The organism is Conexibacter stalactiti, from assembly GCF_033542075.1.
Classification (GTDB): Bacteria; Actinomycetota; Thermoleophilia; order Solirubrobacterales; family Solirubrobacteraceae; genus Conexibacter; species Conexibacter stalactiti.
The window spans coordinates 1-55,628 of record NZ_JAWSTH010000020.1 but is presented as its reverse complement, the minus strand read 5'-3'; the positions used below and the strand labels follow the sequence as shown (position 1 = coordinate 55,628).

General features: G+C 72.5%; 55 protein-coding genes and 1 tRNA gene (1 of these 56 running past the window's edge). 42 read left to right on the top strand and 14 right to left on the bottom strand.

Translation table 11 applies throughout. The annotated features are described in order from the left end of the window. The 6 genes in view from R7226_RS10085 to R7226_RS10060 are tightly spaced (at most 55 nt apart) and all read left to right on the top strand, a layout consistent with a single transcriptional unit that may run on beyond the window. On the top strand, positions 1-618 hold the 3' portion of the coding sequence (locus tag R7226_RS10085; RefSeq protein ID WP_318596980.1) for a FadR/GntR family transcriptional regulator. It extends 144 nt beyond the left edge of the window; only the last 618 of its 762 coding nucleotides appear in the window; its start codon lies off the left edge, out of view; its stop codon occupies positions 616-618. Then, the gene (locus R7226_RS10080; protein WP_318596979.1) at positions 615-2,012 is read left to right on the top strand and encodes an FAD-binding oxidoreductase; all 1,398 of its coding nucleotides are present in this window, start codon (positions 615-617) and stop codon (positions 2,010-2,012) included. The genes R7226_RS10085 and R7226_RS10080 overlap by 4 nt, the downstream gene beginning before the upstream one ends. 55 nt (positions 2,013-2,067) lie before the next feature. Further along, positions 2,068-3,234, top strand: coding sequence for a chorismate synthase (aroC, locus tag R7226_RS10075; RefSeq protein WP_318596978.1), 1,167 nt, complete (start codon positions 2,068-2,070; stop codon positions 3,232-3,234). Further along, positions 3,222-4,802 (top strand): bifunctional shikimate kinase/3-dehydroquinate synthase, encoded by a 1,581-nt coding sequence (locus R7226_RS10070; RefSeq protein WP_318596977.1) that lies wholly within the window; start codon positions 3,222-3,224, stop codon positions 4,800-4,802. Before aroC ends, R7226_RS10070 begins: the two co-directional genes overlap by 13 nt. Beyond that, positions 4,799-5,245 carry a type II 3-dehydroquinate dehydratase gene (locus R7226_RS10065; RefSeq protein WP_318596975.1) on the top strand — a complete coding sequence of 149 codons (447 nt, stop codon included), beginning with the start codon at positions 4,799-4,801 and terminating at the stop codon, positions 5,243-5,245. Before R7226_RS10070 ends, R7226_RS10065 begins: the two co-directional genes overlap by 4 nt. Then, the gene (locus tag R7226_RS10060; protein WP_318596973.1) at positions 5,242-6,336 is read left to right on the top strand and encodes a M24 family metallopeptidase; all 1,095 of its coding nucleotides are present in this window, start codon (positions 5,242-5,244) and stop codon (positions 6,334-6,336) included. The genes R7226_RS10065 and R7226_RS10060 overlap by 4 nt, the downstream gene beginning before the upstream one ends. On the opposite strand, the gene R7226_RS10055 is transcribed toward R7226_RS10060, so the two are convergent. The 4 genes from R7226_RS10055 to R7226_RS10040 all read right to left on the bottom strand — a co-directional run bounded on the left by R7226_RS10055 (position 6,320) and on the right by R7226_RS10040 (position 11,185). Then, a complete protein-coding gene (locus R7226_RS10055) occupies positions 6,320-7,540 on the bottom strand; it encodes an MFS transporter (RefSeq protein WP_318596972.1) in 1,221 nt (406 codons plus the stop codon). The two genes, R7226_RS10060 and R7226_RS10055, sit on opposite strands and share 17 nt — an antisense overlap. A gap of 18 nt (positions 7,541-7,558) precedes the next feature. Then, on the bottom strand, positions 7,559-9,610 hold the full coding sequence (locus R7226_RS10050; protein WP_318596971.1) for a glycoside hydrolase family 44 protein: 2,052 nt from the start codon (positions 9,608-9,610) through the stop codon (positions 7,559-7,561). A gap of 318 nt (positions 9,611-9,928) precedes the next feature. Continuing rightward, complete coding sequence (locus R7226_RS10045) at positions 9,929-10,834, bottom strand: phosphatase PAP2 family protein (RefSeq protein ID WP_318596970.1); 906 nt, start codon at positions 10,832-10,834, stop codon at positions 9,929-9,931. Between the two features lie 81 nt (positions 10,835-10,915). Next, positions 10,916-11,185: a helix-turn-helix domain-containing protein gene (locus R7226_RS10040; protein WP_318596969.1), complete on the bottom strand. Its 270-nt coding sequence runs from the start codon at positions 11,183-11,185 to the stop codon at positions 10,916-10,918. 88 nt (positions 11,186-11,273) lie between these two features. Here R7226_RS10040 and efp point away from each other — a divergent pair, with 88 nt between their 5' ends. The 5 genes from efp to dxs are packed head-to-tail and all read left to right on the top strand — an operon-like array spanning position 11,274 to position 15,308. Next, entirely contained in the window at positions 11,274-11,834 is a 561-nt protein-coding gene (gene efp / locus R7226_RS10035; protein ID WP_318596968.1) for an elongation factor P, read from the top strand. Positions 11,835-11,843: 9 nt separating this feature from the next. Beyond that, complete coding sequence (gene nusB, locus R7226_RS10030; protein WP_318596967.1) at positions 11,844-12,263, top strand: transcription antitermination factor NusB; 420 nt, start codon at positions 11,844-11,846, stop codon at positions 12,261-12,263. Beyond that, positions 12,260-12,481 carry a hypothetical protein gene (locus R7226_RS10025; RefSeq protein WP_318596966.1) on the top strand — a complete coding sequence of 74 codons (222 nt, stop codon included), beginning with the start codon at positions 12,260-12,262 and terminating at the stop codon, positions 12,479-12,481. The genes nusB and R7226_RS10025 overlap by 4 nt, the downstream gene beginning before the upstream one ends. Then, complete coding sequence (locus tag R7226_RS10020; protein WP_318596965.1) at positions 12,478-13,365, top strand: polyprenyl synthetase family protein; 888 nt, start codon at positions 12,478-12,480, stop codon at positions 13,363-13,365. The genes R7226_RS10025 and R7226_RS10020 overlap by 4 nt, the downstream gene beginning before the upstream one ends. Continuing rightward, entirely contained in the window at positions 13,362-15,308 is a 1,947-nt protein-coding gene (dxs, locus tag R7226_RS10015) for a 1-deoxy-D-xylulose-5-phosphate synthase (RefSeq protein WP_318596964.1), read from the top strand. Before R7226_RS10020 ends, dxs begins: the two co-directional genes overlap by 4 nt. A gap of 121 nt (positions 15,309-15,429) precedes the next feature. On the opposite strand, the gene R7226_RS10010 is transcribed toward dxs, so the two are convergent. The 3 genes from R7226_RS10010 to R7226_RS10000 all read right to left on the bottom strand — a co-directional run bounded on the left by R7226_RS10010 (position 15,430) and on the right by R7226_RS10000 (position 18,913). Then, positions 15,430-16,851, bottom strand: a complete 1,422-nt coding sequence (locus R7226_RS10010) for a glycoside hydrolase family 6 protein (protein ID WP_318596963.1) — start codon at positions 16,849-16,851, stop codon at positions 15,430-15,432. 145 nt (positions 16,852-16,996) lie between these two features. Further along, positions 16,997-18,406, bottom strand: a complete 1,410-nt coding sequence (locus tag R7226_RS10005) for a glycoside hydrolase family 6 protein (RefSeq protein ID WP_318596962.1) — start codon at positions 18,404-18,406, stop codon at positions 16,997-16,999. A gap of 165 nt (positions 18,407-18,571) precedes the next feature. Continuing rightward, positions 18,572-18,913 carry a hypothetical protein gene (locus tag R7226_RS10000; protein ID WP_318596961.1) on the bottom strand — a complete coding sequence of 114 codons (342 nt, stop codon included), beginning with the start codon at positions 18,911-18,913 and terminating at the stop codon, positions 18,572-18,574. A gap of 131 nt (positions 18,914-19,044) precedes the next feature. Here R7226_RS10000 and R7226_RS09995 point away from each other — a divergent pair, with 131 nt between their 5' ends. From R7226_RS09995 to R7226_RS09940, 12 genes are all read left to right on the top strand, one after another. Beyond that, entirely contained in the window at positions 19,045-19,839 is a 795-nt protein-coding gene (locus tag R7226_RS09995) for a TlyA family RNA methyltransferase (protein WP_318596960.1), read from the top strand. Beyond that, positions 19,836-20,702, top strand: a complete 867-nt coding sequence (locus tag R7226_RS09990) for an NAD(+)/NADH kinase (RefSeq protein WP_318596959.1) — start codon at positions 19,836-19,838, stop codon at positions 20,700-20,702. The genes R7226_RS09995 and R7226_RS09990 overlap by 4 nt, the downstream gene beginning before the upstream one ends. 68 nt (positions 20,703-20,770) lie before the next feature. Continuing rightward, entirely contained in the window at positions 20,771-22,441 is a 1,671-nt protein-coding gene (gene recN, locus R7226_RS09985) for a DNA repair protein RecN (protein ID WP_318596958.1), read from the top strand. Positions 22,442-22,494: 53 nt separating this feature from the next. Next, a complete protein-coding gene (gene steA / locus R7226_RS09980; protein WP_318596957.1) occupies positions 22,495-23,667 on the top strand; it encodes a putative cytokinetic ring protein SteA in 1,173 nt (390 codons plus the stop codon). A 57-nt stretch (positions 23,668-23,724) separates the two neighbouring features. Continuing rightward, the gene (locus R7226_RS09975) at positions 23,725-24,582 is read left to right on the top strand and encodes a copper transporter (protein ID WP_318596956.1); all 858 of its coding nucleotides are present in this window, start codon (positions 23,725-23,727) and stop codon (positions 24,580-24,582) included. A 38-nt stretch (positions 24,583-24,620) separates the two neighbouring features. Beyond that, entirely contained in the window at positions 24,621-25,454 is an 834-nt protein-coding gene (locus R7226_RS09970; protein WP_318596955.1) for a hypothetical protein, read from the top strand. Continuing rightward, complete coding sequence (locus tag R7226_RS09965; RefSeq protein ID WP_318596954.1) at positions 25,447-27,150, top strand: CTP synthase; 1,704 nt, start codon at positions 25,447-25,449, stop codon at positions 27,148-27,150. The genes R7226_RS09970 and R7226_RS09965 overlap by 8 nt, the downstream gene beginning before the upstream one ends. Beyond that, entirely contained in the window at positions 27,147-28,301 is a 1,155-nt protein-coding gene (locus R7226_RS09960) for a M20/M25/M40 family metallo-hydrolase (RefSeq protein WP_318596953.1), read from the top strand. Before R7226_RS09965 ends, R7226_RS09960 begins: the two co-directional genes overlap by 4 nt. Then, complete coding sequence (locus R7226_RS09955; RefSeq protein WP_318596952.1) at positions 28,295-29,350, top strand: DUF3866 family protein; 1,056 nt, start codon at positions 28,295-28,297, stop codon at positions 29,348-29,350. The genes R7226_RS09960 and R7226_RS09955 overlap by 7 nt, the downstream gene beginning before the upstream one ends. After that, positions 29,347-29,886 carry an NUDIX hydrolase gene (locus R7226_RS09950; protein WP_318596951.1) on the top strand — a complete coding sequence of 180 codons (540 nt, stop codon included), beginning with the start codon at positions 29,347-29,349 and terminating at the stop codon, positions 29,884-29,886. The genes R7226_RS09955 and R7226_RS09950 overlap by 4 nt, the downstream gene beginning before the upstream one ends. A gap of 74 nt (positions 29,887-29,960) precedes the next feature. Beyond that, positions 29,961-30,911 (top strand): site-specific tyrosine recombinase XerD, encoded by a 951-nt coding sequence (gene xerD, locus R7226_RS09945; RefSeq protein WP_318596950.1) that lies wholly within the window; start codon positions 29,961-29,963, stop codon positions 30,909-30,911. An 11-nt stretch (positions 30,912-30,922) separates the two neighbouring features. Beyond that, the gene (locus R7226_RS09940; protein ID WP_318596949.1) at positions 30,923-32,098 is read left to right on the top strand and encodes a phosphopentomutase; all 1,176 of its coding nucleotides are present in this window, start codon (positions 30,923-30,925) and stop codon (positions 32,096-32,098) included. A 48-nt stretch (positions 32,099-32,146) separates the two neighbouring features. Here R7226_RS09940 and R7226_RS09935 read toward each other — a convergent pair whose 3' ends face one another. Next, on the bottom strand, positions 32,147-32,530 hold the full coding sequence (locus R7226_RS09935; RefSeq protein WP_318596948.1) for an MmcQ/YjbR family DNA-binding protein: 384 nt from the start codon (positions 32,528-32,530) through the stop codon (positions 32,147-32,149). Positions 32,531-32,573: 43 nt separating this feature from the next. Here R7226_RS09935 and R7226_RS09930 point away from each other — a divergent pair, with 43 nt between their 5' ends. Further along, positions 32,574-33,071 (top strand): hypothetical protein, encoded by a 498-nt coding sequence (locus R7226_RS09930; protein WP_318596947.1) that lies wholly within the window; start codon positions 32,574-32,576, stop codon positions 33,069-33,071. Here R7226_RS09930 and R7226_RS09925 read toward each other — a convergent pair. Further along, complete coding sequence (locus tag R7226_RS09925) at positions 33,049-34,041, bottom strand: glycosyltransferase family protein (protein WP_318596946.1); 993 nt, start codon at positions 34,039-34,041, stop codon at positions 33,049-33,051. The two genes, R7226_RS09930 and R7226_RS09925, sit on opposite strands and share 23 nt — an antisense overlap. 101 nt (positions 34,042-34,142) lie before the next feature. Between R7226_RS09925 and mutM the strand changes: the two genes are divergently transcribed. The 4 genes from mutM to R7226_RS09905 all read left to right on the top strand — a co-directional run bounded on the left by mutM (position 34,143) and on the right by R7226_RS09905 (position 37,642). Continuing rightward, positions 34,143-34,997: a bifunctional DNA-formamidopyrimidine glycosylase/DNA-(apurinic or apyrimidinic site) lyase gene (mutM, locus tag R7226_RS09920; protein ID WP_318596945.1), complete on the top strand. Its 855-nt coding sequence runs from the start codon at positions 34,143-34,145 to the stop codon at positions 34,995-34,997. A 122-nt stretch (positions 34,998-35,119) separates the two neighbouring features. Then, positions 35,120-36,010, top strand: coding sequence for an ABC transporter substrate-binding protein (locus tag R7226_RS09915; RefSeq protein WP_318596944.1), 891 nt, complete (start codon positions 35,120-35,122; stop codon positions 36,008-36,010). A gap of 25 nt (positions 36,011-36,035) precedes the next feature. Beyond that, positions 36,036-36,890, top strand: a complete 855-nt coding sequence (locus R7226_RS09910) for an amino acid ABC transporter permease (RefSeq protein WP_318596943.1) — start codon at positions 36,036-36,038, stop codon at positions 36,888-36,890. Continuing rightward, the gene (locus tag R7226_RS09905; RefSeq protein ID WP_318596942.1) at positions 36,887-37,642 is read left to right on the top strand and encodes an amino acid ABC transporter ATP-binding protein; all 756 of its coding nucleotides are present in this window, start codon (positions 36,887-36,889) and stop codon (positions 37,640-37,642) included. The genes R7226_RS09910 and R7226_RS09905 overlap by 4 nt, the downstream gene beginning before the upstream one ends. On the opposite strand, the gene R7226_RS09900 is transcribed toward R7226_RS09905, so the two are convergent. Further along, on the bottom strand, positions 37,639-37,905 hold the full coding sequence (locus tag R7226_RS09900) for a glutaredoxin domain-containing protein (RefSeq protein WP_318596941.1): 267 nt from the start codon (positions 37,903-37,905) through the stop codon (positions 37,639-37,641). The two genes, R7226_RS09905 and R7226_RS09900, sit on opposite strands and share 4 nt — an antisense overlap. 68 nt (positions 37,906-37,973) lie before the next feature. On the opposite strand from R7226_RS09900, the gene recO reads away from it, so the two are divergent. The 7 genes from recO to R7226_RS09865 all read left to right on the top strand — a co-directional run bounded on the left by recO (position 37,974) and on the right by R7226_RS09865 (position 45,899). Further along, complete coding sequence (gene recO / locus R7226_RS09895; RefSeq protein ID WP_318596940.1) at positions 37,974-38,699, top strand: DNA repair protein RecO; 726 nt, start codon at positions 37,974-37,976, stop codon at positions 38,697-38,699. Between the two features lie 25 nt (positions 38,700-38,724). Continuing rightward, positions 38,725-41,418: a pyruvate, phosphate dikinase gene (ppdK, locus tag R7226_RS09890; protein WP_318596938.1), complete on the top strand. Its 2,694-nt coding sequence runs from the start codon at positions 38,725-38,727 to the stop codon at positions 41,416-41,418. A gap of 58 nt (positions 41,419-41,476) precedes the next feature. After that, the gene (locus R7226_RS09885; RefSeq protein WP_318596937.1) at positions 41,477-42,529 is read left to right on the top strand and encodes a deoxyguanosinetriphosphate triphosphohydrolase; all 1,053 of its coding nucleotides are present in this window, start codon (positions 41,477-41,479) and stop codon (positions 42,527-42,529) included. Then, positions 42,526-44,499 carry a DNA primase gene (gene dnaG / locus R7226_RS09880; RefSeq protein ID WP_318596936.1) on the top strand — a complete coding sequence of 658 codons (1,974 nt, stop codon included), beginning with the start codon at positions 42,526-42,528 and terminating at the stop codon, positions 44,497-44,499. Before R7226_RS09885 ends, dnaG begins: the two co-directional genes overlap by 4 nt. Positions 44,500-44,543: 44 nt before the next feature. Continuing rightward, a tRNA-Asn gene (locus tag R7226_RS09875) sits at positions 44,544-44,616 on the top strand. Positions 44,617-44,658: 42 nt separating this feature from the next. After that, positions 44,659-45,258: a hypothetical protein gene (locus R7226_RS09870; RefSeq protein WP_318596935.1), complete on the top strand. Its 600-nt coding sequence runs from the start codon at positions 44,659-44,661 to the stop codon at positions 45,256-45,258. 2 nt (positions 45,259-45,260) lie between these two features. Next, a complete protein-coding gene (locus R7226_RS09865) occupies positions 45,261-45,899 on the top strand; it encodes a hypothetical protein (protein WP_318596934.1) in 639 nt (212 codons plus the stop codon). Here R7226_RS09865 and R7226_RS09860 read toward each other — a convergent pair. Beyond that, the gene (locus tag R7226_RS09860) at positions 45,860-46,522 is read right to left on the bottom strand and encodes a GntR family transcriptional regulator (RefSeq protein ID WP_318596933.1); all 663 of its coding nucleotides are present in this window, start codon (positions 46,520-46,522) and stop codon (positions 45,860-45,862) included. The genes R7226_RS09865 and R7226_RS09860 overlap by 40 nt on opposite strands. A 27-nt stretch (positions 46,523-46,549) precedes the next feature. Between R7226_RS09860 and R7226_RS09855 the strand changes: the two genes are divergently transcribed. The 5 genes from R7226_RS09855 to R7226_RS09835 all read left to right on the top strand — a co-directional run bounded on the left by R7226_RS09855 (position 46,550) and on the right by R7226_RS09835 (position 49,270). Continuing rightward, the gene (locus tag R7226_RS09855) at positions 46,550-47,860 is read left to right on the top strand and encodes an MFS transporter (protein WP_318596932.1); all 1,311 of its coding nucleotides are present in this window, start codon (positions 46,550-46,552) and stop codon (positions 47,858-47,860) included. 155 nt (positions 47,861-48,015) lie between these two features. Then, positions 48,016-48,216 carry a type II toxin-antitoxin system HicA family toxin gene (locus tag R7226_RS09850; RefSeq protein ID WP_318596931.1) on the top strand — a complete coding sequence of 67 codons (201 nt, stop codon included), beginning with the start codon at positions 48,016-48,018 and terminating at the stop codon, positions 48,214-48,216. After that, on the top strand, positions 48,216-48,509 hold the full coding sequence (locus R7226_RS09845) for a type II toxin-antitoxin system HicB family antitoxin (protein ID WP_318596929.1): 294 nt from the start codon (positions 48,216-48,218) through the stop codon (positions 48,507-48,509). The genes R7226_RS09850 and R7226_RS09845 overlap by 1 nt, the downstream gene beginning before the upstream one ends. 5 nt (positions 48,510-48,514) lie before the next feature. Beyond that, on the top strand, positions 48,515-48,931 hold the full coding sequence (locus R7226_RS09840; protein ID WP_318596928.1) for a DUF6941 family protein: 417 nt from the start codon (positions 48,515-48,517) through the stop codon (positions 48,929-48,931). A gap of 33 nt (positions 48,932-48,964) precedes the next feature. Next, complete coding sequence (locus tag R7226_RS09835) at positions 48,965-49,270, top strand: glutathione S-transferase N-terminal domain-containing protein (RefSeq protein ID WP_318596927.1); 306 nt, start codon at positions 48,965-48,967, stop codon at positions 49,268-49,270. A 38-nt stretch (positions 49,271-49,308) separates the two neighbouring features. Here R7226_RS09835 and R7226_RS09830 read toward each other — a convergent pair whose 3' ends face one another. Continuing rightward, on the bottom strand, positions 49,309-50,493 hold the full coding sequence (locus R7226_RS09830; protein WP_318596926.1) for a glycosyltransferase: 1,185 nt from the start codon (positions 50,491-50,493) through the stop codon (positions 49,309-49,311). A 151-nt stretch (positions 50,494-50,644) separates the two neighbouring features. Here R7226_RS09830 and R7226_RS09825 point away from each other — a divergent pair, with 151 nt between their 5' ends. Continuing rightward, positions 50,645-52,600 (top strand): diguanylate cyclase, encoded by a 1,956-nt coding sequence (locus tag R7226_RS09825; protein ID WP_318596925.1) that lies wholly within the window; start codon positions 50,645-50,647, stop codon positions 52,598-52,600. Between the two features lie 23 nt (positions 52,601-52,623). On the opposite strand, the gene R7226_RS09820 is transcribed toward R7226_RS09825, so the two are convergent. Next, on the bottom strand, positions 52,624-53,661 hold the full coding sequence (locus R7226_RS09820) for an LLM class F420-dependent oxidoreductase (protein WP_318596924.1): 1,038 nt from the start codon (positions 53,659-53,661) through the stop codon (positions 52,624-52,626). Beyond that, the gene (locus R7226_RS09815; RefSeq protein WP_318596923.1) at positions 53,661-54,383 is read right to left on the bottom strand and encodes an SDR family NAD(P)-dependent oxidoreductase; all 723 of its coding nucleotides are present in this window, start codon (positions 54,381-54,383) and stop codon (positions 53,661-53,663) included. The genes R7226_RS09820 and R7226_RS09815 overlap by 1 nt, the downstream gene beginning before the upstream one ends. Positions 54,384-54,507: 124 nt before the next feature. Here R7226_RS09815 and R7226_RS09810 point away from each other — a divergent pair. Continuing rightward, on the top strand, positions 54,508-55,628 hold a 1,121-nt coding region (locus R7226_RS09810; RefSeq protein WP_318596921.1), incomplete at its 3' end, for a hypothetical protein.

Below are 55,628 nucleotides of genomic sequence, written 5' to 3'. Positions count from 1 at the left end.
ACGACCGTGCGCGAGGCGCTGCGCGCGCTGCAGGCGCAGGGGCTCGCCGTCGCCGCCGGGCCGACCGCGCCGCTGCGCGTCCCGCCGGCGCGCGACCTGTCGACCGGCCCGCTGCGCGACAGCCTCGTCCACCTGCTGCGGCTCGGCCGCGTCCCGCTCGCCGACCTCGTCGAGCTGCGCTGCGCGCTCGAAGCGGCCGCCGTCGCGGCGGCCGCGACGCGCGCGGTCGCCCGCCCGCGCTCCGCCGCGTCACCGGCCGTCCCGCCGACCACCGACGACGCCGCCGACCACCTCGCCGACGCCCGCGCCGCCCTCGCGGAGATGCGCATCGTCGGCGACGACGTCGCCGCCTTCGAAGCGGCCGACGTGCGCTTTCACGTCGCGCTCGTCGCCGCCTCCGGCAACGAGGCGTTGCAGCTCGTGATGCTGGCCGTGCGCGACTCCGTCTCCGCGCACCTGCGCGATGCGCTTGCCGCGCTGCCCGCGCCGAGACGGGCGATCGCCAGGCTCACGCGCCAGCACGAGGCGATCCTCGCGGCCGTCGAGGCCGGCGACGCGCGCGACGCCGAGCTGCTGCTGCGCGACCACGTGATGGGCTTCTACCGAGGGAATGCATGACCGCCGCCGCCACCGCCCGCCTGCTCGACGACCTCGCGACCGGCGGTTCCGCCGGCTCCGGCGCCGGGGATCTCGTCACCGACCCGGAGGTGCTCGCCTCCTATCAGCGCGACCAGGCGGCGCCGGCGCTCGTCCCGGCCGGCATGCCGGCCGCGGTCGTCCGCCCGCGCACGACCGCGCAGGTCCAGCACGCCGTCCGCACCGCGGCCGCGCACAACATCCCCGTCGTCCCGCGCGGCGCCGGCTCCGGCCTCTCGGGCGGGGCGAATGCCATCGACCGCTGCCTGATCGTCTCGACCGAGCTGATGACGGACGTCACAGAGGTCGACGGCGCCTCGCTGCTCGCGACCGTCCAGCCGGGGCTCGTCAATGCGCAGCTGCGCGAGGCGGCCGAGCGCGAAGGGCTGTTCTACGCGCCCGACCCCGCCAGCTGGGAGTTCTCGACGATCGGCGGCAACATCGCCACCAACGCCGGCGGCCTCTGCTGCGTCAAGTACGGCGTCACGCGCGACGCGCTGCTCGGCCTCGAGCTGGTGCTCGCCGACGGCAGCGCGGTGCGGATCGGCCGCCGCGCCCGCAAGGGCGTTGCCGGCTACGACCTGACGTCGCTGATCTGCGGCTCGGAGGGGACGCTCGGGATCGTCACCGAGGCGACGATGCGGCTGATCCCGCCGCCGCGCTCCTCCGCGACGCTCGCGGCCTCCTTCCCGACGCTCGGCAGCGCCGGCGCCGCGATCCAGAAGATCGTCCGCAACAGCACGCCGTCGGTGCTGGAGCTGATGGATCGCACGACGATCCAAGCGGTCGAGGCGATGGCGCCGCAGGAGCTGGACGAGACCGTCGCCGCGCTGCTGTTCGCGCGCAGCGACCTCGGCGGCAGCGCCGCGCTGAGAGAGGTCGACCGGATGGCGGCGTGGTGCGAGGAGGCCGGCGCGACGCTCGCGATCACGACCGACGAGGAGGCCGAGGGGCGGATGCTGATGGCCGCCCGGCGGCTCGCCTACCCGGCGCTCGAGCGCCAGGGCGCGACGCTGCTCGACGACGTCGGCGTGCCGCTCGGCCAGATCCCCGCGCTGCTCGACGGGATCGAGACGATCGCGCAGCAGCACGGCGTGCTGATCGGAACCTTCGGCCATGCCGGCGACGGCAACATGCACCCGACGATCGTCTTCGACCACCACGATCCCGACGCCGTGGCGCGCGCGAACGAGGCGTTCGTGGCGCTCGTCAGACTGGCGCTGAGCCTCGGCGGCACCGTCACCGGCGAGCACGGCGTCGGCCTGCTCAAGCGCGACTTCCTCGCCGCCGAGCTGGGAGACGCGCATGCGCTGCACCACGCGATCAAGCGCGCGCTCGACCCGCACGGCCTCTTCAACCCCGGCAAGGGGATCTGATCGCCGGGCGCGGGCGAGCCATCTGATCGCCGCGCCAACTAACCTTCCACCACCTATGGCGCTCCGTCTCATCACCGCCGGCGAGTCGCACGGCCCCGGCCTCACCTGCATCGTCGAAGGGCTTCCCGCCGGCCTCGAGCTGGAGCAGGAGGCGATCAACCGCGACATGGCCCGGCGTCAGCTCGGCTTCGGGCGCGGCGGCCGCATGAAGATCGAGAGAGACCGCGCGGACGTCACCGCCGGCGTCCGCCACGGCCGCACGATGGGCGGCCCGGTCGCGCTCCAGATCCCCAACAGAGACTTCGCCAACTGGGAAGAGCGGATGAACCCGTGGCCGGTCGAGAGAGAGATCCCCGAGGTCCATCTCCCGCGCCCCGGCCACGCCGACCTCGTCGGCACGTGGAAGTACCGCACCGGCGACGTCCGCAACATCCTCGAGCGTGCCAGCGCCCGCGAGACGGCCGCCCGCGTGGCGGGCGGCGCGCTCGCGAAGGCGTTCCTGAAGGCGGTCGGCGTCGAGATCCGCTCGCACGTCACGCAGATCACGTCGGTGAGAGCACCCACCCGCGACGCCGCGCTCACCGTCGCGGACTTCGAAGGCGTCGACGACAGCCCCGTCCGCTGCCTCGACGACGAGGCGAGCAGAGCGATGGTCAGAGAGATCACCGTGCTGCGCAAGAACAACGAGTCGCTCGGCGGCACCTTCGAGGTGATCGCCTTCGGCGTCGTGCCGGGCCTCGGCTCGCACATCTCGTGGGAGGAGCGGCTCGACGGCCGCATCGCGATGGCGATGATGTCGATCCAGGCGATGAAGGGCGTCGGCATCGGCGACGGCTTCGGCGTCGCCGGCGTCCCCGGCTCGCAGGCCCACGACGAGATCTTCTACGACGACGCGCGCGGCTACTACCGCGAGACCAACCACGCCGGCGGTCTCGAAGGCGGCATGACGACCGGTGAGCCGGTCGTCGTGAAGGTCGCGATGAAGCCGATCCCGACGCTGACCAAGCCGCTGCGCTCGGTCGACATCGACACGAAGGAGCCGGCGCAGGCGCTGCGCGAGCGGACCGACTCGTGCACCGTCCCGGCGGCCGGCGTCGTCGGCGAGGCGATGCTGGCGCACGTGCTCGCCGACGCCTACCGCAGCAAGTTCGGCGGCGACCACATCGATGACGTGCGCGAAGCCGTCCGCGCCTACGAGGAGCGGATCGGATGGCGCCGCTGAAGGGACAGGAGCCGGTCCTCCCGGCTGACCGCGCGCTCGTCTTCGTCGGCTTCATGGGCGCCGGCAAGACGACCGCCGCCCGCCGCCTCGCCAAGCGCTTCGGCGTCCCCGTCCACGATGCCGACGCCGCGATCGCCGAGCACGCCGGCATGCCGATCGACCGCTGTTTCGGCGAACTGGGCGAGAGCGGCTTCCGTGCGCTGGAGGAGAGACTGGTCGGCGAGGCGCTGGAGCAGACGCAGGGCGGGATCTACTCGCTCGGCGGCGGCGCGCTGCACTCGGCGCGGATCCGCGCGGCGCTGAGACGCCACACGACCGTCCTGCTCGACGTCGACGTCAACACCGCGTGGGAGCGGGCCGCCGGCCGCGGCCGGCCGCTCGCGCGCGACCCGCAGGAGTTCCGCGACCTCTACATCCGCCGCCGGCCGATGTACATGGCCGCGGCCGACGTCGTCATCCCGGCCGACCGCAGGGACCGGATCGACGACGCGCTGCCGTCGATCCTCGCGCTGCACGACGCGCCGCACGGCACGCGGCTGCTGTGGGCGACGAGCACCTCCGGCGACTATCCCGTCTTCGTCGGCCGCGACCTGCTCGGCGCGGCGCTCTCGCCGGTGCCCGGCAACGGCTATCTCGTGACCGACGACCAGGTCGGACCGCGCTACGCGCAGCGCCTCGGCGACTCCCTCGAGACGATCACGATCCCGGCAGGGGAGACGCACAAGACGCTGCAGACGGCGGAGTCGGTCTGGATCGCGCTCGGCGAGCGCGGGATGACGCAGAGCGACCATCTCGTCGCGCTCGGCGGCGGCGTCGTCGGCGACCTCGCCGGCTTCGTCGCGGCGACCTACCAGCGCGGCGTGCCGATCGTGCAGGTCCCGACGACGCTCGTCTCGCAGGTCGACTCGGCCTACGGCGGCAAGACCGGCGTCGACCTGCCGAGCGCGAAGAACTACGTCGGCGCCTACCACCAGCCGTCGTCGGTCGTGGTCGACGTCGACACGCTCGCGACGCTGCCGCGGGAAGAGGCCGCGGCCGGCTATGCCGAGGTCGTCAAGACGGCGCTGATCGCCGGCGGTCACCTGTGGGAGCGCGTCCGCAGCGGCGACGAGCCCGACGCCGACATGATCTTCGAGTGCGCGCGCACGAAGCTGGCGGTCGTCTCGCTCGACGAGCGCGACGGCGGCGTGCGGCAGGTGCTCAACCTCGGCCACACCGTCGGCCACGCGATCGAGACCGTCACCAGATACGCGATGTTCCGCCATGGCGAGGCGGTCGGCCTCGGCCTGCTCGCCGCGCTGCGGCTCTCCGGGCAGGAGGCGCTGCGTGACGAGGTCGCGGCGCTGCTCGCCGCCCAAGGCCTGCCGATCCAGCTGACGCCCGGCGCCGTCGACGTCGACGCCGTCGTGCTGGCGACCGCGCGCGACAAGAAGCGCCGCAGCGGCGCGCCGGTGCCGTTCGTGCTGCTCGACGCTCCCGGCGCCGCGCGCCCCGGCTGTCAGGTCGGCGACGACGACCTGCGCGCGGCGGTTGCGGAGCTGGCCCAACGACGAGGAGCGACGGCATGAGCCAGAGCGACCGCATCGCCGTCCTGCACGGCGTCAACCTCGACCAGCTCAGCCGCCGCGACGCCGGTCACTACGGCACGCTCTCGCTCGACAGACTGGAGCGCACGATCGGCGGCTTCGCGGCCGACCTCGGCCTCCGCGTGCAGTTCTTCCAGACCAACTTCGAGGGCGAGTACGTCGAGCAGCTGCACAAGCTCGACGGGATGGCCGACGGGATCGTGCTCAACCCGGGCGCGTGGACGCACTACTCGTGGGCGATCCGCGACGCGCTGGAGATCGCGAGACTGCCCGCGGTCGAGGTGCACCTCAGCAACGTGCACGAACGCGAGGAGTGGCGCCGCGTGTCGGTGATCCGCGACCTCTGCATCGAGACCGTCGCCGGCAAGGGACCCGACGGATACCGCGACGCGCTCGCGCGCCTGCGAGAGGAGCTGAACAGATGAGCGACACGATCACCGCCGACGGCGCCGCCCGCGCCGACCGCCTCGCCAGCCTGCTCCCCGGCAGAGAGCTCGACGCGCTGCTGGTCACCAACCTCGTCAACGTCCGCTACCTGACCGGCTACACCGGCTCCAACGGCCTCGCCGTCGTCGGCAGCGACCTGCGCCGCTTCGTGACCGACTTCCGCTACGAGACGCAGGCGCAGGAGCAGGTCCACGGCTACGAGCGCGTGATCGGCGAGACCGACCTGCTCGACCAGGTCCTGCCGGGCCTGCCCGACGGCGAGGTGCGGCTCGGCTTCGACGACCAGCAGGTCTCCGTCCGCACCCACAAGCGACTGCGCGAGCTGCTGCCCGCGCGCGTCGAGCTGGTCCCGGCCGGCGGGCTTGTCGAGGAGCTTCGGCTGGTCAAGGACCAGCACGAGATCGAGCGGATCCGCGCGGCGGCGATCCTCGCCGACAGCGCGCTGACGCAGGTGCTGAGAGGCGGCCTGATCGGCCGCCGCGAGCGTGAGGTCGCGCTCGCGCTGGAGCACGAGATGCAGCGGCTCGGCGCGCAGAAGGCGAGCTTCGACACGATCGTCGCCCACGCCGGCCACGGTGCGCTGCCGCACGCGAGCCCGCGCGACGTGCCGATCGCCGCCGGCAGCCTCGTCGTGATCGACTGGGGCGCCGAGCTGGACGGCTACTGCTCCGACTGCACGCGCACCTATGCGGCCGGCGAGGTCGACCAGCGGGCGCAGGAGATCTACGAGCTGGTGCTGGAGGCGCAGCTGGCCGGCCTCGCCGCGATCAGACCGGGCGTCAGCGGCAGAGAAGCCGACGCGGCCGCGCGCGACGTGATCGTCGCCGGCGGCCACGGCGACGCGTTCGGCCACAGCCTCGGCCACGGCGTCGGGATCGAGGTGCACGAGGCGCCGCGGCTGTCGAGAGCGTCGACCGCTGTGCTGGCGGCCGGCAACGTCGTCACGGACGAGCCCGGCATCTACCTGCCGGGCGTGCTCGGCGTGCGCATCGAGGATCTCGTCGTCGTCACCGAGGACGGCTGCGACGTGCTCTCGACGCTGCCGAAGCAGCTCACGGTCGTCGGCTGACCGACTCCAGCTCGCGCGTCTCGCGCGGCAGCAGTCCGAGCAGCAGCACCGACGCCGCAAGCAGGCCGCCGGCCGCCATCACCTCGGTCGCGCCCAGCTCGTCGGCGAGCGCGCCGACGACGACGTAGCCGATCGGCATCAGCGCCAGCGAACCGAGATAGTCGTACGAGGTCACGCGGGAGAGCGCGCCGGGCGGGATCCGCTCGGCGAGCGCCGTCTGCCACCAGACGCTGAAGAGCGCGACGCCGACGCCGGTGGTCGCGCCGGCGACGAGCGCGAGCGCGAGCGGGATCCCGAGCGCGTAGCCGCTCAGCATCAGGCAGAACGGCAGCACCAGCAGGATCCCCGCCACCAGCGGCCGGCGCGGCCGCCAGCGCAGCGCCAGCAGCGAGCCGAGCGCGGTCCCGAAGCCGACGGCCGCCGCCAGCCAGCCGTACAGCGCGGCGTCGCCGTAGCGCTCCTGCGCGACCGTCGGCCCGAGCACGACGTACGGCGCGTAGGCGCCCAGCAGCTGGAAGGAGAAGACGGCGATCGTGACCCACACCCAGGCGCGCGAGCGGACCTCCTCGAAGCCGGCGCGCAGCTCGGCGCGCAGCGAGCCGCGCGGGGCCGCTTCGCCGCGCGGGCGGGGCCGCACGAGCGCCAGGAGTGCCGCGCTGACGAAGAAGGTGGCGGCGTCGACGGCGAAGGCGGTGCCGGTCCCGACCGTCAGCACGAGCACGGTCGCCAGCGCCGGCCCGGCGAACTCGGCGATCGTCTGCGTGAGGCTGTTGAGCGCGTTCGCCTCCTGGATCAGCTCCTCCGGGACGGTCTGCGGCACGAGCCCGCTGAAGGCCGGGCGGAAGAACGCCTCGGCGGCGCCGAACAGCGCCTCGATCACGACGAGCTGCCAGATCGTGATCGCGTCGAGCACGATCAGCAGCGCCAGCAGGGCGTGCAGGCAGCCGCGGATCAGGTCGGTCGAGAGCATGATGCGGTGGCGCGGCAGGCGGTCGGCCCAGACGCCGCCGAACAGCACGAAGGCGAGGTGCGAGGCGGTGTAGACGCCGAGCACGAGACCCAGCTCCGCCGTCGAGCCGGTCCGCTCGGTCACCAGCAGCGCCAACGCGACGAGGACGATCCGGTCGCCCGTCGTCGAGATCGTCTGACTGAGGAAGAGCCAGCGGAAGTCCTTGTGACCCCAGAGGCGCGAAAACCGGTTCATCGGGGTCAGGAGCGTATGTCAGCGGCAGCGCTGGTAGCGCCGGTGCGCCACCGTGGTCCTGCGCTCGCCGGCGAGCCTGAGTCTGACCTTGACGGTGAAGGCGCCGCTCCGCGGCAGACCTCTGAGCACGACCGGCCGTGTCAGTCCACGGCCTCCGAGCGTGAGCGCGCGCCTGCCGATCGCGACCCGTGCCGACAGCAGCCGTCTCGTCGTCGGCGATCTGACGCGGAACTTCAGCGTCGCCGCGCGCACGCAGCGCTTCGCGGAGGGGAGACCGACGCGGTCGGCGAGCGGCAGCGGCGGGACGGTCGCGGGACGTCTCCCGCCGGGCGTGGCTCCGCCCGGCGTCGGACCGTTCGCCGGCGGGTCGGCGGGCTGGCCGGGCGCCGTTGGAAGCGGTCTCGCCGGCTCGTCCGGCGGCGGCGTTCTGGTGTCACCCGGCACGACGACCATCGTCAGCGAGTGGGCGGGCAGCTCGAGCGTCGTCGCGCTGCCGCCGAACGCGACGTCGGCGACGCGAACGGGGCGTGCGCCGGGGGCGGCACCGCTCCACTGCCACGCCTGCGCGGTGGTGACCGCTCGCTCCGCCCCGGCGAGCGTCAGCGGCGTCGAGCGCGTCTGGCCGCTCTTGTTGACGACCGCGATCGTGATCGCGCCGTCGTCGCTGCGCGCGGCACCGTAGACGGCGACGGTCGCCTGATCGGCGCTGACGGAGCGGACCCAGGTGTCGCCGAAGCGGCCGCCGGCACCGTCGTAGTTGCGATAGAGGCGGAAGGCGTTCGCCTGAGCCTCGCCCGCCTTCGGCGGCGACCAGCGAGCGGCGAGGTCGACCCGCTCGCGCGCGAGGATCCCGAGCGTGTCGGCCTGGATCACGGTGTCGAGCACCGGGTCGCCGATCGAGAGGTCGTACTCGCTGAGCGCGACCTTGGTGCCGGGGTAGTGGTCGGCGATCCACGCGTGCATCCGCGGCAGCAGCGCGATTCTCTGGTCGATCCAGCTCTCGTCGGTGTAGCTCGGGTCCCACAGCGAGCGCGTCACGGCGGTCGATCCGGGGGCGTCGTTCACCGTCATCTGCTGGTAGTAGTGGAGGTCGAGGTAGTCGAGCAAGCGCTTGCCGTCGGCCTCGCCGGCGGCGCGCAGTTGATCGAGGAACCAGCCCACGAGCGGTACGCCGGCCGGCTTGGCGGGATCGGGCTGCCCCTGCTGCTCGGCGGCGCTGGCGAAGTAGGCCGGCCAGCCCCACTCGGACAGGCCGAGCGTCAGCCCGGACGGGTCGGCCTGCTTGGCGGCGCGCGCCAGCGCGATCGTCTTGTCGCGCAGCTCGCCGGAGGTCGTCGGCTGTGGATGGACGTCGACGTGCGTGTCGTTCCACAGCGCCGGCTCGTTGCCGAGGCCATACCAGCGCACGGCGCCGGCGCCATAGCGAGCGGTGATGTCCGCGATCCAGTCGGACGAGAGCTGAGCGGTCGACGGCGTGCTGGCGACGTTCGGGTCGTTGGTGGTGATCCAGTCGCCGTCGTCTCTGCCGTTGCCGCAGGCGCTGGCGCTGGGCGGCAGCCACTCCGTGTCCCATCTGTCCTGGTCGGGGAAGAGCGATCTCGGATAGCTGCACGGCAGCGGATGCGCGTAGCCGGCCTGTCTGGCGACCCAGCCCACCATCGGCAGCGTCAGCAGCGTCTGGGCCCCGGTGGCGCGGTCGCCGTCGAGTATCCGGCGGTAGCCCTGCGACGGGTCGGCCGGCGGTTCGCCGGCACACGCCGACCAGCAGCCGGAGATGTTCTCGAAGAACCAGTCGCGGCCCGTGCTCCAGGTGTCGATTCGCCAGTTGTAGCGGTCGGTGTAGTTGCCGCCCCAGCGGTTGACCGGCAGTCTCAGCTCGTCGGCGAGCGTCGGATCGGCGTAGCTCATGCCATAGATCTCGGGCGAGATCGCGTGCCGGTCAGCGGCGACGTCGACCGTCAGCGCCGGGCCGGGGGCGGCGAGCGCCTGGCCGGCGGCGGGCAGCGCGAGCAGCGTCGCGGCGAGCGCGAACGTTCCGGCGAGGCTGCTGCGGAGGGAGGCGCGACGCACTCCGTTCCGGCGATGCGGGTCCGTCCGCATACGCTCACCGTAGCCGATGCACCGCCCGCGAGCCAGTGCGAGACCACCAGCCGGTGCGTCGGCGAATTCCCTGGACGCACGGGCGATTTCGTCCTGGACGTCCAGTGCCGCGTCCAGGAACCGTCCAGCGGCCGGCGGGATCTCCCGCATCCACCGCCGAACCCGCCCGACTCACCCCGCGATGGCCGCCGTCACTCGCCCGCCGCTTGAGCACCAGCACGCGACGGCCGCCGTCGCTCGCCCGCCGACGCGAGGCGCCCATCGGCGACGTGAAGGAGGCGCCGCAGCTCAGCGCGCCGCGCGGCGGCGAGCGGACGGCGCTGACCGCGTGCCAGCGCGCTGGGCCGGCACGCGCGACCGCGTCGGCAGCGTCGCGCGCAGTGCGGACAGCAGCGCCGCCATCAGCAGCGCGGCGAGGCCGGCGACGGCGACACAGGCGCCGGCGAAGGCGCCGTTGACGGCCGTCCATTCGATCGCGCCCGCGCGGCCGGCGGCGACGATCGCGACCGTGACCGCGTAGCCGGCGACGATCAGCGCCCCGCCGAGCAGCAGATAGCTGCGCGCGACGCCCGGCTGCGGCCAGCTCGACGCTCCGGCGCGGCGCCGCTCCAGCAGCGCGTCGGCGAGCCCGGCGACGGCCGCCCATGCCGTCACGACGAAGAACGCCCCGGCGACGTCGCTCGGGCGGTGCCAGCCGGCGGCGACGACGGCGATCCCGACGGCTGAGCCGTACGCGACCGCGAGCACAGAGACGAGCCGGCGCGCGCGGACGGGGGCGACCAGCGTCGCCGCGACGCCGACGGCGAAGGCGATCGTGACGTGACCGCTGGGGAAGCTGTTCTCGTACAGGCGACCGTCAAGCAGCAGGTCGGGCCGTTCCAGGACCCGTTTGAGCACCTGGGTCGTGATCACCGCGCCGCCGATCGCGGTGCCGGCGACGAGCGCCAGCGCGATCCGCCCGCGCAGCAGTGCCTGCGCGACGAGCACCAGCAGCGCCAGCGCGAGCGTGCCGATGCTGATCGTCGTCAGCAGCTGCTGGGCGGCGTCGTGCGCGGTCGTCGTCGCGAGCGCGCGGCCGTCGAAGGCGCCCTGGTCGATCCGCTGGCCGCGGTTGGTCCGAACCAGCAGGGCGTATGTCCCGACGACCGCGAGCGTGCAGCCGGCGGCGAGCCCGAGCAAGGGGAGAGGGTTCATGCGACCGCGCACCACCGCATCCAGGCTAGCCGCGCGGCGCCGTCACCACTCGCCCGCCCGCAAGCCCGGCGCCGCCGCGGCTCATCGCAGCCGCGCGCACGTGAGCAGCCGCGCCTCGCTGTGCGCGACCAGCGCCGACAACGGCATCCCGAGCCCTTCGGCGATCCGCGTCATCGTGCGCAGCCCCGGCTCGACCTCGGCCCGCTCCACCGCGCCGAGATACGCGGCATGTACGAGCGTCCGCGCCCCCAGGTCGGCGAGCGACCACCCGCGCCGCGCCCGCAGCTCCCGCACCGCCAGCCCGAAGGCGCGCCGTTCGGCGGGAGGGGTCGGGCGAGTGGCGATCAGCATCGAACGTATGTTCGACGCCGGGTCGGACGGAACGCCCCCGAACCGCGCCGGGGCGCCACGCGCCCCCGCCCGCCCTACAATCACCTGCGTGATCAGCACGAACCAGCTCAAGAACGGCAACCACATCGAGGTGGACGGGACGATCTTCAAGGTCGTCGAGTTCCAGCACGTCAAGCCCGGCAAGGGGCCGGCCTTCGTGCGCACGAAGCTGCGTCGCACCAGCGACGGCAACGTGATCGACAAGACGTTCCGTGCAGGGGAGAAGTTCCGCTCGGTCCGCACCGAGGTGCGCAAGATGCAGTACCTCTACTCCGACGAGTCCGACGCCCACTTCATGGACGTCGAGAGCTTCGAGCAGTCGGCGATCCCGGCCGTGGCGCTCAGAGACGCGCTGCGCTGGACGAAGGCCAGCGACGAGGTCGACCTGCTGTCGATCGACGGCGTCCCGGCCGACATCCAGCTGCCGAGCGCCGTCGACCTCGAGGTCACCGAGACCGAGCCCGGCCTGCGCGGCGACACGGCCTCCGGCGGCGGCACCAAGCCGGCGACGCTGGAGACGGGCGCTCAGATCAACGTCCCGCTGTTCGTCAACATCGGCGACAAGGTGCGGGTCGACACCCGCTCCGGCGACTACGTGTCGCGCGCGTAGCGGCCCGTCGTGGCTCGCCGAAGCGACCAACGACGCGAGGCGGTCTTCGCGCTGTACCAGCACGACCTGACCGGTCGGCCGCTGGAGGACACCCTGCCGAGAAACGCGGCGACGTTCACGCGGGCGCTGGCGAAGGCCGCGCTCGCGCGTCAGCCCGAGTTCGACGAGCTGATCAGCCGCCACTCAGAGGGCTGGACGCTGTCGCGGATCGCCCCGCTGGAGCGCTCGATCCTGCGCGTCGCGCTGCTGGAGATGCTGCATCCGGCCGACGTGCCGGCCGAGCGCTCGATCCCGCCCGAGGGCGCGATCGACGAGGCCGTCGAGACGGCGAAGTCGTACTGCGGCGCCGAGGCGCCAGGCTTCGTGAACGGCGTGCTCGCCGCGATCCTGCGCGCCAGCCAAGCCGTAAACGGTGAGAAGACACGATGAGCGGAAACATCGACCAGCTCGAGTACTTCAGCCGCCAGCTCGAGGAGGCGGCCGCGCAGCTGCGCGGCGGCGACCTCGAGCCTGAGCAGGCGGCCCGCCTCGTGGAGGAGTGCGCGCGCCTCGCCGGCGACGCCGCCAACGAGCTCGACCGCCGCGTGCGGACGGCCGCCGACCCGCCGCCGCCGGGCCAGACGACGCTCCCCACCCACCAGGCATGACGACCGACGAGTACCCCGAAGAGCTCCGCCGCCAGGTGGAGCTGTACCTCGCTGAGCTGACCTTCGCGGACGCCGAGACGGCCGACGCCGAGGGGCTCGAGGAGGCGATGCGCTACTCGCTGCTGGCCGGCGGCAAGCGGATCCGCCCGGTCCTCGCGCTCGCGACCGCCCGCGCGATCGGCGAGCCGGCCGAGCGCGTGCTGCCGATCGCGGCGGCGCTGGAGCTGATCCACACCTACTCGCTGATCCACGACGACCTGCCCGCGATGGACGACGACGACCTGCGTCGCGGCAGACCGACCTGTCACAAGGCATTCGGCGAGAACGTCGCGATCCTCGCCGGCGACGGGCTCTACGCGGAGGCGTTCCGGCACGTGCTCGACCACCAGCAGGGCGAACCGGCGGCGATCCTCGCGGCCGTTCGCGAGCTGGCGGCCGCAACCGGCGTGAACGGCATGGTCGGCGGGCAGTACCTGGACGTGACCGACGCCGCACGAGACGCCGCGGGCCTGCGTCATCTGCACGCGCTGAAGACGGGCAGGCTGATCGGCGCCTCGATCATGTGCCCGCTACTGCTCGCTCCGTCGCAGTCACGTGCGACAATCGATGCGTTCCGCAGCTTCGCAAGCGAGCTTGGAGTGCTGTTCCAGATCGTCGACGACATCCTCGACGTCGTCGGAACCGACGACGCGCTGGGCAAGACGCAGGGCAGTGACGAACGGCTCGGCAAGCGCACGTACGTGAGCGAGTTCGGGCTCGACCGCGCCCGCGAGCTGGCCGCCGAGTCGCATCGCAACGCCCGTGCCGCACTGGCTGCGGCCGCTCCCGGCGGCGCCGGCGAGCTGGCTCAGATCACCGACTTCATCTACACGCGAACGTCATGAGCGAACCGATCCTCCCGCGCGTCGACGGTCCAGAGGACCTCAGAGGCCTCTCCGACGAGCAGCTGCAGCAGCTCGCGCAGGAGGTGCGCGAGCACATCATCGACACCGTGGGGGAGATCGGCGGCCACTTCGGCGCCAACCTCGGCACGTGCGAGCTGGCCGTCGCGCTGCACTCGGTGCTCGACTCGCCCCGCGACAAGATCCTCTGGGACGTCGGCCACCAGGCCTATCCGCACAAGATCCTCACCGGCCGCCGCGACCAGCTCTCGACGATCCGCAAGTACGGCGGCCTGACGCCGTTCTGCGCGATCGAGGAGTCCGAGCACGACATCATGGGCGCCGGCCACGCCTCGACCTCGATCGGCTACGCGGTCGGTCTCAAGGAGGCGATGCGCCACGGCCAGGGCGAGGACGGCAACGTCGTCGCCGTGATCGGCGACGGCTCGATGACCGGCGGCGTCGCCTTCGAGGCGATGCACCAGGCCGGCGGCCTCGGCACCCCGATGGTCGTCGTGCTCAACGACAACGGCATGTCGATCTCGCCGAACGTCGGCGCGCTGTCGCGCTACTTCAACCGCGTCCGGCTCAACCCGAAGCTGTGGAAGGCGCGCGAGGGCGGCGAGGAGTTCCTGACGAAGCTGCCGGCCGGCATCGGTGAGCGGTTCGCTCACCTCGGGCCGCAGCTGAAGGAGTCGATCAAGGCCTTCTGGGCTCCCGGACTGCTGTGGGAGGAGCTCGACTGGGCCTACATGGGCGTCGTCGACGGTCACGACGTGTCGATGCTGCGCGAGGCGCTGAGCGAGGCGATCGCGGCCGAGCGCCCGGTCGTCGTGCACGTCGCGACGGTCAAGGGCAAGGGCTTCGCGCCGGCCGAGGAGGGCGGCCTGGAGGGCATGGAGAAGTGGCATGCCGCCAAGCCGAACTCGATCGCCAACGGCGCGCCCGCGCCGGCCCCGGTCGTCAAGCCGGGCGCCGCGGCCGCGCCGCCGAAGCCGCCGCAGTACACGCAGGTCTTCGGCGAGGCGCTCGTCGAGGAGTGCCGCCGTGACGAGCGCGTGATCGGGATCACCGCCGCGATGAACTCCGGCACCGGTCTCAACATCCTCCAGAGAGAGCTGCCGGAGCGCTACTTCGACGTCGGCATCGCCGAGCAGCAGGCACTGCTGTTCGCCAGCGGCCTGGCGTTGCAGGGCTGCAAGCCGGTCGCCGCGATCTACTCGACCTTCCTGCAGCGCGCGTTCGACCAGATCGTCCACGACGTCTGCCTGCAGAGACTCGACGTCGTGCTCGCGATGGATCGCGCCGGCCTCGTCGGCGACGACGGGCCGACCCACCACGGCGTCTTCGACATCGCCTACCTGCGCCCGCTGCCGCACATCGTGCTGATGGCGCCGCGCGACGAGGCGCAGCTGGTCCACATGCTCCACACCGCGCTCGCGTATGACGGCCCGGTCGCGCTGCGCTATCCGCGCGGCGAGGCGGTCGGCGTCCCGCTCCCGGCCGAGCCGAGACTGATCGAGATCGGCAGCGGCGAGATCCTCCAGGAGGGCGACGGCAAGGTCGCGCTGCTGGGCTACGGCAGCGGCGTCGGCAAGGCGCAGGAGGCGGCCGCGCTGCTGGCCGAGCACGGGATCGTCGCGACGGTCGCCGACGCGCGCTTCGCCAAGCCGATCGACACCGGCCTCGTCGCCCAGCTCCAGGCCGAGCACGAGCTGCTCGTGACCGTCGAGGAGGGCGTGCTCGCCGGCGGCTTCGGCACCGGCGTGTGGGAGACGCTCTCCGACAGCGGGATCGCCGCGCGGATCATGCGCGTCGGCCTGCCCGACCGCTACGTCACGCACGGCGCGCCCGCGCTGCTGCACGAGGAGGTCGGCTACACCGGCGCCGCGATCGCGGAGCGGGTGCTGGCGGCGGTGGGCACGCGCACCACCGCAGCCTCCTGACGGGCGCCAGATCGGTTCGGCTGGCAAGGACGCAGTGAGCGACCACGGACTTCGTCCGCGGTGCCCGGGCGCCAGCCCATGAGCGATCGAGGACGCCGCCAGGCGGATCGAGATGGTGTCGTCAGCGGATGCGGTAGTCGGCGTTTCTGATCAGCATCAGCGCGTATCTGAGCCAGAAGGTGCCGGTCGGCGGCGCGTTGCGCGACGTGCCGCAGTTGCCGGCCGAGCGGCCCGGATTGCCGATCCAGAAGACGCCGTCGAGCAGCGGGTACTGCGGCGGCACCGCGGAGGTCGGTCTGGGGCCGAGGCCGCGCCCGGGCGGGTTGCAGCGGATCGAGTTGCCGTAGCGGACTCTGTCTCTCGGCCGCAGCGAGCCCTTACCGTTGACGGCCGTGTTGATCACGTAGTGCTTGCCGCCGGTGGCGCGTGAGAGCCCGTTGGCGTATCTGACCTCGAGCGTCGTTCTGTTGTGGTGCGTCGAGTTCGTGAAGAAGCCCTGGATCTTGTGGACGCCGACCTTGCGCAGCAGCGAGGCGATGAATCTCGGATGGTGGGCGTCGCTGGCGCCGGCGTCGACGTAGACGACCGCGTGCGGCAGCTTCGAGAGCGAGTCGATCGCGGAGCGCATCTCGCTGATCCGCACGGCGAGCCCTCTGCCCGACAGGCACGGCGCGGTGATGAGGGCGTCGATCTCGTAGAAGATGACCACTCTCTGGTTGCCGATGCCGTTGGCGAAGTCGCTGTACCAGCGCTTGTAGGCCGCCGCCTCCTTCGCCGAGTCGCTGACGCGATGGCAGGTGAGGTGGCGCAGGCGGTAGGTCGCCAGCAGCGGGATCGCGTTCGGATCGTCGTGGAACGCCTGCGCGAGGTACTTGGCGACGACGTAGCCGGGGCGGTCGTTCCAGCTGCCGAAGCGCTTGGACTCCGGCTGCGAGCTGATCGCGGCCAGCTGCTGCGCCGCGCCCGGGTTGCTCTTGCGGATGCGCTTGGCATACGTGCCGGCGATCGTCTGCGACGGGTTGGTGTAGAAGGTCGCCCCGGTCAGCGGGTTGCCGTCGGTCGGCGCCGGGTTGAGGCCGAGCGGGTTGGCGGCGTCGCGCGGGTCGGTCGAGATCGCGTCGTTGTCCTCGATCGTGAGGATCGCGCGATCGGGTCTGCCGACTCTCTCCGGGTAGGTCCCGAATATCCCGACCGCGATCGTCTCTCTGCCCTCGACGAGCGGGTCGTCGACGATCGGGACCGAGAAGGAGCCTTGCGTCTGGCCGGGCGCGAGGTCGACGCGGCCCTTGACCGGCTTGTAGTCCTGGAACTGCTGCGCGCTTCTGTGCCAGGCGCCGTAGCGGACCTCCCCGCGCGTGGCGGCGGTCGTCCGCTCGAAGGTGATGACGGCGCTGCCCGCGCCCTCGTTCACCGTGTACGTCGTCGAGGTCAGGTGGACGACGCCGGCCGCGGAGGCGGCGCGCGGCGCGAGCAGGAACAGCAGCAGCACCGCCGTGGCAGCAAGCAGCAGCAGGCGTATGGGGACATGCGCGGAGCGGAACATCGGTCGACGGCCTCCCAGTCGTCGCGGGGGAGTTCGCATCGAAGCTACCCGCGTCCGTCGGGCATCAATGTCCGTTTAACGACAAACCGCCCCACCGCTGGGCAGCGATGGGGCGGTTTGGACGACGATTGCGAGTGTTTGAGCGTCAGCTGATGCGGAAGTCGGCGTTCCGGATCAGCTTGAGCGCGTAGTCGAACCAGAAGGTGCCGGTCGGCGGGACCTTTCTGTAGATCTTGAGCGCGCACGGTCCGGCGGAGCGGCCGGGGTTGCCGATCCAGATCAGCCCGTCGAGCCCCTTGAACTTCGCCGGCACGTCGGAGGTCGGCTTCGGGCCGAGGCCGTTGAACGGCGAGTTGCAGCGGTAGGAGTTGCCGTCCTTGACGCGATCCTTCGGCACGTCCGGGCCCTGGCCGTTGCTCGACGTGTTGATCACGTAGTGGGCCTTGCCGCCGGTCAGCTTGACGAGCTGGCGGGCGTACTTGATCTCCTTCAGCGTGCTGTTCTGGTGCGTCGCGTTGGTGAAGAAGCCCTGGATCTTGTGGACGCCGACCTGACGCAGCTTTGCCCCGATGTAGTTGGCGCCGTGTGCCAGGCCGCTGCCGGCGTCGACGTAGACGACCGCGCGCGGCAGCTTGGAGAGCGCGTCGATCGCGTACGTGACCTCGTCGATGCGGGCGGCACGGCCGGCCCCGGAGAGGCACTTCATCGTGATCAGCGCGTCGATCTCGTAGAAGAGCACGATCGGCTGGTTGCCGATCCCCTTGGCGAACTCGTCGTACCAGTGCTTGTAGGAGGCGACGTCGGCCGGCGAGTCGGAGACGCCGCCGCACTCGAGGTGCTTGAGGCGGTACGTCGCGACGAGCGGGATCGCGCCGGCGTCCTCGGCCTGGACGCGCTGCAGGTAGGTCGCGATCTCGTGACGCGGCGCCTTCGTCCAGGTGCCGAAGCGCTTCGTCTCGGGCTGGTCAGCGATCACGCTGAGCTTCTGGACGCCCTTGGAGCGACGGTGCTTCTTCATCGCCATCTGCGCCAGACCCCACTCCCTGTCGACGAAGAAGCGCGCGCCCTGGAGCGGGTTGCCGTTCGTCGGCGCGACCGGCAGGCCGAGCGGGTTGACGAGGTCGCGCTGGTCGGGCGTGCCGACCGCGTCGTTGTCGATGATCGTGAGGATGCCGCGGTTGGGCTCGCCGAGACGGGCGTTGTACGGGCCGTAGATGCCGACCTTGACCGTCTCCGGGCCCTCGACGATCGAGTCGTCGACGATCGGGATGCGGAAGGCCGCCTCGGCCTGGCCGGGCGCGAAGTCGAGTCTGCCCTGGACCGGCTTCCAGTCCTGGTTGGCCTCGGCGCTGCGGTCGTAGTAGGCGTCGTAGCGGATCTCGCCGCGTTCGCTCGTGTCGTCGCGCACGACGGTGATGACGGCGTCGCCGTCGCCCTCGTTGACCGTGTAGCGGTCGGAGGTCAGGCGTATGGTGCCGGCGGCGGATGCGGCAGCCGGCGCGAGCAGCAGGACGGCGAACACCGCTGCGGCGAGTCGGAACAGGGTTCTGGACATGGGAGGCGGGGAGGGGACGGCGGGGACGGGATGTGCGACTTCCCCGGAGATCGGCCGGGAGCGCCGCCACATGAGCGACACGGTCAACGAACGGACGGATCGTCTACCAGCGCATGTGAGAGCGCGTGGGGGAGATCCCCCGCCGCCCCCGCAAGGGTCCCCGGGTCAGCCGCGAACGCTGTAGCGCGTGCCGGCCGTCAGCGCCAGCTGCGCGACGCCGATCGCCGCCAGCACGAGCGCGGCGGCCGCGTCGGCCGACAGCGCCAGCGGCAGCGCGACGAGCACCGCGCCGATCGCGAGCGCGTAGTCGAAGCCCTGATGGGCGGTGACGTCGCGCGGCGCGGTCGTGTCGAGCGCCAGGCCGATCGCGAGGACGCCGATCAGGACCGACAGGACGGTTCCGGCGGGCGTGAAGGAGAGCGCGAAGGGAGCGACCAGCGCCAGCACCCCGAGCAGCAGCTCGAACGCGCCATGAAGCGAGAGTGAGAGGGGTCGCAGAGCAGTCATAGTGCCGTCGATGGTGGGGATTTCGGCGTCCGTTGACTGTGAGGGTCCTCACATGCACGCGACCGTGCAGTGGAGCGCTGACACCAGTTGGTGACCGCACCGGGTCCCCGTCCCGGTACCGTGTCTGCGCGGTGACGACGAAGATCCGACTCGACACGCTGCTCGCCGAGCGAGGGGTCTTCGCCTCGCGTTCGCGCGCGGCCGCCTCCGTGCTCGCGGGCGAAGTGCTGATCGGCGGCGACCGCCGCCGTGCGGAGAAGCCCGGCCAGCTCGTCCCCGCCGACGTCGAGCTGGACGTGACCGCGGCGCCGGCGTTCGTCTCCCGCGGCGGCAGAAAGCTCGCCAACGCGCTCGACGGGATCGCGCTCGAGGTGGCCGGCCGCCAGGCGCTCGACGTCGGCGCCTCCACCGGCGGCTTCACCGACTGCCTGCTGCAGCGCGGTGCCGCCCACGTCGTCGCGCTCGACGTCGCCTACGGCGAGCTGCACTGGCAGGTCCGCACCGACGAGCGCGTGACCGTGATGGAGCGCGCGAACGCGCGCCGGCTGGAGCGCGACCAGCTGCCGTACGCGCCCGACCTCGTCGTCGCCGACGTGTCGTTCATCTCCTTGACGAAGATCCTGCCGGCCGTGCTCGCGGTCACCGCCGCGCGCTTCGACGCGCTGATGATGATCAAGCCGCAGTTCGAGGTCGGGCGGGAGCGCGTCGGCAAGGGCGGGGTCGTGCGCGACGCCGCCGACCGCCGCGCGGCGCTGATCGCCGTCGGCGCGGCGGCGCAGGAGCTGGGCGCCGCGGTGCTCGGCTACGTCTCTTCGGGGCTGCCAGGCCCGAAGGGCAACAGAGAGACGTTCGTATGGCTCGCGGAAGGCGCCCGTCCGGGCGCCCTCGCGGATCTGGAGTCGGCGGCCCGAGAGGTAGAGCCATGAGTGAGCGCAAGGTCGCGACGGTCTTCACGCACCGTCGCCCGACGGAGACGAGCGCCGCGCTCGGCGAGCTGGTCGCGGCCGCGCGCGCGGCCGGCTACACGCTGCGCTTCTCGCCCGAGGAGACGATCAAGCACAGCCTCCAGGCGGAGCCGGGGATCGAGGTCGACGCGCCACCGTCGCCCGACGCCGACATCTGCGTCGTGCTCGGCGGCGACGGCACGATCCTGCACGGTCTGCGCGCCTATGCGCGCACGGGGGTTCCGGTCTTCGGCGTCAACTTCGGCGAGGTCGGCTTCCTCGCGACCGTCGACCCCGACGACGACGTCGGCCGGGGCCTGCGCAGAGCGTTCGCCGGCGACTTCGAGGTGCTGTCGCTGCCCGGCATCGAGGCGCAGAGCGGCGGCGGGCAGTGGCTGGCGATGAACGACGTCTCGTTCCAGCGCCAGCAGGGGCTGCGCGTCGCGGACCTGGCGGTCGAGGTCGGTGACGAGGAGGTCGCGCGCGTCCGCTGCGACGGGCTCGTCGTCGCCACGCCGGCCGGCTCGACCGGCTACAACCTCGCCAACGGCGGCCCCGTGATGGCGTGGGGCGTGGAGGGGCTGGCCGTCTCCTACATCGCGCCGCACTCGCTGACGGCGCGCGCGCTCGTCGTCGCGCCGGCCGACCCGATCACGATCCGCAACCGCTCGCGCGAGGAGCCGGTCGACGTCTCGATCGACGGCCGCCCGGTCTGCGAGCTGCTGCCCGGCGGGGCGCTGTCGGCCCGCTTCCGCCACGACGTCGGGTCGCTGGCGCAGGCGCAGGACGCGAGCTTCTACCACCGCCTGCGCGAGAAGTTCGGGCGGTTGGCGAGCGGGCACTGAGGCCGTACGCGCGTTCGCCCGAACGCGCGTTCGCTTTTCCGTCCGACGGCTCTGATGCACTCCCGCGCATGCTTCACGAGCTGCGTGTCGAGAACCTCCTGCTGATCGAGCGGGCCGAGCTGCGCCTCGGGCCCGGGCTCAACGTGCTGACCGGCGAGACCGGCGCCGGCAAGACGATGCTGGCGCATGCGCTCGACCTGCTGCTGGGCGGCAAGGCGCGCAGCGGGATCGTGCGGCCGGGCGCCGCCGAGGCGTACGTCGAGGGCGTCTTCGACTTCCCGTCGCGATTGCGGGAGGCGCTCGGCGAGCGTCTGCCCGACGACGCCGAGGAGCTGGTGCTGGCGCGGCGGGTATGGGCCGACGGCCGCACGCGCGCCTACCTCAACGGCCGCTCGGCGACCGTCTCGGAGCTGCGTGAGATCGGCGGCGAGCTGCTCGCCTTCTACGGCCAGCACGAGCACCGCAGGCTGATGCTCGCCTCCGCGCAGCTGGAGATCGTCGACGGCTTCTGCGGCCCGGCGCAGCGCGAGCTGCGTGCGCGGGCGGCAGCGGCGCACGCGGAGCTGCGCGCGCTGAAGCGGCGGGCCGAGGAGCTCGGCGCGATCGGCGGCGCGCGCGAGCGCGAGCTCGACCTGCTCGAGTACGAGCTGCGCGAGATCGAGGAGGTCGACCCGAGCGAGGCCGAGCAGGCTGAGCTGGAGCGCGAGGCGGAGCGGCTGCGCCACCTGGAGGGGCTGCGCGGCGCGGCGATCGCCGGCGCCGAGGCGATCATGCCCGACAGCGGGGAGAGCGGCGCCAGCGCGCTGCTGGCCGGCGCCGTCGCCGCGCTCGACGGGATGGCCGGAGTCGATCCGGAGCTGGAGCCGCTGATCGAGCGTTACCGGGCGCTGGCGCTGGAGGCCGACGACCTCGCGACCGAGCTGCGCGGCTACGAGCAGGGGGTCGAGGGGGAGCCCGGCCGGCTCGACGAGGTGGAGGAGCGGCTGACGGCGCTGCAGCGGCTGGAGCGCAAGCACGGCGGCACGATCGCGGCGGTGCTCGCGCACGCCGACGAGTGCCGCGCGCGCCGCGACGAGCTGACCGGCGCCGAGGCGGCGCTGGAGGAGACGCGCGCCCAGCTGGAGCAGGCGCGCGGGCGTCTCGACGCTGTCGCGCGCGAGCTGCGGGCGGCGCGCGAGGAGGCCGCGCCAGCGCTGGCGGAGAGGGTCCGCGAGCGGCTGGCGGAACTGGCGATGGCCGGCGCGACCTTCGAGGTCGCGCTGTCGGAGCGCGACGAGCCCAACGCGACCGGCGGCGACACCGTCGAGCTGCTGATCGCGGCCAACCCGGGCGTGCCGGCCGGGCCGCTGCGCGACGTGGCGTCCGGGGGCGAGACCTCGCGCGTGATGCTGGCGCTGCTCGGCGTCGCCAACGCCGACGTGCAGGACGGCGCCGGGCTGCTCGTCTTCGACGAGATCGACGCCGGCATCGGCGGCCACACCGCGCGCGCGGTCGGGTCGCAGCTGCGGGCGCTGGCGGCCGGCCGCCAGGTGCTCTGCATCACGCACCTGCCGCAGGTCGCGGCGCATGCCGAGCGCCACTTCCGGATCGCGAAGGACGGCTCGACCGACACGGCGATCACGACCGTCACCGACCTGCCGAGAGCAGCCGTCGTCGGCGAGCTGGTGCGGATGCTCGGAGCCGACGAGACCGACAGAGCAGCGCGGCGCCATGCTAAGGAGCTGCTGAAGGCCGCCTAACGCCAGAATCAGGTGGGAGCGTCGTCGTGCGCCACCCGTAGAATGGGGTGGACGTGGCCGTCTTTCCCCCCACCGCGTCGCAGAACGACGCGGCCAGCAGCGAGGTCTCCGGCATCGCCCGGATCGGACGGCGCACCAAGCACCTCGTCAAGAGACTGCGGCCCGGCGACATCGCCATCATCGATCATCGCGACCTCGACCGCGTCTCTGGTGAAGATCTCGTCGCCTGCGGGATCGCCGGCGTCGTCAACTGCTCGCCGTCGTCGAGCGGCCGCTACCCGAACATGGGGCCGCTGCTGCTCGTGCAGGCCGGGATCGCGCTGATCGACGCGCCCGGCGCCGACCTGATGGACAGCCTCAGCGACGGCGACCCGGTCGTCCTCAGAGGCGGCCAGGTATGGCGGCGCGACCAGCTGATGGCCGAGGGCGAACGGCAGGAGCCCGAGCGTGTCCATGCGCTGACGGCGAAGCGCCGGCGCGAGATCGGCGACGCGCTGGAGGCGTTCGCGGCCAACACGGTCCAGTACATGATCGAGGAGCAGGACCTGCTCTCCGGCAAGCTGGAGCTGCCGACCTTCGACACCGACTTCCGCGACCGCCCGGTGCTGATCGTCGTGCGCGGCGTCGACCACAAGCGCGACATCAAGGCGCTGCGCGCCTACATCCGTGACGTCAAGCCGGTGCTCGTCGGCGTCGACGGCGGCGCCGACGCGATCATCGACGAGGGCTTCAAGCCCGACATGATCGTCGGCGACATGGACTCGGCGACCGAGCCGACGCTGCGATCCGGCGCCGAGCTGGTCGTCCACGCCTACTCCGACGGCCGCGCCCCCGGCCGCAACTACCTCGAGTCGCTCGGGCTCGACTACAAGATCGTGCCGGCCCCCGGCACCAGCCAGGACATCGCGATGCTGATCGCGGCCGAGAAGGGCGCCGAGCTGATCGTCTCCGTCGGCTCCCACTTCAACCTCGTCGAGTTCCTCGACAAGAACCGCCAGGGGATGGCGTCGACCTTCCTGACACGTCTGCGGATCGGCGAGCTGCTCGTCGACGCGAAGGGCGTCAGCCGCCTCTACAGACCGCAGCCGGGCCTCGCCCCGGTGCTGCTGCTGGCCGCGACCGGCGTCGTCGCGCTGATCGTCGTCATCCTCCTCACGCCCGCGCTGCACGACGTCGCCGACCTGCTGTGGCTGAAGCTGCAGGTCCTGCTCGGCATCGACGCCTAGCGCCGCCCCGCCCGTACCCGCCCCGACCCCGGATCGCCCAGACTCCCACCCGCACGCATGCTCAGCTTCCGCTACCACGCACTGTCGCTCGTCGCCGTCTTCCTCGCGCTCGTGATCGGGCTGCTGCTCGGCGTCGCGGTCGGCGACAGAGGCCTGGTCTCCAGCGCCGAGAGAGAGGTGCGCGACTCGCTGCGCAAGGACGTGCGCCAGGCGCAGCAGGAGCGCGACGACGCGCGAGACGAGCTGGAGCAGCGGCGCGTCTTCGAGGAGGACGCCTACCCGGCGCTCGTCGACGGCCGCCTGGAGGGGATGAGAATCGCCCTGATCGAGCTGGGCGGCTCCTCGGACAAGATGTGGGACCTGACCCGCAGCGCGCTGCAGGGATCGGGCGCCAGGCTGGCATCCGTCTCGGTCATCCGCGAGCCGCTCGACCTGGAGCGGATCGGCAAGGCCGCGAAGGGCACGCGCTACGAGAGAATCGCCGAGGACCCGTCGCTCGTGCACCCGTTCGGGACCCGCATGGGGATCCAGTTCACGCAGGGCGGCGAGCTGCTGGAGAGCGTCCGCGACGACCTGCTGGACCAGGGCAGCGGCACGCTCGAAGGCGCCGACGGCGTCGTGATCGTGCGCGACGAGCGCAGATTCGACGATCCCGAGGAGGCGAAGGCGGTCGAGGAGTTCGAGCACGGCCTGATCCGCGGCCTGCGCGTCGACAACGTCCCCGTCGTCGGCGTCGAGACGACTGACGCCGATCCGTCGCAGGTCGACTGGTTCAAGCAGCAGGACATGTCGAGCGTCGACGACCTCGACGATCCGCTCGGCCGCGCCGCGCTCGTCTTCGCGCTCGCCGGCGAGCGCGGCCACTTCGGCGTCAAGTCGACGGCCGACGGCGGCCGGCTGCCCCCGGTCCTGTAGCGCACCTTCGTCCGGCGCTGCCGCTACCTTCTCTCCACGTGCAAGCCCTTCCGACCCTCGTCGCGTTGGCGACGGCGATCATCGTGACGCCGTCGATCCTGCGCCACCTCTCGGAGGAAGGGCTGACGCGCGAGAACTACCGCGGCGGGCAGCTGCCGTTTCCCGGCGGCGTCGCGATCGTCGCCGCCGCGATCGTCGCGCTCGTGCCGCTCGCCCTGCTGCAGCAGCTCGCCGACGCCGACCTGTTCGCGCCGCAGACGGGCCTCGTCGTCACCTTCGCGCTCGGCGTCGCGCTGCTTGGCCTGATCGACGACCTGCTCGCCGGCAGACCGCGCGGCTGGCGCGGCCACGGGGCAGCCGTCCTGCGCGGTGGCTTCAGCACCGGCGCGCTGAAGGCGGTCGGGACGCTCGGTCTCGCGCTCTTCGTGCTGAGCGGGCAGGGGTACGACGACGGCAGGTACCTGCTCGCCGTCGCGCTGCTCGTGCTGACGACCAACCTCTTCAACCTGCTCGACCTGCGCCCGGGCCGCTCCGCGAAGGGCTTCGTGCTGCTCGCCGCGGCGCTGACGCTCGGCGCCTGGGACGCCGCCCCGTTGGAGGCGCTCGGCCTGTTCGCCGCGCCGGTGCTCGTCGCCGGCCTCTACGACCTGCGCGAGCGCGCCATGTTGGGCGACACGGGCGCGAACCTGATCGGCGGCCTCGCCGGATTGTGGTTGATTCTGACTCTCGGCACCACCGGCCAGGCGATCGCGCTCGCCGTGGTCCTCGCACTGACCGTCTACGGTGAGTTCCGCTCCCTCTCGGCGCTGATCGAGCGGACCCCACTCCTGCGTCATCTAGACTCGATCGGAAGGAACGCCCCGCATGCCTGACGCCCCCACAAGCGGTACCACCCGCTTCATCTTCGTGACCGGGGGCGTGGTGTCCTCGCTCGGCAAGGGGATCGCGGCGGCGTCGATCGGCCGGCTGCTGGTGGCGCGCGGCTTCACCGTCCAGCTGCAGAAGCTCGACCCGTACATCAACGTCGACCCGGGCACGATGTCGCCGTACCAGCACGGCGAGGTGTTCGTCACCGAGGACGGCGCCGAGACCGACCTCGACCTCGGTCACTACGAGCGTTTCACCGACGTCAACGCCCGTCGCGGCTCCAACGTGACCGCCGGCGGCATCTACAACTCGGTGATCCGGCGCGAGCGCCGCGGCGACTACCTCGGCGGCACCGTCCAGGTGATCCCCCACATCACCGACGAGATCAAGCAGCGCGTCAAGCTGATGGCCGACGCCAGCGACGTCGACTTCGTCATCACCGAGATCGGCGGCACCGTCGGCGACATCGAGTCGCTGCCGTTCCTGGAGGCGATCCGCCAGTTCCCGTCCGACGTCGGCCGCCGCAACTGCATGTACATCCACCTCACGCTCGTGCCGTACATCGGCCACGCGGGTGAGCTGAAGACGAAGCCGACGCAGCACTCGGTCAACGAGCTGCGCCGCATCGGCATCGGCGCCGACATGCTGCTGTGCCGCTCGGAGTCGCTGCTGAGCAAGGACATCCGCAAGAAGATCGCGCTGTTCGCCGGCCTGCCGGTCGAGGCGATCGGCTCGGCGGTCGACGTCGACCACATCTACCGCGTCCCGCTCGTCTACCGCGAGCAGGGGATCGACGACTTCGTGCTCGACCACTTCCGCATCACCGACGCCCCGGCGCCCGACCTCGGCGGCTGGGAGGAGATGACCGGCCGTGCCGTCGGTGCCACGCAGCGCGTCAGAATCGCGCTCGTCGGCAAGTACATCAAGCTCGAGGACGCCTACCTCTCCGTCGTCGAGTCGCTCAAGCACGCCGGCATCGAGCACGGCACGCAGATCGACGTCGACTGGATCGACTCCGAGCAGCTGGAGACCGACGCGGCGCGCGAGCGGCTCAACCAGGCCGACGGCGTGCTCGTCCCAGGCGGCTTCGGCGGCCGCGGGATCGAGGGCAAGATCTGCGCCGCTCAGGTCGCGCGCGAGGACAGCATCCCGTACCTCGGCATCTGCCTCGGCATGCAGGTGGCGGTCGCGGAGTTCGCCCGCCACGTCGCGAACATGCCGGGCGCCAACTCGACCGAGTTCGACCCCGAGACGCCCTACCCGGTGATCGACCTGCTGCCGGAGCAGAAGGAGATCTCCGACCTCGGCGGCACGATGCGGCTCGGCGCCGACCCGGTCAAGCTGCACGAGGGCACGCGCGCCCGCGAGCTGTACGGCGAGGCGGTCATCTACGAGCGCCACCGCCATCGCTACGAGGTCAACAACCACCTCCGCCGCCGCCTGGAGGCGGCCGGGCTGATCTGCTCGGGCACCTCGCCCGACGACCAGCTGGTCGAGGCGGTCGAGCTGCCGGTCGAGGAGCATCCCTTCTTCGTCGCCTCGCAGTACCACCCGGAGTTCAAGTCGCGGCCGCAGCGGCCGGCGCCGCTCTTCCGCGGCTTCGTGCGCGCCGCGCTCGACCGCGCGCAGGCGCGCGGGACGGCGGGCGGCGAGGCGCACGACGGATCGCTCGCGAACGGCTCGGGCGTTCCGACCGCGTGAGGCGGGCCGACGCGGGGGAGCGGGAGCGGCTTGGCGAGCTGTTCGCCGAGCTGTGCGCGATCGAGAGCCCGTACGGGAACGAGCGGGCTTGCGCTGACCGCGTGAGCGCGGAGCTGCGCGGGCTCGGCCTGGAGGTCTTCGAGGACGACGCCGGCGCGGCCGTCGGCGCCAACGCCGGCAACCTGCTGGCGCGGGTGCCCTCACGGGACGAGATCGCCGGTGCGCCGACCGGCCCGTCGATCCTGCTCTGCGCCCATCTCGACACCGTCCCGCTGACCGCGCCGGTCGAGCCGGTCCTGGTCGACGAGGGCTGGGAGAACCGCCACGACGCGATCCTCGGCGCCGACAACAAGGCCGCCGTCGCGGTGATCCTCGCGGTCGCCCGGCGCGCCGTCGCCGAGCCGCCGCCGGTCGGGCTGGAGCTGCTGTTCACCGTCAGCGAGGAGTACGCGCTCGCCGGCGCCAAGCAGTTCGACGTCGCGCAGCTGCGCAGCGCCTTCGGCTACGTCTTCGACCACGCGACGCCGATCGGCGAGGTGATCGTCGCCTCGCCGACGTACCACCGCCTGACGGCCGACTTCCACGGCGTCGCGGCCCACGCCGGGATCCGTCCGGAGGACGGCCGCAGCGCGATCGCGGCCGCCGCGCGCGCGATCACGGCGATGCCGCTCGGCCGGCTCGACGCGGAGACGACCGCCAACGTCGGCACGATCCGCGGCGGCTCGGGGATCAACGTCGTGCCCGACGCCTGCCGCGTCGAGGCGGAGGCCCGCTCGCTCGACGAGACGAAGGTCGAGGCGCTCGTGACCGAGCTGGTCGACCACATCCACGACGGCGCCAACGCCGCCGAGTGCGACGTCGACGTGACCGTCGAGCAGCTCTTCAAGGGCTACAGGGTCAGACCGTCGGCGCCGCAGCTGGTCGCGGCCGAGGCGGCGTTGCACGCCTGCGGCTACGTGCCGCGGCGGATCGTCTCCGGCGGCGGCTCGGACGCCAACGCCTTCATCGCCGCCGGCTTCCCGTGCCTCAACCTCGCCAACGGCACCGAGCGCGCCCACCAGGTCGACGAGCGCGTCGCCGTCGTCGCACTCGACGGGATGCTCGACGTCGCTCTGACGCTCGTCGGCGAGGCGGCGACGGTGCTGTGCTGAAGCTCCGCCGCGGCATCGTGCTGAGCGTGCTGGCACCCGAGGGCGGCTGGCAGCGGCTGACGGCCGAGGTCGACGGCGAACCGCGTCCGGCGGTCGCCGACGTCGGCACGGTGGGGGAGTGCGCCGACGGCGACGAGGTGGTCGTCAACGTCGAGGCGCGCGACCTCGCGCTCGGCTCCGGCGGCTTCGACGTGGTCCACGTCAACCTCACGCGCGGCCTCGACGGCGAGAGCTTGCCGGGCGCGCACGTGATGAAGCTCAACTACAGCCCGCTGCAGCACGCCGTGCGGCCGGTGGAGGAGCGCGACGACACCGCGCCCGGTGACGCCGCGACCGACGCGCTCGACGACCTCCCGCTGCGCGCCCCTGTCGCCGTCTTCCCGCTGCACGGCCACCTCGCCCCGGTCGCGTGGGCGCTGGGCCAGGCACGGCCGGGAACGCGCGTCGGCTACGTGCAGACGGCCGGCGGCGCGTTGCCGGGGGCGATGTCGGGGACGGTGCGGGAGCTGCTGGAGCGCGGCCTGCTCGCCGGCCACACGACCGCGGGCGCGGCCTACGGCGGCCGTGACGAGGCGATCACGACCGCCGGCGCGATTCACGACGGCATCGCCGCCCAGGGCTGGGAGGTCGCGCTCGTCGGCCCGGGACCGGGGATCCTCGGCTCAGGCTCGGCGCTCGGCCACGGCGGCATCGTCGGGCTCGACAGCGCCCACGCGGCGCTCGCGCTCGGCTGCCGCACGGTGCTCGTCGCGCGCATGTCGGCCGGCGACCCGCGCCCCCGCCACCAGGGCCTGTCGCACCACACGCGCACGGTGCTGGAGCTGCTGCTCGCGCCGGTGACCGTGCCGGTGCCGATCGGCGCGACCGACCCCGGCTTCGCCGTCGCGCGGAAGCGCGGCCACGTCGTCCACGAAGCCCACGCCGAGCTCGACGGCTATGCCGCCAGCGGACTGCCCGCGCGCACGATGGGACGGTCGCTGGACCAGGATCGACCGTTCTTCGCCGCCGCGCTCGCGGCCGGCGCGACGCTGGGAGGGATGTTGCCGTGACGGAGTTCGAGAAGCTCGGCCAGGAGACGATCTGGAAGGGTCACGTCGTCGAGGTCCGGGTCGAGAGATTCCGTCATGCCGACGGCGCCGTCGTCGAGCGCGACAACATGCACCACCCGGGCGCGGTCGCGATCGTCGCCGTCGACGACGAGCACGTCTGGCTCGTGCGCCAGCCGCGCGAGATCTGCGGCGTCGGCGACCTGCTGGAGCTGCCCGCCGGGAAGCTCGACGTCGTCGGCGAACCGCCGCTGGAGACCGCCAGGCGCGAGCTGGCCGAGGAGATCGGCAAGGCGGCCGAGCGGTGGGAGCCGCTGAAGGGCTTCTTCACCAGCTGCGGCTTCAGCGACGAGCGTCTGGAGCTGTTCTACGCGAGCGGCCTGCGCGACGTGCCGCAGCCGGATGTCGAGGAGGACGAGCGGATCGAGATCGTCCCGTGGCCGCTCGATCGCCTCGACGACGCGATCGCCGCATGCCAGGACGCGAAATCGCTGATCGGGCTGCTGCTGCTCCAGCGGCGGCGGCTGCGCGCGGCGTAGCGCACAGCCGCCCGAGGCTGGGCGCTTCGTTGCGGCGGCAGGAGCCGCCGCCCGGGGGTGGAACCACGGTGTCGATGACGACGACGCCGCTGATCGAACCGCTGCGCACCGGCTCCTTCGAGGACCTGGTGCTCGACTTCATCGCGTACCTGGAGCTGGAGCGCGGCCTGAGCCGCAACACGCTCGAGGCGTATCGCTCCGACCTGCTCCAGTACGGCGCGTTCCTGCAGCGCGCCGGCAAGGACGCGCTCGACGTCGACCACAGCGATCTCGCGGCCTTCGTCGGCGCGCTGGCGCAGGGCGGCGACGGCCGCGCGCCCGCCGCGGCCACGACCGTCCAGCGCAAGGTGGCCTGCCTGCGCTCGTTCTACCGTCACCTGCGCCGCGAGGAGATCCTCGACCGCGACCCGACGGCCGAGCTGAAGGGCCCGCCGCGCGGCAAGCGGCTGCCGAAGGTGCTCAGCCGCGACGAGGTCCAGCAGCTGCTGACACAGCCGAGAGGGACGAATCCCGCCGCGCTGCGCGACCGCGCGCTGCTGGAGCTGATGTACGCCTGCGGCCTGCGCGCCTCCGAGGCGGTCGACATGCAGCTCGACGAGATCGACGTCGAGGACGGCGTCCTGCGCGCCAACGGAAAGGGCAGCAAGGAGCGGCTCGTCCCGATCGGCTCGAAGGCGCTCGAGGCGCTGCGCTTCTACCTGCTGCGCGGCCGTCCGATCCTCGTCGGCGTCAACGAGGAGAAGCGCGTCTTCGTCAACCAGCGGGGGCAGGGCCTGACGCGCCAGGGGCTCTACAAGATCGTCCAGCGCCACGCCAGAAGCGCCGGCCTGAGCGACAAGATGAGCCCGCACACGCTGCGGCACACCTTTGCCACGCACCTGCTCGCCGGCGGCTGCGACCTCCGCTCGCTGCAGGAGATGCTCGGCCACGCCGACATCGCCACGACGCAGATCTACACGCACCTCTCGGCCGACCGGCTGCGGGACGTGTACTTCGACGCGCACCCGCGCGCGCAGCTTCGCTAGCCTCCGCGCCCATGCCAGGGGTCAACCGTCCGAGCGCACGACGCGCGATCGTCGTCGTGCTCGACGCCGTCGGCGCCGGCGCGCTGCCGGACGCGGCCGCCTACGGCGACGCCGGCGCCAACACGCTCGCCCATCTCGCTGAGCTGGCCGGCGGGCTCGAGCTGCCGCGGATGGAGCGGCTCGGGCTCGGCTCGATCCTGCCGCTGGAGGGCGTCGCGCCGTCGACGGCTCCGGTGCTCCACGGCCGCCTCCACGCGCTCGGCCCCGGCAAGGACTCCACGACCGGCCACTGGGAGCTGATGGGCGTCGTCGCGCGTCAGCCGCGCCCCACCTATCCCGACGGCTTCCCGCCCGAGGTGATCGCGCTGATCGAGCGGGCGAGTGGACGCACGGTGCTCTGCAACGCGCCGACCGACGGCATCACCGTGATCGACGAGTACGGCGAGGCGTCGCTGCGCGACGGCGCGCTGATCGTCTACACCTCGCAGGACTCGGTCCTCCAGATCGCCGCGCACACCGACGCGCTGTCTGCGCAGGAGCTGCACAGACTCTGCGCGCGCGTGCGCAAGCTGATGGTGGGGGAGCACGCGGTCGGGCGCGTGATCGCGCGCCCTTTCGACGGGCCGCCCGGAGCCTTCGAGCGCACGCGCGACCGCCGCGACTTCGCGCTGCCGCCGACCAGCCGCAGCCATCTCGACGAGCTGCGCGAGGCCGGCATCGAGACGCACGCGGTCGGCAAGGTCGGGCAGTTGTTCGGCGGCGGCGGCTTCGCTCACCAGCACGCGGGCGCGACGAACGCCGAGGCGATCGCGGCGACGACCGCGCTGCTCGAGCGGCTGGACGAGGGGTTCGTCTTCACGAACCTGATCGAGACCGATCAGGTCTACGGTCACCGCAAGGACGTCGCCGGCTTCCATCGTGCGCTGAGAGAGATCGACGTCGCGGTCGGCCGCTGGGAGGAGCTGATGCGGCCCGGCGACCTGCTCGTGCTGACCGCCGACCACGGCTGCGATCCGGCCCAACCCGGAACCGACCACACGCGCGAGCACGCGCCGCTGCTGGCACTCTTCGACGGCCACGGCGGTCGCCGCCACGACGGTCCGCTCGCCGACGTGGGGGCGAGCGCGCTGCGCTGGCTCGCCGGCCGTGACGCGCCCGCGCTGCCGGGCACGCCGTTCGTCGGCTGAGCGCCGGCGCGAACCCACCTGCGCGAAGCCGGACTCCCCGCCGCGGGCTCAGCCGCTGAGTCCCTCCTCGTGCGCGGCCCGCAGTCGGCTCGGCGCCCGCGCCAGCCACGCCTCGACGAGCAGCTCGCGCAGCTCCCCGGCGTCGACCTGCGCCAGCCGTACGAGCACCATCGGATAGCCGTCGTAGTGCGAAGTCGTGAAGAACTTGCGTGGTTCCGCCGCGATCAGCGCCTCCTTCTCCGCAAGCTCCGCGCACATCAGCACGAGCACGTCGTTGCCGGCGTCGGCCGGCGCGCCTCTGCCGCCGCCGTCGAACCGCAGCCGCGCGAACAGTCTGTCCTTGACGCGGAAGCCCGGCGTCCCGTAGGAGGGGCGCTCGCTCGTCTCCGGCAGCTCGAGCGCGAGCCGCCGCACGTCGTCGACGTCGGCCATGGCGGATGTCTACCACCGCCGCAGCCGCGATACTCCACAACCCATGGTCTGGCGCTGGCTGAGACACCACGTCACGGAGGGCCACGCCGGCACGGTCGTCTACGGCTCGATCGTCGTGCTGGCGCTCGTGCTCGTGCTCGACCACGAGCACGCCTCGCCCGCCACCGCGATCATCTCGATCGTCGGCGCCGCGTTCGTGGTCGCCGTCGCGGAGGCGTACGCCGAGTTCCTCCAGGAGATGATCGAGCTGCACCGGCCGCTCACCGGCAGAGACCGCCGCGAGATCCTCGCCGGCATCGCCGTCCACGGCGTCGCGGCGCTCGCGCCGATCGTCTTCTTCGTGCTCGCGGCGCTCGACTGGATGGAGCTGGAGACGGCGTACACGACGGCGAAGTGGTTCGGCGTCGCGATACTCGGCCTCTATGCCTTCGGCGCCTACCGCGCCGCCGGCGTCTCGGTCGGCCGCAGCCTCGTCGCCGGCGCCGTGCTGACCACCATCGGCGTGCTGCTGGTGCTGCTCAAGTCACTCGTCGGCCACTGAGCTCGACCGCCTCGTAGAACACCTCCTCCCAGACGTCGACGTGGTGCGCGAGCACGTGCTCGCGACCCCAGCGCTGGCCCTTCTTCGCCAGCTTGCGGCGCCCGCGGCCGTCGCGCACGAGCTGGTCGACGGCATCGAACCAGTCGTCGTCGCCGACGAGCCGGCCGCCCTGCTCCTCGCCCATCCCTTCGTAGGGGCCGATCGGCGAGGCGAGCCACGGCACGCCCGCGACCGCGTACTCCTTCAACTTGATGTCCGAGCGCGAGAAGTTGGCCTCGATCTCGGTCGCCAGCGGCGCGATCCCGATGTCGAAGCCCGCGATCGCGGGCCCCAGCTCCGGGAAGGTGACCGTCGGGCGCCGGTTGTAGCGGTCGCCGCCGAGCCGCAGGTCGATCGGCCCGACGCTCTCGACGTGGAGGTCCTCGTGGCGGTCGAGCAGCTCCTTGAAGACCTCGTCGAGTCCGAGCAGATCCCAGTCCTTCTGGTGGTCGATCCACGCTATCCAGCCGATCACGATGCCTTCGTGGTGGCGTCTGCCGAGGCCGAGGTTGGGCGCGGCGAGGTAGTTGGGGATCGTGATGACGGCGCGCGCCCCCTCACGCAGGAAGATGTCGCCGAGCTCGTCGCGGGTCGTCGTGACGACGTCGACGAGCTGGATCATCTCGCGCAGGTCGGCGAGGTAGGCCTGCGCCTCGGCATCGCCGTCGAGGCGCACGCTGACGACGTCGTCGTCGCAGTCCCACACGACGGTCGTCCCCTGCGCCTGCAGCGCGCGCACGAGCTCGCGCGCCTCGGGCTCTCTGTAGCGCGCGAGGAACGCGACCTCGCACTCGGGCAGCGGGCCCTCGAGGTCGGCGGCCGTCAGCCGCAGGTCGATCTGGTGTCCGCGCCGGTCCAGCTCGATCATCGGCTGGTAGGCGCGGTAGTGCGAACTCGGCACGTCCTGGTTCGCGTACGCGGCGATCTGCATCAACGTCCCCCTCGTCGGTTTGCGTGCAACCCCGCCGCCGATCTTAAGACCCCGGAATCCGGTGAGCAACCCGCCGTGCCGCGCCCGATATCTTCGACGCCGTGCCAGAGCTGCCTGAAGTAGAGACCGTCCGCCGCCAGCTGGAGCCCCGTCTCGTCGGTCGCGTGCTGGTCGCGTATGCCGTCCGCGACGAGCGCTGGACCGCGCCGCGCGCCCCCAACGAGGTCGTCGCCCCGCTGATGGGCCGGCGGATCGAGGGCTTCCACCGCCGCGGCAAGTACCTGATCTGGGAGGCGGAGGAGGAGCTGTTCCTGCTGATCCACCTGCGGATGACGGGCAACCTGCTCTACGACGCGCCCGCCAGAACACCGTACACGCGCGCGCACTTCGGCTTCGACGACGGCCATGACCTGCGCTTCGTCGACCCGCGCCGCTTCGGCACCGGCTGGCTGGTCGCGGGCCAGGACCAGCTTGACGCCTACCTCGACGCGCGGCTCGGCGTCGAGCCGTTCTCCGACGCCTTCACGGCCGAGCACCTGAGAGCGCTCGCGCACGGCTCGCGCGCGCCGATCAAGGCGTTCCTGCTCGACCAGAAGCGGATCGCCGGTGTCGGCAACATCTACGCCGACGAGGCGCTGTTCCGCTCCAAGTTGCATCCGCTGCGCCCCGCCGGCAGAGTGACGACCGCGCAGTGGGAGCTGCTGCGCGACGCGATCGTCGCCGCGCTCACCGCCGGCATCGACGCCAGAGGCGCCTCGATCGACGACTTCCGCGACCTCGACGGCGCGCGCGGCTCCTTCCAGGACCGCTTCCTGATCCACCGCCGCGCCGACGAGGGCTGCGTCGAGTGCGGCGGCCCGGTCCGCAAGATCCACGCTGCCGGCCGCGGCACGTACGTCTGCGAGAACTGTCAGCCGCGGCCGCGCGGCGCGAGAATCGTGCCGATGACGCGCTGACGCGGCTGCGCAGCGGCCGCGTCAGCCGAGCGCCCCGCTACGATTCGACATTCCCGGAAAGCCGACCGGCTATCGGGTGAAGGCCTGAAACATCCCCCACACGAGGAAGCGAAGCTCCTTTCATGCGTCCGACACGTCGTCATGCCGTCGCCCTGCTCACGGCCGCCGCACTGCCGTTGACCCTGGCCGCCTGCGGCTCCGACGACGACTCGTCGGAGACGACCGCGAGCACGACCGCCGCCGGCGCGGCGACGACCGCGGCCGCCGCCTGCGAGAAGGACAGCCTCGCGCTCGTCAACGACGGCCAGCTGACCGTCGCGACCGACAGACCGGCCTACCCGCCGTACTTCGAGGACGACGACCCGACCAACGGCAGAGGGTTCGAGAGCGCCGTCGCCTACGCGATCGCCAGACAGCTGGGCTTCGCCGAGGGCGAGGTCAGATGGGTGATCGAGCCGTTCAACTCCTCGTATGCGCCGGGTCCCAAGCGCTTCGACTTCGACGTCAACCAGATCTCGATCACGCCGCAGCGTGAGAGAGCGGTCGACTTCTCCTCGCCGTACTACACCGCCCCGCAGGCGGTCGTCGCGCTGAAGAGATCGGACGCCGCCAGAGCGACCTCGCTCGCCGACCTCGAGGACGCGCAGCTCGGCGTCCAGATCGGCACGACCAGCCTCGATGCCGCGACCGAGAGCATCGCGCCGTCGAAGCAGCCGAAGGTCTTCAATGACTCCAACGACGTCGTCCGCGCGCTCAAGCAGGGCCAGGTCGACGCCGTCGTGGTCGACCTGCCGAGTGCCTTCTACCTGACGGCCGCGCAGGTCCCCGAGGCCGCGATCATCGGCCAGTTCGAGGCGCCCGGCGGCGACTCGTGGGGCGCGCTGCTGGCGAGAGACTCGGAGCTGACCGACTGTGTCTCCAGAGCGGTCGACGAGCTGAGAGCGGACGGCACGCTCGACAGACTCGAGCAGCAGTGGATGGGCGAGGCCGCCGGCGCGCCCGAGCTTCAGTAGCGGTCCGGCGCGCCGGGCCCGCACGGTGTCCGCCGTCGAACAGACCGACCGCAGAGCGATTCGCGCCGCCGCCCGCCGGCGGCGCGACCGGCGCGGCTTCCTGATCGCGCTCGCCTCCTCGGTCGTCGTGATCGGCGGCCTCGCCACGCTCGTCGTGACCAGCCCCGGCTGGGACGACGTGCGCGAGACCTTCTTCTCGTGGGAGGCGTTCAAGACCAGCTTCCCGGACGTGCTGAGAGGGTTCTGGCTCGACGTGAAGCTGTTCATGATCGTCGAGGCGGTCGTGCTGGTGCTCGGCCTCGCGATCGCGTTGGCGCGCACGACGAAGGCGCCGGCGCTGTTCCCGGTCCGGCTGCTGCTGTCGGTCTACACCGACGTGATGCGCGGCGTGCCGACGATCCTGCTCGTCTACCTCGTCGGCTTTGGGATCCCGGCGCTGGCGATCGAGGGCTGGCCGAGCGATCCGGTCGTGCTCGGCGGCGCGGCGCTGGCGCTGACCTACAGCGCCTACGTCTCGGAGGTCTATCGCTCCGGCCTCGACGCGGTGCATCCGTCGCAGCGCGCCGCGGCGCTGGCCGTCGGGCTCAACCGCACCCAGGCGCTGCGCTTCGTCGTCCTGCCGCAAGCCGTCAGACGCGTGATCCCGCCGCTGCTGAACGACTTCATCTCGCTGCAGAAGGACGTCGCGCTGATCTCCGTGCTCGGCCCGCTGGAGGCGTTTCGCGTCGCGCAGATCCAGGCGTCGTCGGACTTCAACTACACGCCGCTGCTGGCTGCCGCGCTGCTCTACATCTGCGTGACGGTGCCGTTGGCGCGCTTCGTCGACCACATGCAGAGCCGCGGCCGTCGCGCCCGCGAGGCGGAGGCGGTGACGGCGTGAGCGCCTCCAGCCCCGTCGTCGAGCTGCGCGGCGTCACGAAGGCCTACGGCGAGCTGCAGGTGCTGCGCGGGATCGACCTCGCCGTGCACGAGCACAAGGCGATCGCGCTGATCGGCGCGTCCGGTTCCGGCAAGTCGACGCTGCTGCGCTGCATCGACCTGCTCGACGAGATCGACGACGGCGACGTGCTGATCGACGGCGAGGTCGTGACCGATCCGAGCGTCCGGCCGCCGGCGGTGCGCCGCAGACTGGGGATGGTCTTCCAGGCGTTCAACCTCTTCCCGCACCTGACGGTGCTGGAGAACGTCACGCTGGCGCCGCGCCGGGCACACAAGGTGCGGCGCGCGGAGGCGGAGGAGCGGGCGCGCGAGCTGCTGGCGCGCTTCGGCCTCGCCGGGCGCGAGGACTCCTACCCGGACCGCCTCTCCGGCGGTCAGCAGCAGCGCGTCGCGATCGTGCGCGCGCTGGCGCCGAACCCGCGCGCGCTGCTGCTCGACGAGGTCACCAGCGCGCTCGACCCCGAGCTGGTGGGGGAGGTGCTGGAGGCGGTGCGGGAGCTGAAGGCGGAGGGGATCACGATGCTGATCACCACGCACGAGATGGGCTTCGCGCGCGAGGTCGCCGACGAGGTCTGCTTCCTGCACGAGGGTTTGATCGTCGAGCGCGGCGCGCCGGAGGAGATCTTCACCGCCCCGCGGCAGCCGGAGACGCAGCGCTTCCTCAGACGGCTGCTCGACGCGAAGCGGGTCTAGGCGGGGCGCTGCACGGCGAGCAGCTCGGCGAGCTTGCCGCTCTTGTCGGCGGCTGCGAGCTGGTCGTAGCCGCCGAGCGTCTCGCCGTCGATCAGGATCTGCGGGAAGGTCATCATGCCGGTCAGCTCGACGAGCTTCGCGCGTCCGTCGGGATCACGTGCCAGATTGATCTCTTCGAACTCCAGCGCGCGCTTTTCGAGCAGCGCTTTCGCCCGCACGCAGTACGGGCAGAAATCAGTGGTGTAGAGCATGATCTTTGCCATTACTTCAGGGAATATAGCGACCCCCGCGAAAGTGGCCGGGCGCGCCCGCTCGACGGGCGGCCGCTGAGATGGCATCCCGCTCGCTGCGGACTGAGGCGATCGTGCTGCGCTCGATCCGCTTCGGCGAGGCCGACCGCATCCTCCACCTCTACACGCCCGAGCACGGCCGCCTCGGCGCGATCGCGAAGGGGGCGCGCAGAACGCGCAGCCGCTTCGGCGCGCGGCTGGAGCCGTTCTTCCACCTGACGCTGAACCTCCACCTCAGCCGCGGCGACCTGCACACGGTCACGACCGCCGACACGATCGACCCGCACGGCCCGCTGCGCGAGCGCGCCGCCTCGCTCGACGCCGCCGCGCGCGCCTGCGACGCCGTCTCCCGCCTGTTCGAGACCGACGACCCGAGCCCCGCGGTCTTCCATCTGCTGGCGAACAACCTGACGCTGCTCGACGGCGACGCGCGCCACGCCGAGCCGGCGTCCCAGCTCGCCTTCCGCCTCAAGCTGCTCGTCGCCGGCGGCTTCACGCCGCAGCTGGCCTCGTGCGCATCGTGCGGCGAGAGCGATCACCTCAGCGGCTTCTCCGGCGCGGCCGGCGGCGTCGTCTGCAGCGCCTGCGAGGCGTCGGCCTTCCCGTTGACGGAGGAGGCGCACGGCTTTCTCGTCGGGGCGCTGGGGAGGCCGCTCGCGGATGCGCCGCAGGCCAGCCTGCGCGCGCTGCGGCAGGCGGAGCGGGCGATCAGCGAGACGGCCGAGCACCACGCCCACGTCCACTTGCGGTCGTTGGCGCGACAGTAAGTGGTCCGACCAATATAGTGCCGGGATGACCGAGAGAGCTGTGCCTGACACGACGTTTGTCTACGACTTCGCGCAGGGGTCGCGCGAGAGACGTGATCTGCTTGGTGGCAAGGGGGCGAACGTCGCCGAGATGACCCGCATCCTCGGGGCCGACCGAGTACCAGCGGGCTTCACGATCACGACGGAGGCGTGCGTCGCCTACATGGAGGCCGATCGCACCGAGCCCGACGGCCTCGCGGCCGAGGTCGCGGGGGCGCTCGCGCGGCTGGAGACCCACGTCGGCAAGCGCCTCGGCGACGACGCCGACCCGCTGCTCGTCTCCGTCCGCTCCGGCGCGCGCGAGTCGATGCCGGGGATGATGGACACCGTCCTCAACCTCGGCCTCAACGACCGCTCGGTCGAAGGCCTCGCGGCGAAGACCGGCAACGCCCGTTTCGCGTGGGACTCCTACCGCCGCTTCGTGCAGATGTTCGGCAACGTCGTGCGCGGCGTGCCGAGCGAGCGGATCGAGGCGACGATCAGAGCGTTGAAGGGCGAGCACGGCGCGACGCTCGACACCGACCTCGACGTCGACGCGCTGCGCGAGCTGACGGCCCGCTTCAAGACCTTGTTCGAGGAGCACACCGGCGAGCCGTTCCCGCAGGAGCCCGGCGAGCAGCTGCGCCAGTCGATCCGCGCCGTCTTCGACTCGTGGATGGGCGAGCGCGCGATCCACTACCGCCGCATCAACCGCATCCCCGACGCCTGGGGCACGGCGGTCAACGTGCAGCAGATGGTCTTCGGCAACAAGGGCGACACGTCGGGCTCCGGCGTCGCCTTCAGCCGCGACGAGGTGACCGGCGAGCCCGAGCCCTCCGGCGACTTCCTCCAGAACGCGCAGGGCGAGGACGTCGTCTCCGGCGTGCGCAACACGCGCGACATCGCCGAGCTGGCCGAGATCATGCCCGCCGCGCACGCCGAGCTGATGGAGATCCTGCGCACGCTGGAGCGCCACTACGGCGACATGCAGGACACGGAGTTCACGATCGAGGAGGGGCACCTCTACATGCTCCAGACGCGCAACGCGAAGCGGCCGGCGCAGGCGGCCGTGCGCTTCGCCGTCGACGCGGTGCATGAGGGGCTGCTCGACCGCGACGGCGCGCTGCTGACGATCGACGCGAGCGCGCTCGACGCGCTGCTGCACCCGACCTTCGACCCGTCCGCCGAGATCCACCAGCTGGCGCGCGGCGTCGCCGCCTCGCCGGGCGCGGCGAAGGGCGCGGTCGTCTTCACGGCCGACGAGGCGGTCGCGGCCGCGGCCGAGGGACGCGCGGTGGTGCTCGTGCGGCCGTTCACCGAGGCCGAGGACGTCGCCGGCTTCCACGCCGCGAAGGGGATCCTCACCAGCGAGGGCGGCAAGGCGTCGCACGCGGCGCTGGTGGCACGCGGGATGGGGCGGCCGTGCGTCTGCGGCGCCTCGACGCTGGAGATCGACGTCGAGGGCGGCGAGATACGCGCGCCCGGCGGCGTCGTCATACGCGCCGGCGAGCAGATCGCGATCAACGGCTCGACCGGCCTGATCACGACCGACGACGTGCCGCTCGTCGAGGCCGAGTGGAGCGAGCAGTTCGAGACGGTGCTGGAGTGGTGCGACGAGCTGCGCACGCTCGGCGTGCGCGCCAACGCCGACACGCCTCAAGACGCCAGACGGGCGCGCGAGTTCGGCGCCGAGGGGATCGGCCTCTGCCGCACCGAGCACATGTTCATGGCGGCCGACCGCCAGCCGAAGATGCGCGCGATGATCCTGGCCGACGGGGAGGAGGAGCGGCGCGCGGCGCTGGAACAGCTGCGCCCGCTGCAGCAGGAGGACTTCGAGGGCCTGTTCGAGGCGATGGCCGGCGTGCCGGTCTGCATCCGCTTGCTCGACCCGCCGCTGCACGAGTTCCTGCCGCAGCGCCACGAGGTCGAGGCGGAGCTGGCCGACCTGCGCTCCGCCGGGGCGGCGGAGGGCGGCGCCGGCGGCGGGAAGATCGCCGAGCTGGAGCGGACGCTCGTGCGCGTCAAGACGCTGGAGGAGGTCAACCCGATGCTCGGCACGCGCGGCTGCCGCCTCGGGATCCTCTTCCCGGAGATCTACGAGATGCAGGTCGTCGCGATCTTCGACGCCGTCCTGGCGGTGCGCGAGCGGACCGGGAAGGCGCCGCTGCTGGAAGTGATGATCCCGCTCGTCGACTACGAGACGGAGCTGGAGATCCTTCGCGAGCTGGTGCTCGACGCGGCGACGGCGCGCGGGCTGACGGTCGGTGAGGACTTCCTCGTCGGCACGATGATCGAGCTGCCGCGGGCCTGCTTCCAGGCCGACAACATCGCCCACCACGCCGACTTCTTCTCCTTCGGCACCAACGACCTGACACAGACCGCGCTCGGCTTCTCGCGTGACGACGTCGAGTCGAAGTTCATGGGCGTCTACCTCGACCGCAAGATCCTCGACCGCTCCCCGTTCGAGACGCTCGACACGCCCGGCGTCGGCCAGATGGTGCGGATGGCGGCCTGGCTGGGCCGCAAGACCAAGCACCAGCTGAAGCTCGGCGTCTGCGGCGAGCACGGCGGCGACCCCGACTCGATCGACTTCTTCCACCACTCCGGGATCGACTACGTCTCCTGCTCGCCCTTCCGCGTCCCGATCGCCCGCGTGGCGGCCGCGCGGGCGGCCGCGAAGGAGCGCGCGGCGGCGCAGTGAGCCGCCGGCGGCGCGGCCACCTGCCGCGCCGCCGCCCCGTGCCAGAATCAGTGGTGCGATGTCCTCCGTCACGAGCGCCCATCCCACCGGCCCCGTCGCGCAGGCGTTCGCCGCGCGCGTGCGCGAGCAGGAGGAGCGGGCGCTGGCGCCGCACGCGACGCGCTCCTACCCGGCCGAGCGCGCCCGTCCCGAAGACGACTGCGGCATCCGCACGCCGTTCCAGCGCGACCGCGACCGGATCGTCCACAGCAAGGCGTTCCGGCGCCTGAAGCACAAGACGCAGGTGTTCGTGGCGCCGGAGGGCGACCACTACCGCACGCGCCTCACGCACACCCTCGAGGTGACGCAGGTCTCGCGCACGGTCGCCCGCGCGCTCGGCCTCAACGAGGACCTGACGGAGGCGATCGGGCTCGGGCACGACCTCGGCCACCCGCCGTTCGGCCACATCGGCGAGGACGTGATCGACCGCTGCCTGCAGGAGCGCTTCGGCCGCCGCTTCCGCCACTACGAGCACTCGCTGCGGATCGTCGAGCGGCTGGAGCGCGACGGCGCCGGCCTCAACCTGACCGCGCCGGTGCGCGACGGGATCCTCGGCCACTCCGGCCGTGCGCCGCAACCGGCGACGCTGGAGGGGCGGATCGTGCGGCTGCTCGACCGCGTCGCCTACATCAACCACGACATCGACGACGCCGTGCGTGCCGGTGTGCTCTCAGAGCGCGACCTGCCGCGCGAGCCGCTCGCGGCGCTCGGCGAGACCGGCTCCAAGCGGATCGACGCGCTCGTCCACGACGTCGTCGAGCAGTCGGCGCGCGCCGGCGACCAGATCGTGCAGGGGGAGGAGGCCGGCGCCGCGATGGCGGCGCTGCGCAGCTTCATGTTCGAGCGCGTCTACCTCGGCCCGGCCGCGCGTGCCGAGCACGGCAAGATCGAGCGCGCGATCAAGACCCTCTTCGACCACTACGTCGAGCATCCCGACGAGATCCCGCCGCTGCTGCCGGAGGGGGAGGCCGACCTCGCCGAGCGCGTGACCGACCACCTCGCCGGCATGACCGACCGCTACTGCATCCGCCAGTTCGAGGACCTGACCGTCCCGGACGCCTTCGCCCCGTGAGCCGCTACACCCCCGACTCGAAGGATCGCGTCCGCGATGCGGTCGACATGATCGCGCTCGTCTCCGGCAAGACGGAGCTGCGGCGCGCCGGCGTCAACTCCTACTTCGGCCGCTGCCCGTTCCATGACGAGCGCACCGGCTCCTTCCACGTGCGCCCGGAGGAGAAGCACTACCACTGCTTCGGCTGCCAGGAGTCGGGCGATCCGTTCGACTTCGTGATGCAGACCGACGGACTCGACTTCAGAGGCGCGCTGGAGACGCTGGCACAGCGCTTCGGGGTCGCGCTGGAGGTCGAGGACGAGGACCCGCTCGCGAAGGCGCGGCGCGAGCGGCGCGACCGCCTGCACGCGCTGCTGGACCGCGCCGCCGGCTACTACGCCCGTTATCTGTGGGAGTCGGCCGAGGCGGCCGCGGCGCGCGACTACCTCGCCAGACGCGGCCTCGAGGTCGAGACGCTGAGAACGTACCGCGTTGGCTATGCCCCGAGCGCGTGGGACAAGATGCTGCTCGGCTCGCGCCAGGCCGGCTTCAGCGAGGAGGAGCTGCTGGCGACGGGGCTGGCGCAGAGAAGCCGCCAGCGCCCCGGCTCCTACTACGACCGCTTCCGCGAGCGGATCATGTTCCCGCTCGCGAACGCGCGCGGGAAGGTCGTCGGCTTCGGCGCGCGCGCGATGCGCGACAACCAGCCGCCGAAGTACCTCAACACCAGCGAGGGCGAGGTCTTCCACAAGGGCAGCCAGCTGTTCGGGATCGACATCGCCCGCAGACCGGCCGCGCGCGCCGGCACGATCGTGCTCGCCGAGGGCTACACCGACGTCCTCGCGCTGCACCAGGCCGGCGTGCAGAACGCCGTCGGCGTGATGGGCACGTCGCTGACCGACGAGCAGGCGCGCGAGCTGGAGCGGACCGCGAGAACGCTCGTGCTGGCGCTCGACGCCGACGGGGCGGGGCAGGAGGCGATGGTGCGCGCCTCGCGGATCGCCGCCGGTCGCAGACTGGAGCTGCGCGTCGCGCGCCTGGCCGACGGGATGGACCCGGCCGACCTGATCCAGCAGCAGGGCGCGGGCGCGGTGCGCGAGCTGGTCGCCAGATCGGTCCCGTTCGTCTCCTTCCACGTCGACAAGATCCTCGGGAGCGCCGACCTCGGCGACGCCGAGGGCAAGGACCGCGCGATCGCCGAGCTGGGCCCGGTGCTGGCCGCGACGCCGCCGAGCGTGCTGCGTGAGGAGCTGGTCGGTCGCATCGCCGATCGCCTCGGCCTCGGCCGCCCACTGGCGGCGCAGCTGCTGGAGCGGGCCGCGGCGGAGGCGCCGCCGGAGCCGGTCGAACCCGCCCCGCCGACTGCTGCGCCCACCGCCACTGCGAACACCACAGCGACCGCTCCCGCGCCGCCTCGCGTCGATGCGCCGCCCTCCTGGGATGACGACCCGGGCCCGGAGGAGCCGCACTTCGGCGACGAGGACGACTACTACAACGAGCGCTTCGCGCCTGGCGGCGGGGGCGGCGCGCCGCCGTCCGCCCCCGCGGCGCCCGCGCCGACGGCCGGCGCCGCCAAGGTCGAGCGCACCTTCCTGGCGCTCTGCGTCGCGCTGCCGCGGCTGGGGGCGCAGGCGCTGACGCGGATCGACGTCGAGCAGCACCTGACCGATCCCTCCGCCCGCGGCGCCGTCGCCTTCCTGCTCCCGCCGGGCAGACTCGACAGCGTCGAAGAGGAGCTCACGAACGCCGACGCCGGACTGCGGCCGTACCTCGGCGACCTGGTCAGAGCCGCGACCGCCAGCGACGCCTCCTCCGACGCGCTGGAGCTTGCCGAGCTGATGCTGGAAAAGGGCCGGCTGGAGCGGGCGAAGGAGCGCGCGATGCGCGAGGGCACCGGCGGCGTCGCGGAGATCGGCCAGCAGCTGCTGAGAGTGCGCCAGCGCGCGGGCAGGCTGATGGAGCAGATCCAGGCGGCCGCGGGGCAGGGGTGACGCTGCGCGCCGCGCCCCGGCCCGCTACCATGCACTCCGCGCGGTCCCTGGTAGCTCAATTGGCAGAGCATTCGGCTGTTAACCGAAGGGTTGTTGGTTCGAGTCCAACCCAGGGAGCTCTCAAAAGCCCTGCAAATGCAGGGCTTTTGTCGTTCTGAGATGGCACTCTTCCAGAAACACGAGCCGGACCTGCGCGAGCTGGCGGCGTACGTGATCGAGGCCGCGCGCAGCCGCCACGGGTCGGTCAACCGGGCGAGAGTCGTGAAGCTGCTCTATCTCGTCGACGTCGAGCGCGTGCGCAGCCGGCGGGCGCCGCTCACGGGCGTCGCCTGGACCTGCTCGGACTTCGGCCCGTCGGCGCCGGAGCTGGCGCAGACGCTCAGCGACGTCGAGCGCGTCGAGCTGAAGCCGGAGACGTGGGGTGTCCGCGTCAACGCCGATCGCTTCGGCGAGCCGGGCCGCGGCGACGACTGGGTCTCCGGGACGAAGCTGCTCGTCGACGGCGTCGTGCGGGACTGCGGCGGGCTCGACCTGAACGCGCTGCTCGACCACGTCTACTTCGCGACCGGCCCGATGGTTGACGCGCGGCCGGGGCAGCCGCTCGATCTCGACCGCGCCCGCGAGGACCGCGGAACGCGTCCGGCGAGACCGCTGGCGCCCGCGCCCGCACCGTCGGACATCGGCATTCGGTTGGAACGGTGGCGAACGACCAACCGCGAGCGTCTCGCGCCGCTCACGCTCGACCGCCCCGACGAGTAGCGATGCACGGCTGGATCGACTACTACGAGCCCGCACAGGCGACTGTCACGGGCGGCCAGATCTGGTTCGGAGAGCCGATCGCGCTGCCGGCCGTCCACGGGCTGCGGATCGACAGAGTCTCACCGAGAGACGACACCAGAGCGAGCGTGACCTTCGCCGACCGCGCCGCCGCGGCGGCCGGCGACCATCCGCCGATCAAGGTGCTCGGGCTGCGCTCCGACGAGTCGGCGGCTGTCGTGACCGCGCGGCGGCGGCCGCTGGTCGTGCTGGGCGGCGCCGGCGCGACCGAGCTGACGCCGGCCGGACCGCGCGCTGCCGACACAGTCCTCGTCGTCCCCGTCGAGAGCGTCGCCGACCATCCGCGCGAGCTGCGCCTGCGGATCGCCGCCTACGAGTTCCCCAACGCCTTCTACCTGCCGGCGGCGCCGCAGCACAGATTCGCGGAAGGGTTCGCGCGGCTCGACCAGGCGCAGCCGCTCCCGCGCGCCGCACTGACTGGCCACAGAGGGTTCGCGCTCACCGCCGACGCGCTCGACGCGCTCGTCGAGTGGTTCGTCGCCTACAGCACCGGCCGCCGCTTCGAGGACTCGCTGATCGCCGACTACCGCAGGGAGCGGCTCGCCGAGCTGGACGCCGGCTGACGGCGCGTCGCCCCGCCGCTGTGCATGCGCGCGACGTCGAGATGCTCGACCAGCGCCCGTTCGGCGGCAGCGCGGTCGCCGGCCCGCAGCGCGATCACGATGCGGACGTGCTCGGCGAGGATCTCGTGGGCGCGCGACGCGTCGGCGGCGACCGTCGCGGCGACGACGCGATGCTGGCGGTCGCGCAGGCGGTCGTAGAGGTCGAGCAGGATCTCGTTGCCGGCGGCGGCGACCCAGGCGCGGTGGAAGTCGCGGTCGGCGACGGCGAAGCCGGGCCGGTCGTCGGCTGCCAGCAGCTCGCGCTGGCGGGCAACGACGCGCTCCAGCTCCGGCACGACCGCGGCCGGGTCGGCGAGCTGGATCGCGTGGCGCTCGACCAGCATCCGCACGTCGAAGAGGTCGGAGATCTCACGCGCCGATATCGGCGTCACGAGCGCGCCGCGCTTGGGGTAGAGCGTCAGCAGGTGCTCGGACTGGAGCTGCAGCAGCGCTTCGCGCACCGGCGTGCGGCTGACGCCGAGCTGCTCGGCGATCGCCCCCTCGCTCAGCAGTTCGCCGTCGGCGTAGTCGCCCGCGAGCAGGCGCTGCTTGACGTGGTCGTACGCGCGATCGGCGGCGCTCATGGGCCGGATCATATAGATTCGGCATAGATGCAAGCTGTCGACGAGTTGCGTGCAACGCCTCGCGCCTGGTGGATCTGGGGGCTTGGCGCGAGCTTCTACTTCGCGGCCGTCTTCCACCGCATGGCGCTCGGCGTCGCCGGGCTGCGGGCGGAGGAGCGGCTGCACTTCGACCACGAGGTGCTCGCCAGCTTCACCGCACTGCAGTTCGCGATCTACCTCGCGATGCAGATCCCCGCCGGCCTCGCCGCCGACCGCATCGGCCCGCGCCGCACGCTCGCCGCCGGTCTGCTGGCAATCGCGACAGGCGAGCTGGTCTTCGCCGTCGCCCAGAGCGTGCCGCCGGCGATCGCCGGCCGGGCGCTGATCGGCTTCGGCGACGCGATCATCCTGATCAACGTGCTGCGGCTGACTCAGAGCTGGTTCCCGTCGCGGATGGGCTCGCTGCTGGCGGCGCTGACCGGCGTCGTCGGCGCGCTCGGCCAGCTGCTCGGCACGATCCCGCTGCAGGCGGCACTCGACGGCCCCGGCTGGACCGCGACCTTCGCGACCTCGAGCATCGTCACGCTCCTGCTCGCGGCGCTGGCGCTGATCGCGATCCGCGACCGCCCGCCGGGCGTCCCCGCCCCGCGCCGGCACGACCACGCTCCGATCGCCGCGACGCTGAAGGCGGCGTGGGCGCGGCCCGGCACCCGGCATGGCTTCTGGGCCCATCTCGCGCTGATGGCGCCGTTCCAGGTCGTCAGCGCGCTGTGGGGCGCGCCGTTCCTGATCGAGGGCCAGCAGTTCGACGACCACACCGCCGCCGCGTACCTGCTGATCTGCTCGGCCGGATTCGCCGTCGCAGGGCCGCTGCTCGGTCTGATCGCCGACCGCGGCCTGCGCGCGCAGAACCGCACGCTGCTGGCGATGAACGCGCTCGTGGTGGCGTTGTGGGCGGCGATCCTCGGCTGGCCGGCCGGCGACGCCGTCCCCAGAGCGCTGCTTGTCGCCGGCTTCGCACTGACCGGCGCCGGCGCGGCCGGGGGAATGGTCGCCTTCGCGCTCGGTCGCCGCGAGAACCCGCCCGAGGCCGGCGGTGCCGCGGTCGCGATCGTCAACTGCGGCGGCTTCAGCGCCGGCATCGTCGCGCTGCTGATCGCCGGGCTCCTGCTCGGCGGCGACGGCACCCCCAGTGCTGACCGCTTCCGCGTCGCGCTGGCGCCGATGGCGCTGCTGTCGGCGATCGCGTTCGTGCGCTGCATCCAGCTCTCGCGCCAGCGCGAGCGCATCGCGGCGGCCGACGCCACCAAGGCGGCCGCGCGGACAGCCGCGGCGAACGCGCCGGCGCCTGCCGCGTAGGATGGGTGGCAACGACACCGCCAGGGGGAGGCGCATGAGCGAGATCGGACGAGGGGAACGCGGCCAGCAGCGGCGCGCGAGGCGAGCGCCGCGATGCCGGTGAGCCGCGACGGCACGTGTCGACGCAATTTCCCGCGCTCAAGGCGTCGCGGCTGATGGCGCTGCTGCAGCGCGAGCCGCTCGCCTACGAGATCGTGCGCCAGCGCGGCTCGCACCGTCGTCTGCGCTCACGCAACGGCTATCCGGACATCGGCTTCTCGTTTCACACGTCCGTCACGATTCCGGGCGGCCTGGTCCGCAAGCTGCTTGTCGGCGACGTCGGTCTCAGCGAAGATGAGGCGAGGAGCCTGCTCTGATGAGAACCGCGCAACTGATCTATCACGACGACCCCGACGGCTGGTGGGCGGCATCGCCCGACCTGCCGGGCTACTCGGCGGCCGGCGCGACGTTCGAGGAGCTGCGCGACCTCGTGCGCGAAGGCGCGCCGTGGTACGCGGAGGAAGTGCTCGACCTGCATCATCTGGTGCCCGGGCCGCGCTCGTGGTGGACGGCGCCCAGCGTCGGCCAGCGCGCGCGGCTCGAACTGGCGGCACCCGGACCCAACCCTGGACTCACGATCCGCAGCAGCGGACTCACGAAGGCGGCTTGACGACGATGGAAGCAGACCTGCTCCTCTGCGATCACGCAGAGGCGATCAACGGCAAGCTCTACATCATGGGGGCGGCCTGGAACCTGTTGCAGGCGCCGGGGCAGGCGATCAACGTCGCGCTGGCGATCGTGGTGAAGGTCGCCTGGGACGAAGCCGACCAGGGTCATGACCTGATCGCCGAGCTGCTCGACGCCGACGGCGAGCGGATCATGATCAACGGCGAGCCGGTCGCGCCCAGCGGCCGCTTCGAGCTCGGCCGCCCGCCCGGCCTGAAGCCCGGTTCGACGCTCAACATGCCGCTCGCATTCAACCTCACCGGGCTCGTGCTCGGCGTCGGCCAGTACGAGTGGCGCCTGACGATCGACGGCGAGACGGTCGCGCGCGCACCGTTCGCGGTGGTGGAGCCGTTCGCAGTGGCGTAGTGTCGCTCCGACCCCGACGGGAGGAGACCCGAGGTGAAGCTCTACGTGTGCTGGGGGACGTTCCAGGTTCCGGCGGTTCGCAGTCATCCGTGCCGTGACGCGCTGCACGCGCTGCAGGCCGCCGGTTACGAGCCGGAGGTCGTCAGAACCTATGGGTTCGGCGCGCTTCCGGACGCGCTGAACCCGCTGCGCAGAGAGGTCAAGAGACTGACGGGGCAGTCGTGGGTGCCGGTGCTGCTGACCGACGACGGCACCGCGATCCGCGAGTCGAAGAAGATCGCGGCGTGGGCGGCGGCCCACCCGGCCGCCAGCTCGGGCCGCGTCGGCGCGGCGGACTGAGACGCATCCGCCGCGCCCGAGCCGCGCGCGGGGGTCGCTCACCCTTCGCGCGCGAGCCGCTCGACCAGGTCGGCGGCGTGCGCGGCGGCGTCGTGCCCGGCGCTCCAGGCGGCCAGCTCGCCGGCCCGGCGCGCCAGCAACGGCTCCTCCAGCGCGCGCTGGACCGCCAGCCGCACGCCGCGCGCGGTCGTGAAGCGCCACGGCAGCCGCACGCCGGCGCCGGCCCAGTCGAGCCGCGCCGCGTTCTCGCCCATGTCGCCCGCGACCGGGCAGGCGACGACGGCCGCGCCTGAGTGCAGTGCGCGCACCATCGTCCCGTGGCCGACGTGGCAGAGCACGAGCGCGCACTGCGGCATCGTCTGCGCGTAGGAGACCCACTCGACGAGGCGCGTGTTGGCCGGCACCTCGACCGGCCCCGGCAGCGGCCGCCGGTTCCACGTCGCCAGCACGCGGATCGGCAGGTCGCCGAGGCCGGCGAGCGCGGCGCGCAGCAGTCTGTGGTCTCTGTCCTGCGCCGTCGAGGGGGCGACCAGCACCAGCGGCGCATCGCCGGGCGGCAGCTCGACGGGGTCGGTCGGCGGCTCCCACAGCAGCGGCCCGACGACGTGCGTGTGCGCGGGCCAGGCGCGCGGATACTCCAGCTGCGGGTAGGTCGCGACGATGCAGAGCCGCTCGCTGAGGCCGCCGTGGACACGCTCCACCGGCGGCAGGCCGAGCTGCGCGCGCGTGTCGTTCAGCTCCCGCTGGCCGTAGCGCAGGCCGCGCTCGACGAGCGGGTCCAGGCGCTGCCACAGCCGCCGCCCCGCGGCCGTGCGCGGCCAGCGCGCGCCGAACGAGTAGGGCGGCGCGCCAGGTGGCGGCGCGGGGTGGACGTGGGGGACGAGCGTCGCCGCCGGGATCCCCTCGAGTTCCGCGGCAAGCGCCGGCGCGAGCGTCAGGATGTCGGCGACGACGACGTCGGGGCGGGCCCGCGCCACCGCCGGCCGCGTCTCCGAGACAGCCCGCACGACCGCCTCGTACATCGTCATCGGCCGCTCCTGCGTGGGGAAGACCGGGTACTCGGGCGCGGCCACGAAGGCCATCCCGGCGGCCTCGACCTCGGTCCGCCAGCGCGACCAGGTCTCCATCGTCACGGCATGGCCGCGGCGGGCCAGCTCGGTCCCCAGCGCGAGCATCGGGAAGGCATGCCCGGCGTCCCCGAAGGCGCCGAGGAAGACGCTCAAGGAGGACCTTTGCGACGCACCGAGAAGCGGTGCAGGAACTGTGGAGCTTTGATGAGCTTTAATGACTTGAGGCACGGATGACCTGCACACACGTTGGGGGCTCATGGACGAAGTCGCCACCGAGCGGCCGCGAGGATACGACGAGTCGGAGATGACTGGCGCAGCAGTCAGCGTCAGCGTGTCCGAGGACGGGCCGAGCAGCGTCTCCGGACGCCTGCGCGGAACGCTCGTGCGCGTCGCCGGCGTCGTCGGGGTCTGCGCGATCGCTGCGCTCGTCGCGATCGCCCTGCTCGACGTCTCGACGGTCCTGCGCTCGCTCGTCGCCGCCGTCGCGGGCACTGCCGGGGTCGCTGCCGCGATCGTGCTGACGCGTGCGCTGGCGGGTCTGCGGACGGAGCACGACAGACTCGCGCGCCGTGAGGCCGACGCGCTGCGGATGGCCGACCTCGACGAGCTGACCGGCCTCGGCAACTACCGCATGTTCACCCGCCAGCTGGCGGCCGAGGTCGCTCGCTCGCGCCGTTACGAGGAGACCTTCTCGCTCGTCCTGCTCGACCTCGACGGCTTCAAGGCGATCAACGACGAGCTCGGCCACCTCGCCGGCGACGACGCCCTCAGGCACGTCGCGGCCGCGCTGCGCGAGACGCTGCGCGAGGAGGACGTCTGCTGTCGGCAGGGCGGCGACGAGTTCGCCGTGATCGCCGTGCGCGCCGGCGCCGAGGAGGCTGCCGACCTGAGCGAGCGGCTCACGCGCGCGATCGAGCACATCCCCTTCGGCGTCAACGGCGAGCGCCGGCTCGGCGCCTGCGCCGGCTGGGCGACCTTCGGCGAGCCGGCCCGCAGCGCCGATGAGCTGATCCTGCGCGCCGACGCCGCGCTGCGCGACCGCAAGCGCTCGACCAACCGCCCTGCCGCCGCTCGTCCTCGCCACGCGTCCGGCGCCCGCCGCCAGGCCGGGCGGCTGGGCCGCGGCGAGACGGCGCGCCTGGCGCTGCTGTCGGGCCTCGCCCGCGCGCTCGCCGGCGCCCGCGACGAGCGCACGCTGGCGGAGACGACCGTCGCCTTCATGACCGGCGCCTTCGACACGATCGGCTCGGCGGCGCTGGCGACCTGGCCGCACGCCGGCGTCAGCTCCGTCGCGCTCGTGCGCCCGCGCCTCGTCGTGCTCGGCTCCGGCGGCGAGGAGGCGGCCGCCGGCGGCGCGCTGGCGACCCGTTCGAGCGTCCGGCGCGCACTGGCCGCGGCGGGGCCGGCGGTCGTCGAGGACGATCGCGGCGGCTGCTGGATCGACGGCACGCCGGTTCGCAGCGAGCTGGCCGTCGCCGTGCCCGACGGGACCGCGACGTGGGGCTGCCTGCTGATCGCGTGCGACCGCCCGCGCGCCTACGGGATCGTCGAGCGCGCGCTGGCCGAGGCGATCGCGCAGCAGCTCGGCCGCGCGCTGTCGTGCCGGCGGCTGCTCGACAAGCTGAGCGTCTCGGGCTTCGGCGAGCTGTACCGGATCGCCGCCGACGCCGGTGCCGAGGCAGCCGGCGGGATCCAGCTCGAAGAGCATGCCGAAGACGCCGAGCAGTGGCGGCTGGCCGACCTCGCGTGGCAGGTCGGCCGCGCCTTCGACCTCGACGAGATCGAGCGCCGCGCGCTCTATCTCGCGGCGCTCTTCCACAACGTCGGCACCGTCGGCGTGCCGGCCGCGCTGCTGGCGCATCCCGGCGAGCTGCACGAGGAGGAGCGGGCGATCCTGCGCGAGCACCCGCTGATCGGCGAGCGGATGCTGCGCGCGCTGCCGCTGCTGCGCGATGCCGCGCCGATCGTCCGCCACGAGCACGAGCGCTGGGACGGCGGCGGCTACCCGGACGGGCTCGCAGGCGAGCAGATACCGCTCGCCGCGCGGATCCTGCTCGCCTGCGACGTGTTCGTCTCGATGACCTCGCCGCGGCCGTGGCGACCGGCCCGCCCGGCGGCCGCCGCGCGCGCGGAGCTGCGGCGCGTCAGCGGCGCCCAGCTCGACGGGCGCGTCGTCGACACGCTGCTGGAGCTGCTCGACGAACAGGTCGCCGACCTGGACGACGACGATGAGCGCAGCGTCCAGCCGGCCGGCGTCTGAGACAGCCGCTGAGCCGCGCGCGGCTATCCCTCCGCCAGCTCGGCGACGAGCCGCAGCTGGTCGAGCCGCTCCTGCATCGTCCACGCCATCGGCGAGACCATCAGCGTGCCGACGCCGGCCTCGCGGAAGACCCGCAGCCGCTCGCGCACGACGTCGGCGGGGCCGCACAGCGAGACGAGGTCGATCAGCTCGTCAGGCAGCGCCGCTGCCGCCTCCTCGCGCTTGCCGTCGAGGTAGAGGTCCTGCACCCGGCGCGCCGCCTCCTCGAAGCCGTAGCGCTGCACGAGGCTGTTGTAGAAGTTCGCTCTGCGCGAGCCCATCCCGCCGACGTAGAGCGCCAGGTAGGGGCGCATCGCGTCGCGTGCGGCGGCGCGGTCGTCGGTCACGAAGACGTTGACCGTCGGCGCGATGTCGAAGCCGTCGAGCGTGCGCCCGGCGCGCGCCGCGCCCGCTTCCAGGTGACCGCGGAACTCGGCGACGTGCTCAGGGCTGAACAGCGTCGGGATCCAGCCGTCGGCGACCTCGCCGGCGAGCGCGGTGTTCTTCGGCCCGATCGCCGCGAGGTAGATCGGGATCCGCTCCTGCACCGGCGCGATCGTCAGCTTCAGCGCTTTGCCGGGACCGTCCGGCAGCGGCAGCTCAAGCGTCTCGCCTCTGAAGACGACGCGCTCGCGCGCCAGCGCCATCCGCACGACCGCGACGTACTCGCGCGTGCGCTGGAGCATTCTGCCGTAGCGCTGACCGTGCCAGCCCTCGGCGACCTGCGGCCCGGAGGCGCCGAGGCCGAGCAGCATCCGCCCGCCCGACAGCTGGTCGATCGTCGCCGCCGTCATCGCCGTCATCGCGGCGCTGCGGGCGGGGATCTGGAAGATCGCCGAGCCGAGCTTGATTCTGCTCGTGCCGGCCGCCAGCCAGGCGAGGATCGTCGCCGTGTCGGAGCCGTAGGCCTCGGCCGCCCAGACGGAGTCGTAGCCGAGCCGCTCGGCCTCCTGCACGATCGCGAGCTGCTCCTGCGAGGTCAGGCCAAGCCCCCAGTAGCCGACGTGGACGCCGAGGCGCATCAGAGGTCCTCGCCGGCGCGGGCGAAGATGATCTCCGGGACGATGCAGGCGGGGGAGAGCTTCAGCAGCATCCGCACCGCCTCGGAGATGTCCTCCGGGCGGATCATGTCGCTCGGCTGCACGTGGCCCTTGACGAAGTCGGTCATCGCCGTGTCGACGAAGGCAGGGCAGAGCGCGGTCGACTTGATCCCGTCGGCGTTCAGCTCCTTGTTCATCGCCTCGGTGAAGCCGATCACCGCCGCCTTCGTGGCGGAGTAGATCGACAGCCACGCCTGGCCGCGCTTGCCGGAGATCGACGAGGTGTTGACGACGAGCGCGTTGCGATGCTCGCTGCCGGCGGCGCGCAGCAGTCTCGCGCACTCGCGGTAGAAGAGGATCGGCGCGCGCAGGTTGACGTCGAGCTGCATGTCGAGCCGCTTGGTCTCGATGTCGGCGACAGCGGCGCCGATCCCGACGCCGGCGTTGTTGACGAGCACGTCGAGGCGCCCGTAGCGCTGCTCGTGGGCGGCGACGACCGCCTTGACGGCATCCTCCTCCGACAGCGGCCCGGCGACGTCCTGGACGTCGTAGCCGGCCTCGCGCAGCTCCTGCGCCGCCGCCGCCAGCTTCTCCGGCCGGCGGGCGGCGAGCGTGATGCCGTAGCCCTCCTCGCCGAGCATCCGCGCGATCGCCAGTCCGATCCCGCTCGAAGCACCCGTCACGATCGCCGCTCGTTGCGCCATCTCCACCATCCTCTGCTCAGGTCGGACTGCGCGGGCCTCTCCGAGCCCGGCGGAGGTATCCAATCACTCCACCGCGTCGCGACTCGCCGCTTCGGCGATCGCGCCGACGCCGTACGCTGTCGCGATGGCCGACCGCACCCCCGAGATCGCGGTCCTGGCCGTGCTCGCGCTGCTGGTCGCCGGCAGCCTGCTGTTCGGCGGCGGGAGCGGAGGCGACGACGAGGCCTCTGCGGAGGCGATCTCGCCGCAGCGGCTGGCGCGCGTCGAGCAGCGTGTCGAGCAGCTGCGTGGGCTCGAGTTCAGACGGCCGGTGCGCGTCACCGTCATGAGCCCGCAAGAGGTGCGCGACTACGGCGTCAGAGAGGAGCGGGCCGCCAGCTCCAGAGCGCGCGACGCGGCGACGGAGGAATTGCTGAAGCTGCTCGGCCTGATCGACCCCGACGTGCGCATGTCGGCGGTCACCGAGTCGATCTACGGCGAGCAGGTCGCCGGCTTCTACGACCCCAGAACGGAGCGTCTCGCGCTCGTCAGCGGCGTCGGGATCGACGACGTGACGCTCGCGCACGAGCTGACGCACGCGCTCGAGGACCAGCACTTCGACCTCACCAGACTGGGCGGCAACGACGGCGGCGAGGTCGTCGACGAGGACGCCGCCAGCGCCGAGAGCGGGCTCGTCGAGGGGACCGCGACGGTCGTCATGACGCGGTACCTCGAGCGCTACCCGGAGGCGCTCTCGTTCGGCGACGCGCTCGGGCAGCTGTGGGGGGCGAGCGGCTCGACGCCGCTGCCGCCGTACGTGATGCGCTCGCTGCTGTTCCCGTACGAGCAGGGCGAGCGATTCGTCTCGCGGCTGCTGGAGGAGGACGGCGGCTGGAGCGTGGTCGACGACGCGCTGCGCGAGCGGCCGCCGCGCTCGACCGCCGAACTGTACGACGCCGAGCGCTGGCTGAGAGACGAGCCTCCGGCGCGCGTCCCGCTGCCGGCTGCCGGCGCGCCCGGCGCCGGCTGGAGACGAGTCGCCGGCTCGACGCTCGGCCGCTTCGACCTCGCTGAGCTGCTGCGCGAGGCGGTCGGCGAGCAGGCCGCCGGCCAGCTCGCCGCGACCTGGGAGGGCGGCCGCTACGCGCTGTGGCGGCGCGGCCCGCTGCCGTCCGCCGACTGCGCCGCGCCCTGTCTGGCGCGCGACGCCTTCACGCTGCGGCTGCGGCTCGACTCGCGCGCGGCGGCCGGCGCGGTGTCGGCGGC

What these genes read in the sequence shown, in the direction of transcription:
- R7226_RS09850 (WP_318596931.1), top strand. Translation starts at nt 48,016, where the DNA reads ATGGCGCTGCTGCAGCGCGAGCCGCTCGCCTACGAGATCGTGCGCCAG.
- R7226_RS10060 (WP_318596973.1), top strand. Translation starts at nt 5,242, where the DNA reads ATGAGCGACACGATCACCGCCGACGGCGCCGCCCGCGCCGACCGCCTC.
- aroC (WP_318596978.1), top strand. Translation starts at nt 2,068, where the DNA reads ATGGCGCTCCGTCTCATCACCGCCGGCGAGTCGCACGGCCCCGGCCTC.
- R7226_RS10005 (WP_318596962.1), bottom strand. Translation starts at nt 18,406, where the DNA reads ATGTCCAGAACCCTGTTCCGACTCGCCGCAGCGGTGTTCGCCGTCCTG.
- R7226_RS09845 (WP_318596929.1), top strand. Translation starts at nt 48,216, where the DNA reads ATGAGAACCGCGCAACTGATCTATCACGACGACCCCGACGGCTGGTGG.
- R7226_RS10045 (WP_318596970.1), bottom strand. Translation starts at nt 10,834, where the DNA reads ATGAACCCTCTCCCCTTGCTCGGGCTCGCCGCCGGCTGCACGCTCGCG.
- R7226_RS10080 (WP_318596979.1), top strand. Translation starts at nt 615, where the DNA reads ATGACCGCCGCCGCCACCGCCCGCCTGCTCGACGACCTCGCGACCGGC.
- R7226_RS09815 (WP_318596923.1), bottom strand. Translation starts at nt 54,383, where the DNA reads ATGGCGCAACGAGCGGCGATCGTGACGGGTGCTTCGAGCGGGATCGGA.
- R7226_RS09865 (WP_318596934.1), top strand. Translation starts at nt 45,261, where the DNA reads ATGCACGGCTGGATCGACTACTACGAGCCCGCACAGGCGACTGTCACG.
- R7226_RS10010 (WP_318596963.1), bottom strand. Translation starts at nt 16,851, where the DNA reads ATGTTCCGCTCCGCGCATGTCCCCATACGCCTGCTGCTGCTTGCTGCC.
- R7226_RS10070 (WP_318596977.1), top strand. Translation starts at nt 3,222, where the DNA reads ATGGCGCCGCTGAAGGGACAGGAGCCGGTCCTCCCGGCTGACCGCGCG.
- R7226_RS09915 (WP_318596944.1), top strand. Translation starts at nt 35,120, where the DNA reads ATGCGTCCGACACGTCGTCATGCCGTCGCCCTGCTCACGGCCGCCGCA.
- xerD (WP_318596950.1), top strand. Translation starts at nt 29,961, where the DNA reads ATGACGACGACGCCGCTGATCGAACCGCTGCGCACCGGCTCCTTCGAG.
- recN (WP_318596958.1), top strand. Translation starts at nt 20,771, where the DNA reads ATGCTTCACGAGCTGCGTGTCGAGAACCTCCTGCTGATCGAGCGGGCC.
- R7226_RS09870 (WP_318596935.1), top strand. Translation starts at nt 44,659, where the DNA reads ATGGCACTCTTCCAGAAACACGAGCCGGACCTGCGCGAGCTGGCGGCG.
- dxs (WP_318596964.1), top strand. Translation starts at nt 13,362, where the DNA reads ATGAGCGAACCGATCCTCCCGCGCGTCGACGGTCCAGAGGACCTCAGA.
- R7226_RS09820 (WP_318596924.1), bottom strand. Translation starts at nt 53,661, where the DNA reads ATGCGCCTCGGCGTCCACGTCGGCTACTGGGGGCTTGGCCTGACCTCG.
- R7226_RS10055 (WP_318596972.1), bottom strand. Translation starts at nt 7,540, where the DNA reads ATGAACCGGTTTTCGCGCCTCTGGGGTCACAAGGACTTCCGCTGGCTC.
- R7226_RS09965 (WP_318596954.1), top strand. Translation starts at nt 25,447, where the DNA reads ATGCCTGACGCCCCCACAAGCGGTACCACCCGCTTCATCTTCGTGACC.
- R7226_RS09860 (WP_318596933.1), bottom strand. Translation starts at nt 46,522, where the DNA reads ATGAGCGCCGCCGATCGCGCGTACGACCACGTCAAGCAGCGCCTGCTC.
- R7226_RS10065 (WP_318596975.1), top strand. Translation starts at nt 4,799, where the DNA reads ATGAGCCAGAGCGACCGCATCGCCGTCCTGCACGGCGTCAACCTCGAC.
- R7226_RS09840 (WP_318596928.1), top strand. Translation starts at nt 48,515, where the DNA reads ATGGAAGCAGACCTGCTCCTCTGCGATCACGCAGAGGCGATCAACGGC.
- R7226_RS09925 (WP_318596946.1), bottom strand. Translation starts at nt 34,041, where the DNA reads ATGCAGATCGCCGCGTACGCGAACCAGGACGTGCCGAGTTCGCACTAC.
- R7226_RS09930 (WP_318596947.1), top strand. Translation starts at nt 32,574, where the DNA reads ATGGTCTGGCGCTGGCTGAGACACCACGTCACGGAGGGCCACGCCGGC.
- R7226_RS10000 (WP_318596961.1), bottom strand. Translation starts at nt 18,913, where the DNA reads ATGACTGCTCTGCGACCCCTCTCACTCTCGCTTCATGGCGCGTTCGAG.
- R7226_RS09855 (WP_318596932.1), top strand. Translation starts at nt 46,550, where the DNA reads ATGCAAGCTGTCGACGAGTTGCGTGCAACGCCTCGCGCCTGGTGGATC.
- ppdK (WP_318596938.1), top strand. Translation starts at nt 38,725, where the DNA reads ATGACCGAGAGAGCTGTGCCTGACACGACGTTTGTCTACGACTTCGCG.
- R7226_RS09935 (WP_318596948.1), bottom strand. Translation starts at nt 32,530, where the DNA reads ATGGCCGACGTCGACGACGTGCGGCGGCTCGCGCTCGAGCTGCCGGAG.
- R7226_RS10025 (WP_318596966.1), top strand. Translation starts at nt 12,260, where the DNA reads ATGAGCGGAAACATCGACCAGCTCGAGTACTTCAGCCGCCAGCTCGAG.
- R7226_RS09900 (WP_318596941.1), bottom strand. Translation starts at nt 37,905, where the DNA reads ATGGCAAAGATCATGCTCTACACCACTGATTTCTGCCCGTACTGCGTG.
- R7226_RS09825 (WP_318596925.1), top strand. Translation starts at nt 50,645, where the DNA reads ATGACTGGCGCAGCAGTCAGCGTCAGCGTGTCCGAGGACGGGCCGAGC.
- R7226_RS10020 (WP_318596965.1), top strand. Translation starts at nt 12,478, where the DNA reads ATGACGACCGACGAGTACCCCGAAGAGCTCCGCCGCCAGGTGGAGCTG.
- R7226_RS09940 (WP_318596949.1), top strand. Translation starts at nt 30,923, where the DNA reads ATGCCAGGGGTCAACCGTCCGAGCGCACGACGCGCGATCGTCGTCGTG.
- R7226_RS09975 (WP_318596956.1), top strand. Translation starts at nt 23,725, where the DNA reads ATGCTCAGCTTCCGCTACCACGCACTGTCGCTCGTCGCCGTCTTCCTC.
- R7226_RS09990 (WP_318596959.1), top strand. Translation starts at nt 19,836, where the DNA reads ATGAGTGAGCGCAAGGTCGCGACGGTCTTCACGCACCGTCGCCCGACG.
- R7226_RS10040 (WP_318596969.1), bottom strand. Translation starts at nt 11,185, where the DNA reads ATGCTGATCGCCACTCGCCCGACCCCTCCCGCCGAACGGCGCGCCTTC.
- recO (WP_318596940.1), top strand. Translation starts at nt 37,974, where the DNA reads ATGGCATCCCGCTCGCTGCGGACTGAGGCGATCGTGCTGCGCTCGATC.
- R7226_RS09885 (WP_318596937.1), top strand. Translation starts at nt 41,477, where the DNA reads ATGTCCTCCGTCACGAGCGCCCATCCCACCGGCCCCGTCGCGCAGGCG.